This is a genomic window from Couchioplanes azureus (genome assembly GCF_014648355.1).
GTDB classification, from domain to species: Bacteria; Actinomycetota; Actinomycetes; order Mycobacteriales; family Micromonosporaceae; genus Actinoplanes; species Actinoplanes azureus.
This window is the reverse complement of the sequence record NZ_BMQY01000001.1, coordinates 169,361-225,049: the sequence shown is the minus strand read 5'-3', so window position 1 is coordinate 225,049 and position 55,689 is coordinate 169,361. Positions and strand designations below refer to the sequence as shown.

Sequence of the window (55,689 nt, the reverse complement as noted above, 5' to 3'; positions counted from 1 at the left end):
GGTCGACGCAACCGTCCAGGGTGAGGTTGAGGCTGAAGGTGAGGAGTCCCATGGCCGGCGAGTCTAAGCCGTAGAGGGGCGGTGACGGCCGGACACAGCCGGACACGATAAGCAAGGCCACTGTGCCTGTCTCGGCAGGTCAGCGGCCTGAAAGTGCTGGTGAGATCTTGTGCCCCCGGCAGGATTCGAACCTGCGCTTTCGCCTCCGGAGGGCGACGCTCTATCCCCTGAGCTACGGGGGCTCAGCGGGTGAAACTCTAGCAGGCCGCCCCGAAGCCTCGCCAATCGGTTCCCCGGCGGGTCGGGCCCGCCGGTTTCAGCCCTGCTGGATCCGCTTGAGCATGGTGTCGATCAGGTTGATCTCGCTCTGCTGGCCGTTCACCATCGTCCGGGCGAGGCCGGTCACGTTCTCCTCGTCGGAGAGGTCGAGGATGGCCTGGGCCATGTGGATGCCGCCCAGGTGGTGCTGGCGCATGAGCGTCAGGTACTGGATGTCCAGGTCCTTGCCGGTGGTCTTGCGCATGGTCGCCAGCTGGTCGGGTGTCGCCATGCCGGGCATCAGGCCGTTGCGAACCGAGCCCTCGGCCCCCGGCATCCAGGCCATCGGGGGCTGCGAGCCGGTGGGGCTCAGGTTCCATTCGCGCAGCCAGGCCAGCATCGTGCTGATCTGGCCGTGCTGGGTCAGGGCGATGTCACCGGAGAGGGTGACGACCTGGGCGTCGGCCGAGTTGGCGTGGGCCAGCATCGACATCTCGACGGCCTGGGCGTGGTGGGTGCTCATGTCGCGCAGGAAGCCGGCCTCGGGGGAGTTCTCCTTGGGGACGCCCAGCAGGCGGGGGCCGGCGAAGCCGGCGCCCGCGCCCAGCAGGAGGCCGAGGACCAGGACGAGTGCCAGCCAGCCCGCCCCGAACCGGTGGCCACCGGTCGGGGTGGGTGCGCCGGCCGGGGCGGCGGCCGAGGCCGCCGCGTCCGGTTCCGGGTCCGTGGAGACTTTCATCAGCTGCCCTGCTGGCCCATGCCCGCGCCGGGGGCGGTGGCCTTGACCGGGCCCGTCGTGGTGTTGCCGTTGGAGCAGGCCGCGTTGGGCTCCTTGGTGGCGTTCAGGCGCAGGTCCTTGATGAACTCGTCGATGCGGTCGTCGTCGGCGTTGTCGACCTTGAGCTGGTAGCCCCACGCCTGGAGCGAGACGTTCTTGTCGAGGTTGGCGACCGGGCTCATGAACATGTAGTCCTTGCCCTCGACCCGCTTCTGCAGCTTGGCGACCTGGTCGGCGCCGAGGCCCTGCTTGTACGTCACCCAGACGGCACCGTGCTCGAGGCTGTGCACCGCGTGCTCGTTCGCGATGGGCTCCGGGTAGATGTCGCCCATGCAGTTCTGCCAGGTGGAGTTGTGCGCGCCGCCCACCGGCGGGTTGGTCACGTAGGTGAGCGGGCCGTCCTTGTGCTCTTGGGAGTCGATCGCCGGGTTCTTCTGCTCCCGGTAGTTGACGATGCCCTCGATGCCGGCGGCGCGGTCTTCCCACGAGCCGCCGCCCTTGATCGAGGCGTACACGCCGTACCCGATGATGCCGCCGGCGAGGAGCACGACGACGGCCGCGACCGCGATCGGGCCCCAGTTGCGGCCCCCGCTGACCTTGACCGGCGTGATCGGCTTGCCCTTGGGCTTCTTGCCGCCCTTGCCCTGGGGCGCCTTGGTGCCGGGCTTGGCGCCGCCCGCGGGCGGCTTGCCCTGCCCCGACGTCTTGTCGACCTTCACGGTGGACGGGACCCGCTCGGGCCCCGGTGTGCTCATACTCATCGTGCCTCGTCAATTCGTGAAGTTGGTCGGGCCGGGCCTGACGGGCAGGCCCCGGTACGCCGCCGGGCGCCAAAGTCTACCCGGATAGCATGGCTCGGTGACTCCCGCTGACCTCGCTGCCACCGTTCTCACAGCTGCGCGTGCCGTATTCGTCACCCGCGGGCTCGACGTCTCCCTGCTGCCGGAGTCGACGACGGTGGAGCGACCCCGAAACCCCGAGCACGGCGACTACGCCTCGACGATGGCCATGCAGCTCGGCAAGAAGGCCGGCGTGGCGCCGCGGGAGCTGGCTTCCGCGCTGGCCGAGGAGCTGAGCAGCCGGCCCGGGATCAAGTCGGTGGAGATCGCGGGTCCGGGCTTCCTGAACATCCGGCTCGACGCCGCGGCGGCCGGGGTGCTGGCGCGCAACGTGGTGCTGGCGGGGCAGGAGTACGGCCACACCGACCGGCTCGCCGGCCAGCACATCAACCTGGAGTTCGTCTCCGCCAACCCCACCGGCCCCGTGCACATCGGCGGCGTGCGCTGGGCCGCGGTCGGCGACGCGCTGGCGCGCCTGCTGCGGGCCGCCGGCGCGCAGGTCGGCACGGAGTACTACTTCAACGACGCCGGCTCGCAGATCGACCGGTTCGCCAAGTCGCTGTACGCGGCCGCCAAGGGGCTGCCGGCGCCGGAGGACGGCTACGGCGGCGCGTACATCGCGGAGATCGCCCAGGCCGTGGTGGACGCGCACCCCGAGGTGCGGGAGCAGCCCGAGGCGGAGGCACTCGAGACGTTCCGGGTCGAGGGCGTGGCGCTGATGTTCGCCGAGATCAAGCAGTCGCTGGGCGAGTTCGGCGTGCACTTCGACACGTACTTCAACGAGAAGGACCTGCACGACCGCGGCGAGCTGCAGGAGGCGCTCGACCGGATGCGCGAGCAGGGCCACGTGTACGAGTCCGAGGGCGCGACCTGGCTGCGCACGACCGACTTCGGCGACGACAAGGACCGGGTGCTGCGCAAGTCCGACGGCGACTGGACCTACTTCGCCGCGGACTGCGCCTACTACCTCGACAAGCGCAAGCGGGGCTTCGAGAAGGTCGTCATCATGCTGGGCGCCGACCACCACGGCTACATCGGCCGGATGAAGGCGATGGTGGCCTGCTTCGGCGACGACCCCACGGTCAACCTGGAGATCCTCATCGGCCAGCTGGTCAACCTGGTCCGCGACGGCGAGCCGGTGCGGATGAGCAAGCGCGCCGGCACGGTGGTGACCCTGGAGGACTTCGTCGACGCCCTTGGCGTGGACGCGGCCCGCTACGCCCTCGCGCGGTTCTCGTCGGACTCGCAGATCGACATCGACATCGAACAGTGGACCCGGGCGAGCAACGACAACCCGGTGCACTACGTCCGCTATGTCGCGGCGCGGACGGCCAGCGTGGCCCGCAACGCCGCCGACGTGGGGCTCAGCCGGGGCGAGCCGGACGACTTCCGTCCGGAGCTGCTCACGCACGAGAAGGAGCACAGCCTGCTCAAGGCGCTGGGCGACTACCCGGGGGTGGTGGCGACGGCCGCCGAGCTGCGTGAGCCGCACCGGGTCGCCCACTACCTGGAGAAGGTCGCGGGGGAATACCACCGCTTCTACGACAAGTGCCGGGTGCTGCCGGTCGGCGACGAGCCGATCACCGACCTCCAGCGGGCGCGCCTGTGGCTCAACGACGCCACCCGAACGGTGATCGCGAACGGTTTGGGACTGCTGGGCGTCTCCGCTCCCGAGAGGATGTAGATCATGCGGGCACACGAGGCCGGGGCGCTGCACGGCGACATCGGCAACCGGGGACCGGCGTGGCTGCGGACCCCCGAGGACGTGAACGCGTTGGTGCCGCAGCTGTGGCCGCGCACCGTCGTCCGTACGGAAGAAGGCGCCCTCGAGGTCGGCGGGGTGAGCGTGCGCGACCTGGCGGCGGAGCACGGCACCCCGGCGTACCTGCTCGACGAGGTCGACCTGCGGGCGCGCTGCCGCGACTTCGCGGCCGCGTTCGCCGGCGCGGACGTCTACTACGCGGGCAAGTCGTTCCTCTGCAAGGCCGTGGTGCGGATGATCGACGAGGAGGGGCTCTTCCTCGACGTCTGCTCCGGCGGCGAGCTGGCGGTCGCGCTGTCCGCGGGCTTCCCGGCCGAGCGCATCGGCTTCCACGGCAACAACAAGTCCGTGTCCGAGCTGCGCCGGGCGCTGGACGCCGGGGTCGGCCGGATCATCCTGGACTCGTTCCACGAGATCGAGCGGCTCACCGCGCTCGCCCGGGAGACCGGCAAGCGGCCCGCCGTGCTGATCCGGGTGACGGTCGGCGTGGAGGCGCACACCCACGAGTTCATCGCGACCGCGCACGAGGACCAGAAGTTCGGCTTCTCGCTGGCCGGCGGTGCCGCGTTCGAGGCGGCGATCCGGGTGCTCGACGAGGGCGTGCTCGACCTGCGGGGCCTGCACTCGCACATCGGCTCGCAGATCTTCGACACCTCCGGTTTCGAGGTCGCCACCCGGCGGGTGATCGAGCTGCAGGCGCAGATCCGCGACGCGCGCGGGGTGGAGCTGCCCGAGCTGGACCTCGGCGGCGGGTTCGGCATCGCGTACACGACGCAGGACGACCCGTCGACGCCCGGCGACCTGGCCAAGCGGATAAACAAGATCCTCGCCGGGGAGTGCGACGCCGCGTCGCTGGCGGTGCCCCGGCTCTCCATCGAGCCGGGCCGGGCCATCGTGGGACCGGCCGTCTTCACCCTGTACGAGGTGGGCACGGTCAAGGACGTCGACGGCATCCGCACGTACGTCAGCGTGGACGGCGGGATGAGCGACAACATCCGGACCGCGCTCTACGACGCCTCGTACTCCGCCACCGTGGCCGGCCGGACCTCGCCGGCGCCGCCCCTGCTCGCCCGCGTCGTGGGAAAGCATTGTGAATCCGGGGACATCGTCGTGAAGGATGAATTCCTGCCCGCCGACGTGCAGCCCGGAGATCTTGTTGCAGTGCCCGGCACGGGGGCGTACTGCCGGAGCATGGCCAGCAACTACAACCACGTGCCGCGCCCGCCGGTGGTCGCCGTCCGTGACGGCGTCTCCCGGGTGATCGTCCGCCGGGAGACCGAAGAAGATCTGCTCGCATTGGATGTGGGATGAGTTCTGGCAAGCCTGCGGTTCGTCTGGCCCTGCTCGGCTGCGGCACGGTCGGCAGCGAGGTCGTCCGGCTGCTGCACGACCAGGCGGAGGACCTGACCGCCCGGATCGGGGCGCCGCTCGAGCTCGTCGGCGTCGCGGTGCGCCGGCTCGGCCGCGAGCGCGGCAACCTCCCGGTCGACCCGGCGCTGTTCACCACCGACGCGCTGGGCCTGGTCAAGCGGGACGACGTCGACGTGGTGATCGAGGTCGTCGGCGGCATCGAGCCGGCCCGCTCCTGGCTGACCGAGGCCCTGCGCGGCGGCAAGAGCGTGGTGACGGCCAACAAGGCGCTGCTCGCCGAGGACGGCGCGACCCTGCACGACGCGGCCGCCGATGGCGGCGCCGACCTGTACTACGAGGCGTCGGTGGCCGGTGCGATCCCGCTGCTGCGCCCGCTGCGCGAGTCGCTGCACGGCGACCGGGTCACCCGGGTCACCGGCATCGTCAACGGCACCACCAACTTCATCCTGTCGTCGATGGACGCCACCGGCGCCGGCTTCGGCGAGGCGCTGGAGGAGGCCACCGAGCTGGGGTACGCCGAGGCCGACCCGACCGCCGACGTCGAGGGCTTCGACGCCGCCGCGAAGGCCGCGATCCTCGCCTCGCTCGCGTTCCACACGCGGGTGACCGCGGCCGACGTCTTCCGCGAGGGGATGACCGGCGTGACGGCGGCGGACGTGGCCAGCGCCAAGGAGATGGGCTGCACGATCAAGCTGCTCTGTCTCGCCGAGCGCGGGGCGGACTCCTCGGGGAGTGAGTCGGTCAGCGTCCGGGTGCATCCGGCGATGATCCCGCGCAGCCACCCGCTGGCCGGCGTGGGCGACGCGTTCAACGCGGTCTTCGTCGAGGCCGAGGCCGCGGGGCAGCTGATGTTCTACGGCCGGGGAGCCGGGGGTACGCCCACCGCCAGCGCCGTGCTCGGCGACGTCGTGGCGGCCGCCCGCAACCGGCTGGCCGGCACCCGCGCGCCGAGCGAGAGCGCGTACGCCCACCTGCCGATCCGCCCGATCGGCGAGGCGGTGACCCGCTACCACGTCAGCCTGGAGGTGGCCGACCGCCAGGGCGTGCTGGCCACGGTCGCCGGCGTCTTCGCCCGGCACGAGGTGTCGATCGCGACCGTACGGCAGTCCGGCCGGGACGAGGACGCGATGCTCGTCATCGTCACGCACGGCGCGCCGGATGCGAATCTGGCGGCGACGGTGGAGGACCTGCGCTCGCTCGACATCGTCCGGTCGATCGCGAGCGTGCTACGCGTCGAGGGAGGGGCCTGACATGCTCGATCACGTCGGTTTCCAGTGTGCGGACCTGGCCGCCAGCGCGGCCTTCTACGACCGGGTGCTCGCGCCGCTGGGCGTGCGGCGGATGATGGACCACAAGGTCGCGATGGGCTACGGGGTCGACTTCCCGGACTTCTGGATCGGCGAGCACAACTCCGGCGAGGGCTTCCGCGAGTCGCACATCGCGTTCAAGGCGGTCGACCGCGCGGCGGTCGACGCGTTCTTCGCGGCGGCGGTGGAGGCGGGCGCCGAGGTGCTGCACGCGCCGGCCGTCCACCCGGAGTATCACGAGAACTACTACGGCGCGTTCGTGCGCGATCCGGACGGGAACAACGTGGAGGCCGTGTCCCACGGTCCCGCATAGTGGATGCACCGTCTCGCCATCCGGCGGGCTGCGGCATCCTGGGGAAAGTCAGCGGAGAGGAAAAGACCATGTGGCGGGGACTGATCGAGGCGTACCGTGACCGGCTCCCGGTCTCGGCGGCCACCCCGGTGGTCACCCTGCACGAGGGGAACACACCTCTCGTGCCGGCTCCGGTGCTCTCCCGGCAGACCGGCGCGGAGGTCTACCTGAAGGTCGAGGGCGCCAATCCCACCGGCTCGTTCAAGGACCGCGGCATGACCATGGCCGTGTCCAAGGCGGTCGAGGAGGGCGCCAAGGCGATCATCTGCGCCTCCACCGGAAACACCAGCGCGTCGGCGGCGGCGTACGCCGCCCGGGCCGGCGTCACCTGCGCGGTGCTCGTGCCGCAGGGCAAGATCGCCCTGGGCAAGCTCGCCCAGGCGCTGGTGCACGGCGCCAAGCTGCTGCAGGTCAACGGCAACTTCGACGACTGCCTCGCGCTCGCCTCGAAGCTGTCGCAGGACTTCCCGGTGTCGCTGGTCAACTCGGTCAACATCTTCCGCCTGCACGGCCAGAAGACCGCCGCCTTCGAGATCGTGGACGCGCTCGGCACCGCCCCGGACATCCACTGCCTGCCGGTCGGCAACGCGGGCAACATCTCGGCGTACTGGATGGGCTACGAGGAGGACCGGGAGGCGGGCAACAGCAAGATCCTGCCGAAGATGTACGGCTTCCAGGCCGCCGGCGCCGCGCCGCTGGTCACCGGCCAGGTGGTGCCCGAGCCGTCGACCATCGCCACCGCCATCCGCATCGGCAACCCGGCGAGCTGGACCAAGGCGCTCGACGCCCGGGACGCCTCCGGCGGGCTGATCTCGGCGGTGACCGACCGGGAGATCCTGGCGGCGTACCGGTTGCTCGCCCGCGAGGTCGGCGTCTTCGTCGAGCTGGGCAGCGCGGCCAGCGTGGCGGGCCTGCTCCAGCAGGCCGGGGCGGGCATGATCCCGGCCGGCGCGACGGTGGTCTGCACCGTCACCGGGCACGGCCTGAAGGACCCGGAGTGGGCCATCTCCACGGCGCCGTCGCCCACCACCATCCACAACGACGTCCTCGCCGCCGCCCGGGCCCTAGATCTCGTCTGACCGCCCCGGGGGTCGCCGGCAAAGGTCCGGGGGCGCCGCCGCCGAGTCCTCCATGGCGACCCGGACCAGGGCCGCCATGGCGTCGCGGACGGTGTGCAGTTCCTCGCCCGTCAGCCTGGTGAGGAGCTTTCGCTGCCGCTCGGCGCCCGCCGTGATGATCCTCGAGATCAGCTCGTGGCCGGCCGGGCTCAGGCTGATGCGCCGGACCCGGCGGTCGTGCGGGTCCTCCGCGCGGGTCGCGAGGTTCTGGGCCACGAGCCGGTCCACCATGCCGCTCAGCGTGGCCAGGCTCACTCCCAGCAGGCCGGCCAGCTCGCGGCCCGACGTGGCGCCCGATCTGTGCAGAAGGAAGAGAATTTTCAGCTGCGACATGGTGAGCTGGGACGTGAAGAGCGGATCCGAGCGGTCGTACGCGAACAGGTGCTGAAGCTGCTGCTGGGCGCCCATGATGTCGGCGATCAGTCGTTCCTGGTCCGCCACCGCACCTCCCGCCCCGCCGAAAACCATTTGTTCGCGTCGGGCAAACTATATGCCCAGGACGAACTTAATCGGGGGAGCACATGTCATTCCTGACCAGGCTCAGTCTCGCCAACCGAGGGTTGGTCGCCCTCATCGCGGTGGTGATCACCGGCTTCGGCGTCTACGCCATCCCGTCCCTCAAGCAGCAGCTCCTGCCGTCGCTGGAGTTCCCCGGCGCGTTCATCGGCGTGGTCCTGCCGGGCGCCAGCCCGGAGATCATGGAGGAGCAGGTCACCCGGCCGATCGAGGACGCGGTCAAGGGCGCCGACGGCCTGGACACGATCCAGTCGACCACGCGTGAGGGCTCGGCCACGATCCTCGTGCAGTACGAGTTCGGCACCGACCTCGACAACGCGATCAACCAGCTCACCACCTCGGTCAACCGGATCCAGCCCACGCTCCCCGACGACGTCGAGCCGACCATCTTCGCCGGTGGCACCGACGACATCCCCGCCATCGTCCTCGCCGCGACCGGCGGCTCCGGCCAGTCCGACCTCGCGCAGCGGCTGCAGCGCACCGTCGTACCAGAGCTCACCGCCATCGAGGGCGTGCGCGACGTACAGATCACCGGCACCCGCAAAGAGCAGGTCGTGATCAAGCCCGACCTGGCCAAGCTCGGCGCCGCCGGGGCCGACCCCCGCGCCATCGCCACCCTGTTGCAGAGCAACGGCATCTCGGTGCCGGCGGGCGCCCTCACCGCGGACGGCCGCTCGCTGAGCGTGCAGGTCGGCACTCCGATCACGACCGTGGACCAGCTCCGCGCGCTCTACCTCACCGGCAGCAAGGGCCCGGTCAAGCTCGGCGACGTCGCCACGGTCACCAGCGAGCTCGCCACGGCCACCTCCTTCACGCGTACGGACGGCGTCGAGAGCCTGGGCGTGGCGGTCACCGCCGCCCCCGACGGCAACGCCGTCGCCATCTCGCACGCCGTCCGCGAGAAGCTCGCCGAGCTGGAGGGCTCCTCCGGCGCCAAGCTGACGGTCATCACCGACCAGGCGCCGTTCGTCGAGCGCTCCATCGAGAGCCTGACCACCGAGGGCCTGCTCGGCCTGGTCATGGCCGTCATCGTCATCCTGGTCTTCCTGCTGTCGGTGCGGTCCACACTGGTCACCGCGGTGTCCATCCCGCTGTCCGTGCTGATCGCGCTGATCGGGCTCTGGATCGGCGACTATTCGCTCAACCTGCTCACCCTCGGCGCGCTGACCATCGCGGTCGGCCGCGTCGTGGACGACTCGATCGTCGTGCTGGAGAACATCAAGCGCCATCTCGGGTACGGCGAGACGAAGGTCCACGCCATCATGTCCGGGGTGAAGGAGGTCTCCGGCGCGGTGACCGCCTCCACGCTGACCACGGTCGCGGTCTTCGCCCCGATCGCCCTCGTCGGCGGCTTCGTCGGGCAGCTGTTCGCCCCGTTCGCCATCACCGTCACCGTCGCGCTGCTGGCCTCGCTGTTCGTGTCGCTCACGGTCGTGCCCGTGCTGGCGTACTGGTTCCTGCGGCCGGCGGCCGGCGGCAGCGAGTCCGAGGCCGTGCGCCTGGCGGCCGAGGAGAAGGAGCTGCGCAGCCCGCTGCAGCGCAGCTACCTGCCGGTCATCCGCTGGGTCACCCGCAGCCGGGGCACCCGCTGGGCCACCGTCGCGCTCGGCGTGCTGGTGCTGATCGGGACCATGGGACTGGCCAGCAAGCTCGAGACCAACTTCCTCGACGAGTCCGGCCAGGACACCATCATGGTCAACCAGGACCTGCCGGTCGGCACCAGCCTGGCGGTGACCGACGAGGCCGCCAAGAAGGTGGAGGCGGTCCTCGCGGCCCGCGACGACGTCGAGACCTACCAGGTGACCGTCGGCAACGGCGAGTTCAACCCCTTCGTCGGCTCGGGCGGCGCGAGCGGCGCCAGCTTCAACGTCGCGCTCACCGAGGACGCCGACGCGGCGAAGATCTCCGACGAGCTGCGCGAGCAGTTCAAGGGCATGACCGGCGTCGGCGAGGTCACCGTCGGCGGCGACAACGGCAGCGGCTTCAACGCCGACGAGCTCGCGGTCGTCGTGCAGGCCGCCGACCAGAAGACCCTCGCCGCGGCCACCAAGCAGGTCGAGGAGGCGATGGCCGGCACCAAGGGCGTCACCGACGTGAGCACCTCGCTCGCCGCCAGCGTGCCCCGTCTGGAAGTGGTCGTGGACCGTGCCGAGGCGGCCCGCCGGGGCCTGACCGAGGCCGCCGTCGGACAGGCGGTCGCCGGATCGTTCCGTGCGGCGCCGGCCGGAAAGATCACCGTCGACGGGGCGAGCCGGGACGTGGTCGTCACGCTGGGCGCCCCGCCCGCCGACGCCGACGCCCTGCGCAAGCTGCCGATCACGACGCCGGCCGGCCCGCCGGTGCCGCTGGACACGGTCGCGGACGTCAAGGAGGTCGACGGCCCGGAGGAGGTCACCCGGATCGACGGCAACCGCAGCGCCACGGTCAAGGGCACCGCGACCGGCTCCGACGTCGGCGCCACCACGAAGGAGCTCACCCAGCGGCTCGACGCCCTGACGCTGCCCGCGGGGGCGAAGAAGAAGATCGGCGGCGTGAGCCAGGAGCAGGCGGAGGCGTTCGCCGACCTCGGGCTCGCGGTCCTCGCCGCCATCGCGATCGTCTTCGTCATCATGGTGGCGACGTTCCGTAGCCTGCTTCAGCCGCTGCTGTTGCTGATCTCGATCCCGTTCGCGGCGACCGGCGCGATCGCCCTGCTGCTCGCGACCGGCACCCCGCTCGGCGTGCCGGCCCTGATCGGCGTGCTCATGCTGGTCGGCATCGTGGTCACCAACGCCATCGTGCTGATGGACCTGATCAACCACTACCGGACCGCCGGCATGGGCGTCCAGGAAGCGGTGATCGAGGGCGGCCGGCACCGGCTGCGCCCGATCCTCATGACGGCCATCGCGACCATCTTCGCGCTGCTGCCGATGGCGCTGGGCCTGACCGGAGAGGGCGGCTTCATCTCGCAGCCGCTCGCCGTCGTGGTCATCGGCGGCCTGGTGAGCTCCACGCTGCTGACGCTGGTGCTGGTGCCGGCGCTCTACACGATGGTGGAGAACACCAAGCTCAAGGGGCGCGAGCGGCGGGAACGCCGGCGGGCCCGCAAGGCGGTCGCGGCCAGCGGCACCCCGGAGCAGGCGCCGGCCACGGCCGGCCGGTCCGACGCCCCGAGACACGCGGCGGCCGGCCCCGAGCCGATCGTGCCGGCCGACGTCCCGGCGCCGGACTCCAGCGGCGGGGCACACGAGGCACCGGCGGGCAATCCCGCCCACTGATCGCGGGCGTACCGGTCGTCCGGCGCGAGCCGAGGCGGCCGGTACTGTTCGCGTACGTGGCAACTCCCCTCTCGGTCCTTACCCGTAACCGCGACTTCCGCCGCCTGTTCGTCGCGGAACTGGTCGTCTTCGGCGCCGACTGGTTCGTCATGGTGCCGCTGCTGGTACTGCTCCCGGAGCTGACCGGCAGCGGCGTGTGGGGCGCGCTGGTGCTCGCCGCCGACACCGGCATCACCGCGGTGCTGCTGCCGTACGCGGGCACGGTCGCCGACCGCAAGGACCGCCGCGTGATCCTCATCGCCGCCAACGCGGCGGCGCTCGTCGCCACGTCGCTGCTGTTCCTGGTGCACTCGGCGGCCACCGCCCCGCTCGCCCTCGTCGCGATCGGCGCGGTCGCCGTCGCCAAGGCGTTCTACTCACCGGCCGCGTCGGCCGCGCTGCCCAACGTGGTCGATCCCGGGGACCTCCCCGCGGCCAACGCGGTGGCCGGCTCGGCGTGGGGCACGATGACGATCGTCGGCGCGTCCCTCGGCGGCATCGTGAGCGGCGCGTTCGGGCCGTACATCAGCTTCGGGGTCGCCGTGGCCGGCCTGCTGGCGGCGGCCGTGCTGACCTTCCTGATCCGCCGGCCGTTGCAGGCCCCGCGGGACGCGTCGGCCCCCGCACCGCGCACCTGGCACGCGCTCGTCGAGGCGCTGCGCTACATCGGCACCAGGCCGCGGATCCGGGCGCTGGTGACGGTGAAGTCGGCGGTCGGGCTCGGCAACGGGGTGCTCACGGTCTTCCCCCTGCTCGCCGGCGTGTACGGGGTCGGCGCGCTCGGCACGGGTCTGCTCTTCGCCGTCCGCGGGGCGGGCGCGCTGGTCGGCCCGCTGCTGATGCGGCGGGTGCTGGACCACCGCTCGTGGCTGCTGCCGGGCCTGGCCGTCTCGATGAGCTTGTACGGCCTGAGTTACCTCGGCGTGGCGCTGGTGCCGTGGTTCCCGCTCGTGCTGATGCTGGTCTTCCTGGCTCACTTCGCGGGCGGCACCAACTGGGTGCTGTCCAACTACGCGCTCCAGGGCGAGGTGCCCGACCGCCTCCGCGGACGCGTCTTCGCCACCGACATGATGCTGGCCACGCTGGCGATCTCGATCAGCCAGCTCGGCGCGGCGCTCGTCGTGGACCGGGTCGACCTGCGGGTGATCGTCATCTCCTGCGGCCTGATCACCCTGGTCTACGCGATCGGCTGGCGGGCCGCGACCCGCAACCTGTCGCTGGCGGACACGCCCGCGCCCGGCGAACCCGCGGTCCGGCAATGACGGTCGCGGCACAGGCCGTCCGGCCGGGCCTCAGCTCCCCGGCGGGTAGGCCGTCGGATCGTGGGGGGCGTTGCGGGGCGCCGGGTAGGCGGTGTGTCCCGGCCCCTGGACGCCGGGCCCGGCCGGGAAGCCACCGGGGGCCGCCGGGAAGCCACCGGGGGCCGCGGGGAAGCCGCCGGGGGCCGCGGGGAAGCCGCCGGGGGCCGCCGGGAAAGCGCCGGGGGCCGCCGGTGCGCGGGTCACCACCGCGGCGACGAGCAGGCCGACGCCCGCGGCCAGCAGCAGGCTGAGCACGATGCCGACCGATGCGGTCGCCACCGCATAGCGGGAGCCGGTGCCGCCCATGGAGCGGACGACCTGCGGAAACACCGCGAACCACAGCATGTTGCACAGCTGGCTCGCCACCAGCAGGCCCAGCCCCAGCCGGGCGAGCATGACGCTGCGCGGGCCCAGATGCGCGCGGCGGGCCGAGACCACGACCAGGCCGGCGACCAGCACGGCCAGCAGCGGCAGCTGGGTCAGGAGGGCCGGCAACAGATATCCCACGCTCATGACCGCGACCGTAGCCGAGGGGTACGACATCGCCGGAGTCCGCCCCGTAACGCCCGCGCCGCGCGGGCTGTCCGGTTCCTGCCGTGCTGGTGACGCGCCCGAGTCGATCAAGGCCTAGCATGTGGCGATGGGCCTGACCTTCGTCTCCGAGCCGGTACGGGTGCGGACTCCCGCCACCAGCGCCAACCTCGGCCCGGGTTTCGACGCGCTGGGCCTCGCGCTCAGCCTGCACGACGACCTGTCCGCCCGGGTCACCGGCGACCGCTTCACCGTGTCCGTGTCCGGGGAAGGGGCCGGTGAGCTTCCCCGGGACGAGACGCACCTGGTCGTGCGGGCGATGCTGCGCACCTTCGACGAGCTGGGCGGGCGCCCGCCCGGTGTCGCCGTCGAGTGCGTCAACCGGATCCCCCAGGCTCGCGGGCTCGGTTCCTCCTCCGCCGCCATCGTCGGGGGCGTGCAGCTCGCCCGGGCGCTGGCCGGTGGGCAGATGTCCGACACCGACGCGTTGCGGATAGCCGCCGAGCTGGAAGGGCATCCCGACAATGTCGCGCCGTGCCTGCTCGGCGGGTTCACCATCGCCTGGACCGAGGAGTCCGGGGCCCGGGCCGTGCGGCTCGGCACCGCCGCGGGCGTGCGCCCGACCATCTTCGTCCCGCAGGAGCGCGGCCTGACCTCGACGGCACGGGCCGCGCTGCCGCCCAGCGTGCCGCACGCGGACGCCGCGTTCAACGCAGGGCGCTCCGCGCTGCTCGTGCACGCGCTCGGCGCCGACCCCGGCCTGCTCTTCGCGGCGACCGAGGACCGCCTGCACCAGGCCTACCGGGCCGGCGGCATGCCCGGCACGGCCGCGCTCGTCGACGCCCTGCGGTCGCTCGGTGTGGCCGCCGTGGTGAGCGGGGCGGGTCCGACGGTGCTCGCGCTGAGCCCGGTGCCGGCCGATTTCGACCCGGGTACGGCGTGGCGCGCCGAGACGTTGAGCGTGGATGTCGCCGGAGCCCTTGCCGGAGGGAGTATGGTGGAACACGCCGAGCGGGACCCTGTTGCCGCAGGTCGTCAGAGTTGACTACGCTCAGGACCTAGCACAGCCGCGAAGCAAGCGATCTCTGCGGTTCGGCGCGCACCCCCGAGACATACGCCGATCTGGCTCGTCTCAACTCTTTTCAAGGCACACGCCGGGCAGCAGGTCATCAGATCGCTGCACTCGCCGAGACCTACCCGTCGCTGGACGACGGGTCGGGAAACCGTCGAGCTGCCGTGCTGCAAAACTCCCGCGCCGCAGTTGCGAAGCGGGTTCCGAGGGCACCCGGCCACCAGGCTGCTGCAGACCCGGGTGGTCTTGGCTTTTTCGACGGAAGGAATCCATTGAGCGACACCACCGACGTGACGTCGGGTGTTTCTGACGTCGCTGATGACGGCGCCACCACCGCGGCTGTCACCAAGCGCCGCCGCGGCGGCACCGGGCTGTCCGCGATGCTGCTGCCCGAGCTGCAGAGTCTCGCCGCCTCCCTGGGCATCTCCGGCACCGCCCGGATGCGCAAGGGTGAGCTGATCGCCGCGATCTCGGAGCGGCAGAGCGGCGGGGCTCCGGCCGCCGCCGAGAGCACTCCGCGCCCGCGCCGCGGCAACAGTGCCGCCGCGGCGTCGGCCGACGCCGGTTCCACTCCCGCGCCCGCCGCCACCGCCGCTTCCTCCGCGGCCGGTCAGCCGGCACCGGCGACCACGGAGACGGCCCCCGCAGCCGCGGAGCGGTCCGGTCAGCAGGCCGGCCAGCGGGCCGAGGAGCCCGCCGCACGCACCGAGGAGCAGCCTGGGCAGCGGGCCGACGAGCAGGCCGGCCAGGCCGAGCCCGAGCAGGGCCGCCGCAGCCGCCGGGACCGGCAGGAGCGCCAGGACCGGCCGGAGCGCCAGGACCGGCCGGAGCGCGAGCCTCGCGACCAGGGCGAGACCCGCACCGATGGCGCCGAGAGCGGCGAGCGTGCCGAGCGCACCGACCGCTCCGAGCGTGGCGACCGCAACCGCGACCGCCAGCGCAACCAGCAGCGCTCCGAGGGCGGCGACCGCAACGACCGGGGTGACCGCAACGACCGGGGTGACCGCGGCGACCGCAACGACCGCGGTCCGCGCAACGACGGACACGACGACGACGACAACGAGAACGGCGAGGGCGGGCGGCGCAGCCGGCGCAGCCGCTTCCGGGACCGTCGCCGCGGCCGGGACCGCGACGGCGACGGCGGTCGCGAGGGCGGCCGGGACGGCGGTCGCGAGCCGCACGTCAACGAGGACGACGTCCTCGTGCCGGTGGCCGGCATCCTGGACGTGCTCGACAACTACGCGTTCGTGCGGACCACCGGTTACCTCTCCGGCCCCAACGACGTCTACGTGTCGATGTCCCAGGTCAAGAAGCACGGGCTGCGCCGCGGCGACGCGGTCACCGGTGCCGTGCGGGCCGCGCCGCGCGACGGCGAGCAGCGGCGCGACAAGTACAACCCGCTGGTGCGCCTGGACACCATCAACGGGATGGAGCCCGAGGAGGCCCGCCGCCGCCCCGAGTTCTACAAGCTCACCCCGCTCTATCCGCAGGAGCGCCTGCGCCTGGAGACCGAGCCGCACATCCTGACCACGCGCGTCATCGACCTGGTGATGCCGCTCGGCAAGGGCCAGCGCGCCCTGATCGTCTCGCCGCCGAAGGCCGGCAAGACGATGGTGCTGCAGGCGATCGCCAACGCGATCACCCACAACAACCCCGAGTGCCACCTGATGGTCGTGCTGGTCGACGAGCGGCCCGAAGAGGTCACCGACATGCAGCGCTCGGTCAAGGGCGAGGTCATCGCGGCCACGTTCGACCGGCCGCCGCAGGACCACACCACGGTCGCCGAGCTGGCGATCGAGCGGGCCAAGCGTCTGGTCGAGCTGGGCCACGACGTGGTCGTGCTGCTCGACTCGGTGACCCGGCTCGGCCGGTCGTACAACCTGGCGGCGCCGGCCTCCGGCCGCATCATGTCCGGTGGTATCGACTCGACCGCGCTCTATCCGCCGAAGCGGTTCCTCGGCGCGGCGCGCAACATCGAGAACGGTGGCTCGCTGACGATCCTCGCGACCGCGCTGGTGGAGACGGGCTCGATGATGGACACCGTCATCTTCGAGGAGTTCAAGGGCACGGGTAACGCCGAGCTCAAGCTCGACCGGAAGATCGCCGACAAGCGGACCTTCCCGGCCATCGACATCCACCCGTCCGGCACCCGCAAGGAAGAGATCCTGCTCGGCAAGGAGGAGCTGGCGATCGTCCACAAGCTCCGCAAGGTGCTGAGCTCGCTGGAGTCGTCGGCCGCACTGGACCTTCTGCTCGACCGGCTCAAGCAGTCGCGGACCAACATCGAGTTCCTGATGCAGATCGCGAAGTCGACTCCGGGGGAGTGAGTAATTCTCCTGTCGCCTATTAGGTAAGGGTCAAAAGCGCCCGAAAAGGGGCGGTCACCGCAAGGTGACCGCCCCTTTGTCGCACACCGAGTGCGTTTCGTCTCGTAAGGGGTCGTGCGAACCTCCGGTATCACCTACTCGATTTGGGGGAGGGCGCTCGATGATCGTGCCTGGTTACCGGGACCATCCGCCGACACGGTGGGACCCGATCGCTCCCGTCGATCCGGGCGAGGCGGAGGACTTCCTGCGCCGGTGCTACCTGGAGAATCCCCGGCTCGGCCCGGTGGAGCCGCGGCTGGCCATCGTCCGCGCGCAGATCGCCGCCACCGGCAGTTACGTGCACACCACCGACGAACTGGCGTACGGCGCCAAGATGGCCTGGCGCAACTCGAGCCGGTGCATCGGCCGGCTGTACTGGCGCAGCCTCGTCGTCCTGGACCGCCGCCGCGCCCGGACCGCCGACGAGATCTTCTCCCTGCTCGTCCACCATCTCCAGGCGGCCGGCGGGGGACAGGGAGGCGGCAAGATCCGTCCGGTCATCAGCATCTTCGCCGCGGCGCAGCCGGGGCAGCCGTACGCGAAGCTCTGGAACGAGCAGCTCGTCCGCTACGCCGGGTACCGCCGGGGTGACGACGTGGTGGGCGACCCACGGCAGGCGGACTTCACCGCGGCGATGGAGGGCTTCGGCTGGCGGGGCAAGGGCGACGCGTTCGACATCCTGCCGCTCGCCGTGGAGGTGCCCGGCGAGCCGGTACGCCTCTACGAGCTGCCGGAGCGCGCGGTCCTCGAGGTGCCCATCACGCACCCCGAGCTCGGCTGGTTCGCCGAGCTGGGCCTGCGCTGGCACGCCGTCCCGGCCATCTCCAACATGCGCCTGACCATCGGCGGCGTGAACTACCCGCTGGCGCCCTTCAACGGCTGGTACATGGGCAGCGAGATCGGGGCCCGCAACTTCGCCGACGCGGACCGCTACAACTTGCTGCCCACCGTCGCCGAGCGGATGGGGCTCGACACGAGCAGCGAGGCCACCCTGTGGCGCGACCGGGCCCTGGTCGAGCTCAACCGCGCGGTGCTGTGGTCCTTCGACCGAGCGGGCGTGCGCATCAGCGACCACCACACCGAGTCCCAGCGCTTCATGAGCCACCTGAGCAACGAGGAGAGGGCGGGCCGTCCGGTGCCGGCCGACTGGACCTGGATCGTCCCGCCGATCTCCGGCGGCATCACGCCGGTCTTCCACCGCTACTACGCGGAGATGGACCTGCGGCCCAACTTCTATCCGAACGAGCACACGTGCCCGTACGCGCAGAACTAGGCGAACTCGTTCACGGCGAAGTCGTCGCGATGCCGCCACGACGCATCCGTGCGGACGTGCCCCGCGCGTACCCACTTGAGCAGCTTGACGGAGAACTCGTCGGCCGGGATGCGGCCGGCGCTGCGCACCACGAACCCCTCGGAGGTCTCCGGTGTGTGCCGCCGCGCCCACGCCGCGCGCGCCTCGCTGAGGCTGCCCCCGCGGTAGAGGACGGGCACCACCGGCAGCTCGAGGCGCTGCGCCCAGTCGACCGTGTCGTCCCAGCCGAGCAGCGTGCCGGTCTCGTCCCAGATGCCGAAGACGATGAAGACGCCGGGAAGGTCCCGGTAGGCGATGCTGCGCCGCGCCCACATCGACTCGCCGCAGACCCGCCAGTCGTCCGGGATCCGATAGGCCGTCATCGCCCACAGCGCCTTCGCCGGCCGGTCCCAGGGCTGGGTGCCGGAGTCGAGGGAGCGGGCGTACATGGCGTCGCGGGTGAAGGTGAGGTTGCCGCCGTCGAGCTTCTCCGTCACCACCAGCTCGCCGTCCAACCAGGACAGATCGTGCTGCACCTTGTCGTCGTCCGTGGCGCCGGGTGAGTCGGGCAGGTGGAAGGTCCGCGGATACTTTCCCGCCTGCCCGCTCATCAGAAGTCCCCCTCCGCCACCTGGAACACGGTCAGCCCCAGCGCACGCCACATGCGCACGACCTGCTGCCGGTCGTCGAAGACGCCGACCACGCGCCAGCGGTCGCGGATCTCCCGGTCGAAGATCTCCCGCTTGACGATCGCGTCCTTACGCGAGTCGCCCTCGGGCCGCATGAAAAGTCCTTCGTACGGCACGCCGACGTAAAGGTCCAACCAGGCCTCGGTCTCCGCCCGGCAGACCGCGTCGCGCCCGGAGCAGAAGACGATGGCGTGGCCGGCCGCGTGCATCGCCCGGACCGCCGTGATGACGGCCGGGTTCGGCAGGTCGGAGCCGACCCGCGCCCAGTCGAACGGACTGCGCCCGTTCATCAGCGCGACCGTGCCGTCGATGTCGACGAGCACGACCGGGGGCAGCTCGGGATCCGGCCGGTAGACGACCCCGGGGCCGCCCGGATCGACGTACGGCACCGGCAGCGGCAGGTTCCTGCCCGCCAGGTAGCGCTCGTGCATGCGGCGGATCGCCGCCTCGCCGACCCGGTCCTCCTCCGCCCGCTCGGCGTCGCGGCGCACGCATTCCTCGACGGGTACGTCGGTGAAGTCGTGCACCTCGAACGTCGCGTGGAAGCGTGCCGCGAGCTCCGCCCACTCGCGGACCGTCTTGGCCCGCAGGTTGGTGTCGTCGACGATCACGTCGCCGTGCGCCCGCAGCAGCGCCTCGACGGCCGCCCGCTGGGCCTGGGTGACCTGCGCCTCGGCGCGCTGGGTGAAGAGCCGTTCGCCGTGCAGCATCCGCCGCAGGTCGTCGCGGTTGACCCGGACGACCTGCGGTTGCAGCTTGCGTGCGAAGGTGGTCTTGCCCGAGGCGGGCAGCCCGCGGGTGATCAGCAGTCTCGTCATTCCTCACTCACCTGACTTCCCCCGGGGGTCACGTCGCCGGCCGGCCTGGCGAGCTGCCACAGGCCGGGACGGTAGTCCCTGCCGTCCAGCCGCAGGAACAGCGCGCCCCGGTGCTCGCTGCGCACCGCCCGGGCCGCGAACTCCCGACGGCCCCAGCCGTCGGGCAGGTCGCCCACGATCGCCGCGAACTCCTTCTCCACCTGGGCGGCCATCTCCTCGACGACCGCCACGAGCTCCCCGGCGACCCCGCGGACCCACGCGTGGAACTCGTCGGGCAGGGGTGCCGTCAGCGCGTCCAGGTCTCCGCCGGAGGCCAGCACCTCCCATACCGTACGGGCGGAGAGCCCCGTGACGAGGCGGTGCAGCCGGACGTACTCGGCGTACTTGATCTTCACGCGCTCGTCGGTGTCGAGCAGGTGCACCACCAGACCCTCCCGCCCGTCGCGCGGCTCGGCGGCGAGCGCCTCGGCCAGCGTCGCGTACGCGAAGGAGTCCACCCGCGGGCCCGGCCATCCCGGCACGCCGGCCGGGCCGCACGTGCGCCCGGTGGCGATGTCGACCGCGCCGAGCAGCACCAGGTCGTCCAGGGCGCCGTAGTCGACGACGATCCGGTTCTCCGGGTAGATGATCTCCACCAGGACCGTGCGCCCGGGCGGCGGCGTGAAGTCCGCGTACCGGGTCCGCAGGATCTCCGTGGCGTGCACGGCCTGAGCCGAGGCGAACGAGCCGCGCGTCGCGACGGCGAGCCGGTCCCCGTCGGGGTAGATGATGCCGAGCGACCCGTCCGCCTTGTCCGTCACCGCCACCGGGGCGTCCGGGCGCAGCGACGGCGCGTGCCCCTCGGTGTGGTTGAAGAACTTGGGCAGGGGGCGCGCGAGCACCGTGCCGGTCGTCGGATCCACCACGAGACCGCGGCAGGCGAGGGTCACCGGGGTCCAGGCGGCGGCGTACTGGCAGGACTCGGTGTAGTTGTAGATCACATACGGGCGCGAGGGGTGGCGCTGCTTCCGTACGTGCCCGTTTTCGACCGCGGTGGTCAGTTCGACCGGGTCGAGGACGTCGGCGAGCAGCGTCATGGCACGTTTCCTTTCCGAGGGAATGCCGCGAGGGCCGCTCACGTTATCCATCGCGGACCAGGAAACACCTCCTGATTTTCGGTTGGGGGGTGTGACATGGCAGACTGGTCCATCGGCCAGCAAAAGGTTCCGGTTCACGCCCTGAGCACTCGGCGACCCGGCGACCGCTTATCGAGAGAGACCGAGACGACATGAAGAGCGGTATCCACCCGGAGTACACGACCACCGAGGTCGTCTGCTCCTGCGGCAGCACCTTCACGACCCGCAGCACCGCCAAGGGCGGCGAGATCCGCGTCGAGACCTGCAGCGCCTGCCACCCCTTCTACACGGGTAAGCAGCGCGTGCTGGACACCGCGGGCCGGGTCGCCAAGTTCCAGGCGAAGTACGCCAAGGTCAACGCCGGCAAGAAGAAGTAACCGCCTCTACGGCGCCCGGTTCCGCACCACAGCGGGGCCGGGCGCCGTTGGTATGTAGGGGGAACCGTGAGCAACGACCGGCTGACCACGCTGCTGGACGAGTACGCGCAGCTCGAGAAGCAGATGGAGGACCCCTCCATCCACGCCGACCAGGCCCTGGTGCGCCGGGTCGGGCGCCGCTTCGCCGAGCTGGCGCCGCTCTACGCCGCCCACACCGAGCTCGAGGCCGCCCGCGCCGACCTGGCCGCGGCCAGGGAGCTGGCCGCCGAGGACCCGTCGTTCGCCGCGGAGGTCGAGGCGGTCGCCGCCACCCTGCCGCCGCTGGAGGAGAAGCTCGGCGAGATGCTGATCCCGCGGGATCCGCACGACGCCAAGGACGTGATCGTCGAGATCAAGGCCGGCGAGGGCGGCCAGGAGTCGGCGCTGTTCGCGGGCGACCTGCTGCGCATGTACACCCGGTACGCCGAGCGCCGCGGCTGGACCGTCGAGGTCATCGACGCGCAGGAGTCCGACCTGGGCGGGGTCAAGGACGTCTCGGTGGCGGTCAAGACCAAGGGCGTGCCCGAGGGCGGCCACGGGGTCTGGTCCCGGCTGAAGTGGGAGGGCGGCGTGCACCGCGTCCAGCGGGTGCCGGTCACCGAGTCGCAGGGCCGCATCCACACCTCGGCCGCGGGCGTGCTGGTGCTGCCCGAGGCGGAGGACGTCGACGTGCAGATCGACGCGGGCGACATCCGGGTCGACGTGTTCCGCTCGTCCGGTCCCGGCGGTCAGTCCGTCAACACCACGGACTCGGCCGTACGCATCACGCACCTGCCCACCGGCATCGTGGTGAGCTGCCAGAACGAGAAGAGCCAGCTGCAGAACCGCGAGCAGGCGATGCGGATCCTGCGCGCCCGGCTGCTGGCCGCCGCCCAGGAGGAGGCCGACGCCGCCGCCTCCGACGCGCGCAAGGCGCAGGTCCGCACGGTGGACCGGTCGGAGCGCATCCGGACGTACAACTTCCCGCAGAACCGGATCACCGACCACCGCATCGGCTACACCGCGTACAACCTGGATCTCGCGCTCGGCGGCGAGCTCGACGGCGTGCTCGACGCCCTCGCGGAGGCCGACCGGGCCGCCCGCCTGGCGGGCGAGTCCGAGATCAGCCGACGTCCGTGACCGTGAGGCGCCCGTCGGTGGTCACGCACGCGATCAGCTTGCCGGCGTTCTGACAGTTGTGGTCCGAGGGGGGTGCCATCACGCCCCGCAGCACCGCCCTGCCGGTGTCCTCGACCTTCCTGACGGCCACCTGGCCCGGCGGCTGGGACGTGGGCGTCAGCAGGTACAGCGCCTCCTGCCGGTAGGAATAGTTGAACACCAGCGTTCCGGTGCCCAGGTCGCCGACGCGCTGCCCGCTGGCGGTGTCGATCACGAAGTGGCGCGAGCCGCTCTCGTCGCCGGTGACCAGCAGGGCGCCGCCGCGCAACGGCACGCCCCCGGGCGAGCCGGTGGCGCGCCAGCGCAGCGCTCCGCTCTGCGGGTCGACGCCCGCCAAGCCGTCCGACCCGCCGACGCAGAGCACGCTGCCGCATCGGTAGACGCCCGCGGGGGCCCGCTCGCCGATGTGCCACTTGCGCCGCATCGTCTCGGTGTCGTACGCCGCGAGCGTCCCCTCGCCCTGGTCCACGCTCGCGACATACAGCGTGCGGCCCTCGACGGAGATGGTGCTGTACGACTCGCCCTGCGCACTCTGGCTCACCCAGGGCACCACCGCGGTGGCCACCACCCGCCCGGTCGCCGCGTCCAGAACCTTGATCTGCCCGCGGGCGCCGACGGTGGCCAGCCGGTCGGCGGCGAAGCCGGCCGGGGTGCCGACCGTCCAGCTCTCCGCGCCGCCGCCCGGCCGGGACCAGAGCGGCTTGCCGTCGCGCAGCCCGACCATGTGCAGGGTCTGGATCCTGCTGGCGTCGTCGTTCCATTCCACGAGCAGGGCCCGGCCGTCGCCGGCCACGGTGGCATCTCCGGGGTGCCGCCACAGCTCCCGGCCGGTGACCGCGTCGAGGGCCACGCTCTCCCGGAGGACCGGTTGCAGGCCGTGCCCTTCCTCCGTGGCGATCTCCTGCACCGACGCCGGCAGGAGCATCACCCCGGCCTCCACCGGCGGCATCCAGGCGGTGTCGCCCAGCGTGCTGTCGGTCCAGCGCACCGCACCGTCGCGCGCGCCGTACGCGGTGAGCTTGCGTTTCGCGCCGCTCAGCACATAGACCAGGTCGGACGTCGCGGCGAAGCTGTCGCCCTCGGACTGGAAGGCGACGGCCCAGAGCTGGCGCGGCGCGTGCGAGTCGGGCCGCGCCGAGCCCGTCAGGCCGAGCACGCAGAGCGCGGCGACGACCGCCGCCAGCATCCATCTGAGGTCGCCGGGGCGCAGTGGTCGCCGGGCCGGCTCGGCCGGGCTGTCCCGCTCGTCCGTGACGAGACCGAGATCGATGACGCTCATGGCGCCCAGCGTACGGCTCGGCGTCGATCGGCGTACGGGGTCAGGCGGGGGAGCGGCGCCCCGCGGCGTCGGCCAGTGCGGCGCTCAGGCCGCGCGTCTGCGCGCCGACCTCCGACCAGCCCGCGGCCAGACTGATCGGCGTGCCGGGGACGAGGACCTGCCAGTTCTCGCCGGCCGCGGCGGCGCTGATCCGGCGCGAGACCTCCGCCGCCTGGGCGGCGCCGGCGCCGGGGAGGACCACCACGAACTCGTCGCCGGCGAAGCGGGCCACGAAGTCGCCGCGGCGCATGACCCGGTTGAGGATCCCGGCGATGCGCTGGAGGACCAGGTCACCGCAGTGGCGTCCGTGCCGGGCGTTGACCGCGCTGAAGCCGATGAGGTCGCAGACGCCGATCGCCGCGCGCTCCCCGCGGGCCAGCATCGCCGCGACGTAGCGCTCGAGCTGGCGGCGGTTGGGCAGGCCGGTCAGCGGGTCGGTGAGCGTCTCGTCGCCGTAGCGGCCGGCGTCGCGGTGGGTCTCCTGGGCGTCCAGGCGAGCCGAGACGCCGTCCAGGTAGCCGTCGCGGAGCCGGTCGATGCGCTGGGAGGCGAGGCGGAAGGCGTACCGGTCGGCCTGGTGCGCGGCCTCGTGGTCACCGGCGGCGGCGTGGCAGATGCTGCGCAGGCGGGCCGGCTCGGCGGGCCCGAGGATCTCCTGCGAGACCGGTACGGCGTCGAGCCTGCGCAGCGCCTCGGCGGGCCGCCCGGCGGCGATGGCCAGGCATACCCCGCCGAGGTGGCGCAGGTCGCGCGACCGGACGCTGTCGCCCCCGCCGAGGAACAGGCTCTCGACGTCGGTGTCGGTGCTCTCGCCGAGCGCGGCGCGGCGGGCCAGGGCGTAGCCGTACACCGGGCGGCTGCTGGGGCGCAGGCGGGCGTCGGCGCCGGTGGTGACGTACCGGGTGAGCTCGGCGTCGATGTCGCGCAGCACCCGCAGGCAGCCGTCGGTGTCGCCCTGGTGGTCGAGGGCGACCGCGTTGCGCAGCCGGATCCCCGGGGCGGCGAAGAGCTCCGGCGCCATGCCGCCGGCCACGCCGACCTGGCGGGCCTGCTCGATCGCGGTGAGCGCGTGGCCGTGGAAGCCGAGGTACGAGTACGCCATCGCGAGGTCGTGCCAGCCCCACGCCGTCTCGGCGTCGCCGTCCGTCACGGCCGCGAGGGCACGGGAGGCCTGGACGAGATGGGTGACGCCGCGGTCCAGAGCGCTCTGCAGGTGGGCGCCGAGCGCGGCGAAGGCGTGCATCTGGCCGCGCAGGTACGGATCCGAGCTCTCGTGGACGGCGTTGGACGCACTGGTCATGGCGGTGGCGAACTCCGCGACCCGACCCAGGTTGATGAGCGCCCCGAAGCGCTGGACCAGCGCGTACGCGCGGGTCAGCGGGTCGCTGGTGACCTCGAGGACCTTGTCCAGGATGGTCAGCGCCTCGGCGGACCGGCCGCCTTGCTGGAGCTCGCCGGCGCGTCGCAGGTCGTCCACGCAGTCCGGGAGCTGGTCCAACCATGTCATGGCACCGCCACGGGCATTCCGCTCTCCTGTGTCGGGCATCGATCGGCGACCCGGCCGGCCACCGTCGCGCCACGACGTTCCATGATTATGCCGTGACACTCGCGCATGAACACCCCTCCGAAGGCACAGACCGGACGGGGTTGGCAGCCGCTCTGACCGGGGCGGCGGCCCGGCTGGCCGAGGCCGGGGTGGAATCACCGCGCGTCGATGCCGAACTGCTCGCCGCCCACGTGCTGGGAATCGGCCGCGGCCGGCTGTTGCTCGTGGACACCATCCGGGCCGCCGAGCTGCACCGGTTCGAGGAACTGGTGGCGCGGCGGGCCGCTCGGATCCCGGTGCAGCATCTGCTCGGCACGGCCGCCTTCCGGCATCTCGAGCTCGCGGTCGGCGAGGGGGTCTTCGTGCCGCGCCCCGAGACGGAACTGCTGGCCGGGTGGGGCATCGAGCACACCGCGCCCGGTGCCACCGTGGTCGACCTGTGCAGCGGTAGCGGCGCCGTTGCGCTCTCCGTCGCGGACGAGTCCCGCGCGGCCCGGGTGGTCGCCGTCGAACGCTCGCCCGCGGCGCTGGCCTTCCTGCGCCGCAACGCGGCGGCCTTCCCGGCGGTGGAGGTGGTCGAGGCCGACGTGACGGCCCCGGGCCTGCTGCGGGAGCTGTACGGGCAGGTGGACGTGGTGCTGTGCAACCCGCCGTACGTGCCGGACGGCACCGCCGTGCCCCCGGAGGTCGCCGAGCACGACCCCGCCGAGGCGGTCTTCGGCGGCGCCGACGGCCTGAGCGTGATCCGGCCGGTGGTCGCCCTGGCCGCGGCCCTGTTGCGGCCCGGCGGGGTGGTCGGCGTCGAGCACGACGACGTGCACGCCGCCGCCGTGCCGGCCCTGCTCACCGCGGACGGCCGGTTCACCGGGGTCGCGGGCCATCCGGACCTGGCGGGCCGGCCCCGGTTCGCGACCGCCCGGCGGGCATGACGGGCCTTCCGGGCGCCATGGCAGACTGCACCTCGTGATGCTCTACGACTGCCGCGCCGTGGCCGAGCGTGATCGCGGCATCGCCGCCGCCGTGGAGGCGATCAAGTGCGGCGAGCTGGCCGTCCTGCCGACCGACACGGTCTACGGCGTCGGCGCGGACGCGTTCACCCCGCACGCGGTGACCGCGCTGCAGAACGCCCGCGGCGTCGACCGCCGGGTGCCGCCCCCGGTGCTCGTCGGTTCCCGGCACACCCTGGACGGCCTGGTCTACTCGCTGCCCAAGGCGGCCCGCGAGCTCGCCGACGCGTTCTGGCCCGGCGCCCTGACGATCCTGGTGGAGCACTCGCCGAGCCTGCAGTGGGACCTCGGCGAGACCGGCGGGCGGGTGGCCGTGCGCATGCCGCTGCACCCGGTGGCGCTGGAGGTGCTGCGCGAGGTCGGCCCGATGGCCGTCACCACCGCCAACCGGGCCGGCCAGGCCGCCCCGGTCACCGCCGAGGAGGCCCGCGACCAGCTGGAGTACGCGGTCCGCGTCTACCTCGAGGCCGGCGTGGCGCACGACCCCGCGCCCAGCACGATCGTCGACGTCACCGGCGACGTCCCGCGGGTGCTGCGCGACGGCGCGGTGCCCTGGGCCGAGCTGCGCGACGTGGTGCCGGACATCCAGCCCGCGGGATCCTGACCATGCCGCCGTTCACCGTGCTGCACGTGTGCCTGGGCAACATCTGCCGCTCCCCGATGGCCGAGCGCCTGCTGCTGCTCGCGGCCGGGCAGCGGCTGGCCAAGCTGGACCCCGCCGCCGAGCCGGGCGAGCTGCTGCGCAGCGTCAGCGCCGGAACGGGCGGCTGGCACGAGGGCGAGCAGATGAACCCGCCCGCGGCACGGCAGATCCGGCTGCGCGGCGGCAACGTGGACGGCTTCGCCGCCCGCAAGCTGACCGGCGCGGACCTCCGGGAGGCCGGCCTGGTGCTCACCGCCACCGCCGAGCAGAGCGACTTCGTGCGCTCGCTGGCGCCCGGCGCCGCCGACCGCACGTTCGTCCTCGGCCAGTTCGCCCGGCTGCTGCGCGAGCTGGACGTCGCGGAGCTGCCCCCGGGCGGCACCGACCCGCAGGCGTTCACGGCCCGGGCCACCGCCCTCGTCGCGGCCGCCGACCGGCGCCGCGCGGGACAGGAGCCGCTGCCCGGCGACGACCTCGACGACCCCTGGGGCCGCGGCGACCAGACCTTCCAGCGCGTCGCGGACACCCTCGACGAGGCGCTGTACGCCCTGGTCGAGGCGCTGCTGCCCGGAGCGCCGAGGCCGGCGTGATCGTTGCCGCGGATGCCGCCGGGATCCGCCGCGCGGCCGGGTTGCTGCGCGCCGGGTCGGTGGTCGCCTTCCCCACCGAGACCGTCTACGGACTGGGCGCCGACGCCTTCTCCACCCGGGCGGTCGCCGAGGTCTACCGGCTCAAGAACCGCCCGTCGTGGAACCCGCTGATCGTGCACGTGGCGCACGTGTCGGCGGCCAGGGAGCTGGCCGCGCACTGGCCACGGGCGGCGGACGACCTCGCCGCCGCGTTCTGGCCGGGACCGCTGACCCTCGTCGTGCGCCGCGCCCCGCACCTCACCCAGGTCGGCGCCGACACGGGCACGATCGCCGTACGCGTGCCCGCGCACGAGGTCGCACTGCGCCTGCTGGAGGCCACCGGGCTGCCGCTCGCCGCGCCGAGCGCCAACCGCTCGGAGGGCATCTCCCCGACGACGGCCGAGCACGTGCTGCGCAGCCTGCCGGACGTGCCGCTGGTGCTGGACGGCGGCCCGGCGTCGTGGGGCATCGAGTCGACGGTGCTGGACGTGACCGGCGAGGTGCCCCGGCTGCTGCGACCCGGCGCGCTGGGGCTGCGCGAGATCCGCGAGGTGACCGGGACGATCGCCCTGCCCGAGGAGGTCGCGGACGGCTCGGCCCGCCCCTCCCCGGGGATGAGCAGGCGCCACTACGCCCCGCGTGCCAAGGTGGTGCTGACCGACGAGGTGGACCCCGCCGGCCTCGACGCCTCGGTGGGCGTGCTGACCTACGAGACCGCGGACGTCCCCGGCGCGGAGGTTCTCAGCGCCGACCCCCGCGAGTACGCGGCGGACCTCTACGCCGCCCTGCACCGACTCGACGACGCCGGCGTCGCGACCATCCTGGTCAAGACGCCGCCGCCCACCGAGGAGTGGCTCGCGGTCCGCGACCGGCTCTCCCGCGCCGCCGCCTAGTGCCGCAACGGCCGCCCGACCCCTCCGGTCGCTGACGGTGTGTGGCCGATGGTGCTCACGAAGCTCAAGATTGGTGAACTTTTATCCACAGGAAGCCGACATAGCGGATCGGATCCCCTCCGGCGGGACTAGCGCTCGATCGCGCTCCTGAATATCGTGCGGCGGTCTTAGCCACCCGACCCGGGGGACACATGAACTCTCGTTTCCATCTCCTCGTTCGCACCGCGGCCGCGTCGGCGCTGGCCGCCGGGGCGATCGCCGCGTTCGGCGCCCCGGCCCGGGCGGCCGACAACGTCGCGGACCTGGAGCTGAAGATCACCGGCACCAAGGTGGCCGCCACGAGCTCGGGCAAGTTCGTCAAGGCGACCATCAAGAACCACGGTCCGAACACCGCCGTCGACACGATCATCTACTTCGCCAACGAAGATCTGGACGGCGAGAAGGTCCAGCTCGAGGTGCCGGACGCCGAGTCCTGCGAGAACGAGGGCAAGAGCTTCGTGTGCATCGTCGGCGACATCCCCTCCGGGGCGTCGCTCGATCTGCCGATCAAGCTGACCCGTAAGGGCGGCACCGGCTCGGCCGGAAAGCTGTTCGCCGCGGTGGCACACGAGGGCATCGACGACAACGAAGGCAACGACGTCACTGCTCGTGGCGTCGATGTCCAGGTCGGCGTCAGCGGGCCGGACCTGTATGCCGTCGCCGCGGACGTGGCATCGGACGACAACGGCGGCAAGAAGCTGGTGGCGCCCGGCAGCGTCGCCGAACTGACGTTCGAGGTCGGCAACCAGGGCGACGTGGCCGTCGAGGGTTTCCACTTCGACATCCAGCTGCCGAAGCACGTCAGCTTCGCCGAGGAGCTCGAGGGCTGCACCTACGACGCCGCGAAGACCGTCGCCACGTGTACGTACGACGAGCTTCCGCTCGTGCCGGGAGACCAGGACCAGGTCGAGGACGACGAGATCTTCTCGGCCGTCGCCGGTACGACCGACATCAAGGTCGCCGCTGACGCGCCGTCGCCCAAGGACCTCACCGGCACGGTGAAGGTGAAGGCGATCATCGGTGCCGCCGTGGTGGAGGGACCCGTCGCCTCCCAGGCCGTGACCGAGCTGCCCGAGGGCATCGTCGGCGAGAAGGCCGAAGAGGGTCCGGTCGAGCAGGCGCCGCCGGCTCGCACCGTCAAGCCCGGTAGCACGGTGCCCGAGGTGGACAAGAGCGACAACACCGACCAGTTCGTGGTCTTCGTCGGCAAGACCGGTGGTGCCGGCGGCAGTGACAACGCCGCCGGCGGCAAGAACAACGCCGGCGGCAACCCGGCAGGCGGTGCCGGCGGTGCCGGCGAGCTTGCCGTCACCGGCATGCAGACCGCCCTGGTGGGCGGTGTGGGCGTGGCCGTGGTCGCCGTGGGCGGGCTGCTGCTGCTGAGCGCGCGCCGTCGCCGGGTCGTCCTGGTGACACCGGGGGACGAGACGTCGGCTCGCTGACGTCCATCGCGGGAACGCAACGCCGTGGTCGGGGGGCTCACCCCCGCCCACGGCGTTGCGCGTACCGAGCCGTGGCGAGGCCGGAAGGCCGTCGGGCCTCGGCGCCGCGGGCGATGTTGCGGGCCATGCCGCTGAAGATGACGCCGTGGAAGGGCAGGACGCTCGCCCAGTACGCGTGCCCGGCCAGCCCGCGCGGCACGAACAGGGCCCGCTGCCGGTAGACGCTCGTGCCGTCCGGGCCGGGTGACGCCGTCATCTCGAGCCAGGCGCGTCCGGGCACCCGCATCTCGGCCCGCAGGCGCAGCAGCTCGCCGGGCCTGATCTCCTCCACCCGCCACCAGTCCAGCGCCTCGCCGACGTGCAGGCGGTGCGGGTCGCGGCGGCCCCGGCGCAGGCCCACCCCGCCGACCAGCCGGTCCAGCCAGCCGCGTACCGACCAGGCGAGCGGGAACGAGTACCAGCCGTTGTCGCCGCCGACCCCCTCGATGATGCGCCACAGCGCGTCCACCGGCGCGGCGACCTCGCGGCAGCGCACGTCGGTGTAGATCGTGCCGCCGGACCAGGTCGGGTCGCTCGGCAGCGGCTCGGCGGCCGCGTCCCCGCCGGAGGCGGTGGACCAGCGGGTCTCCACCTCGGCGTCGCGGATCTTGCCGAGGGCGCGGCGGACCGCCTCGTCGAAGCCCAGGAAATCGTCCCCGGCGACGAACCGCGCGAAGTCGTGCTCGTGCGCGACGGCCTCGTGGATCAGGCTGCCGACCAGCGGCCGCGCGATCGCGTTGGGGACCGGGGTGACCGCGCCGACCCAGTGCGCGGACAGCCACGGGCTCAGTGGCCGCAACGGCACGATGATCCGGCGGCGCAGGCCCGCCACCCGGGCGTAGCGCTGCATCATCTCCGCGTACGTGAGGACGTCCGGACCGCCCAGGTCGAAGCCGCGGTGGACGTCGGCGGGGAGTTCCGCGGCGGCGATCAGGCAGCGCAGCACGTCCCGGACGGCGATCGGCTGGATGCGGTTGCGTACCCAGCGCGGCGTCACCATGACCGGCAGCCGCTCGGTCAGGTAGCGCAGCATCTCGAACGAGGCCGAGCCGGAGCCGATGATGACGGGCGCCCGCAGCACGGCGGTCGGCACGCCGCTGTCCAGCAGGATCCGCGCGACCTCGGCCCGCGAGCGCAGGTGCGCCGACGGCTTGTCGCCCGGCGGCGGCTCCGGGCCGCCCAGATAGACGATCCGGCGGACGCCCTTCTCGTACGCGGCACGCGCGAAGTTGCGGGCCGCCTCCCGGTCCCGGCGCTCGAAGTCACGCTGCCCGAGCGAGTGGACCAGGAAGTAGGCCACGTCGACCCCGTCGAGGGCGGGGCCCAGCGACGCGGGGTCCGACAGGTCGCCCGCCACGATCTCGGCCCGGGGCGCCCAGGGCACGTCCCGCAGCCGCTCCGCGCTGCGCGACAACGCGCGGACGTGGTGACCGGCGTCCATCAGCCGGGGTGCCAGGCGGCCGCCGATGTACCCGGTGGCCCCGGTGACCAGACAGCGCATAACCCACACAGTGCCCCAGGTGGGGGTGGATAAGCCATATGCTCGTATTCCGGCGAAGACGCCGACGTGAGGAGTGCGCCATGGACACGTTCTGGGGTCCGGACTTCTCCGCGCTGCGGCGCGAGGACCCCGAGATCGCCGAGGTGATCTTGGGTGAGCTCGACCGGCAGCGCGGCGGCCTCCAGCTCATCGCGAGCGAGAACTTCACCTCCCCGGCGGTCCTGGCGGCACTCGGCTCGACCTTGACGAACAAGTACGCCGAGGGCTATCCCGGGCGGCGCTACTACGGTGGCTGCGCCGAGGTCGACCGCGCCGAGGAGCTGGGCGTCGAGCGGGCCCGGGAGCTCTTCGGCGCCGAGCACGCCAACCTGCAGCCGCATTCCGGGACGTCGGCGAACATGGCCGCGTACGCCGCCCTGGTGCAGCCCGGCGACCCGGTGCTGGCGATGGATCTGCCGCACGGCGGCCACCTCACCCACGGCAGCAAGGTCAACTTCTCCGGGAAGTGGTTCCACCCCATCGGCTACCGGGTACGCCGCGACACCGAGCTGATCGACTACGACGAGGTGCGCGACCTCGCCCTGGCGCACCGCCCCAAGCTGATCGTCTGCGGCGCCACCGCCTACCCGCGGCTCATCGACTTCAAGGCCTTCCGGGACATCGCCGACGAGGTGGGCGCCTACCTCATGGTCGACGCGGCGCACTTCATCGGGCTGGTCGCGGGGCGGGCGGTGCCCTCGCCCGTACCGTATGCCGACGTGGTGTCCTGCACCACCCACAAGGTGCTGCGCGGGCCGCGAGGCGGCATGATTCTCTGCCGTGAGAGTCTCGCCGCGCGCATCGACAAGGCCGTCTTCCCGTTCACCCAGGGCGGTCCGCTGATGCACGCCGTCGCCGCGAAGGCGGTCGCGCTGCGGGAGGCCTCGCTGCCCGGCTTCCAGGGGTACGCCCAGCAGGTGGTGCGCAACAGCCAGGCGCTGGCGTCCGGGCTCGCCGCCGAGGGCATGCGTCCCGTGTCCGGCGGCACCGACACCCATCTGGCGCTGGTCGACGTGCGCGACCTCGGGGTCAGCGGGCGCGACGCCGAGGAGCGCTGCGACCGCGCGCGGATCACGCTCAACAAGAACGCGATCCCGTTCGACCCGGAGAAGCCGACGACCGCGTCCGGGATCCGGGTCGGCACGCCCAGCGTCACCACGCAGGGCATGCGCGAGGGGGAGATGCGGCAGATCGCCGGGCTGATCGCCGCGGCCGTGCGCGCCGATCCGGCGACGGTGGCGGGTGCGGGCACGCTGCGCGACGCCGCGGACGAGGTGAGTGCGCTCGTGCGGCGCTTCCCGGCGTACGCGGGGGAGGGTGTGCCCGCGTGAGGAAGGCGCAGCGGGACGACGTCGTGCCGGAGCAGCGCTCCGACTGGGACGACTACGTCCCCGAACAGGAAGAGGAAGACCTGGGGCCGCTGCCGGAGTTGCCGCCGCTGCCCGCCGATCCACGGTGGCGGGTCGAGCACCTGCCGTTGCTGACCGCGTTCTCGTTCGCGCTGATGATGTGCGCGGCCTCGGTGGGGTTCCTGACCTCGGGCGTGCCGGCGGCGCTGGGCGCGGTCGCCGGGGTGGCGATCGTGACCGTGAGCTACACGATGTCGACGCTCGTGCTGGCGTGGGCCGACACCGTGCGCCCGGCGCTGCTGATGCCGCTCGGCATCACCACATACGTGGTGAAGTACTCGTTGCTCGGCGTGATCCTGGCATTTGTGATCTCCTCGGAGTGGCAGGGTCGGTCCGCGCTCGGCTGGGGCGTCGTTGCCGGCGTCATGGGGTGGACGGCCGTGCAGATCTGGTGGGTGGCCCGGCTGAGCCGCCGACAGTGATCTTCTGCACCGGCGTCGTACCACGTCAACGCGACTTTCGTGGGTTTTGATCCACGAATCGGTGACGGGAAGACGGCAAAGGTGTCCGGTTCTCGCGGAGGGGGAGTACCGTGTCTGGCTAGTTGCGAGACCCCCGACGCCTGGACAACTGCGGTTGTGCGGGGGGTCCCGCTTAGCTTCGCGTTCCTGGCTGATATCTTCATGCCGTCATGGCCGGTCAGAAACCTCCCAACGATTCCCACGGTGACGACGGTCCACCCCCGCCCGACACGGGCATGGGCATGACGGCGGTCACCTATCTTTTCGCGGGCATGTTGGTCTGGGGTGGGATCGGCTGGCTGGTCGACCACTGGGTCGGTACCAACGGGATCTTCGCCGGCATCGGCGCGGTCGTCGGTATCGGCGGTGGTGTCTACCTCATTGTGCGCCGTCTCGGCGCCTGACAGGAAAGGGCTACGGTGATCGGTCAGTCGACGGTCCTCGCAGCGGAGTTCCCGCCCAGTGTCGAGGACTTCTACCTGCCCAGCATCCTGCCGTGGGGCGCGCACGACTCCTACTGGTTCACCAAGATCACCTTCCTGGTCTGGGTCGCCGTCGCCGCCATCATCATCTTCTTCCTGGTCTCGTACCGGAAGCCGCAGCTCGTGCCCACCAAGAAGCAGTGGCTGGCGGAGAGCGCGTACGGCTTCGTACGCAACAACATCGCGGTCGAGATGATCGGGCCGAAGGGCGTGGCGTTCGCGCCGTACCTGACGACGCTGTTCTTCTTCATCCTGGTGAACAACTTCTTCGGCATCGTGCCGCTCGTGCAGATCTCGCCGAACTCGCACATCGCCTTCCCGGCGATGCTCGCGGTCATCAGCTACGTCATGTTCATCTACGTCGGCATCCGGCACCACGGCTTCGTGAAGTACTTCAAGACGGCGCTCATCCCGCCGGCGCCGTGGTTCATCCTGCCGCTGCTGATTCCGATCGAGTTCTTCTCGAACTTCCTGGTCCGCCCGTTCTCGCTGGCGGTCCGACTTTTCGCCAACATGTTCGCCGGGCACATGCTGCTGCTGGTGTTCACGCTCGGCGGCTTCGCGATGATCAGCGCCAATGTGTGGTTCACGCCGTTCTCGATCGTTTCCTGGGTGATGACGATCGCGCTGACGTTCCTCGAGTTCCTTGTCATCTGCCTGCAGTCGTACGTCTTCACGGTGCTGACCGCGAGCTACGTCCAGGGCGCGCTCGCCGACGAGCACTGAAAGCTGTTGGTGCTCCAACCCGTTTGTCGTCCCGCGTGACCGTCACGCGAGATACCAGGAGGAATCTGTAATGCTGGACGTTCTTGCCGCCGTCAACGGCAGCACCGCCGCCATCGGTTACGGCCTCGCCGCCATCGGCCCCGGCATCGGCGTGGGCCTGGTCTTCTCGGCCTACATCCAGTCGACGGCCCGCCAGCCCGAGTCGTCGCGCCTGACCCTGCCGTACGTCTGGATCGGCTTCGCCGTCATCGAGGCGCTCGCGCTGCTGGGCATCGCATTCGGCTTCATCTGGGCTAAGTAGTAATTCCTTTCGCCTCGATGGGAGGTCCGCATGCTGAACTATCTGGCCGCCGAGGCCGGTGAATCGGGCCACAACCCGATCCTTCCGGTGTGGCAGGAGATCGTGGTCGGCTCGATCGCGTTCGCCGTGCTCTGCTTCGTCCTGATGAAGTTCGTCTTCCCGCAGATGGAGAAGACGTTCAAGGCCCGGGTCGACGCGATCGAGGGCGGCATCAAGCGCGCCGAGGCCGCCCAGGCCGAGGCGAACGGGCTGCTCGAGCAGTACAAGACGCAGCTCGCCGAGGCCCGCACCGAGGCCGCGCGGATCCGCGACGAGGCCCGCGCCGACGCCGAGGGCATCCGTCAGGACGTCCTCGCCAAGGCCCGGGAGGAGTCCGAGCGCATCATCGCGGCCGGTCGCGAGCAGCTCGCCGCCCAGCGCGAGAGCATCGTGCGCGACCTGCGTTCCGAGGTGGGCACGCTCGCGGTGGACCTGGCCAGCAAGATCGTCGGTGAGTCGCTCGCCGACGAGGCACGCAGCCGGGGCACCGTCGACCGGTTCATCAGCGAGCTGGGCGCCGGTACGGCGGGCGGGCGCTGATGGCGACCGTCAACCGGGAGTCGTACGCCGCCGCCGCGGAGAAGCTGACCGCGGACACGCAGACCGCCACCGCCGCGCAGATCGCCATCACCGCCGACGAGATCCTGTCGGTGGCGCGGCTGCTGCGCGGCGAGCCGCGGCTGCGGCGGGCGCTGACCGATCCGTCGCGCCCGGGCGCCGAGCGGGGTGAGCTGTTCCGCTCGCTGCTCGCCGGCAAGCTCAGCGCGGCGACGGTGGACGCGCTCGTGGTCCTGGCGTCCGGCCGTTGGTCGACGCCGAACGAACTGCTCGACGCGACCGAGCGGCTCGGGGTCGACACCGCGCTGGCCGCGGCCGACAAGGCGGGCCGGCTGGCCGACATCGAGGACGAGCTGTTCCGCTTCGGTCAGGTCGTCACCGGCAACCCCCAGCTCGCGGTCACCCTCGGTGACCCGACTGCGCCGGTCGACCGGCGGGCTAAGCTGGCCGAGGACCTGCTGACGGGCAAGGCCCAGACGGGGACGCTCCAGCTCGTGCGGGTCGCCCTGGAAGGTCTCGGCGGGCGCAGTTTCGAGACGTCGCTCAGCAAGCTCGTCGAGCTGACCGCTGCCAAGCGTGACCGCGAGGTGGCGTACGTGACGGCGGCCAAGGTGCTGGACGACGCCGAGGAGCAGCGGCTCGCCGCCAAGCTGTCCGACCTCTACGGCCGGCAGGTCTCGCTGAAGGTCGCGGTGGATCCGGGCATCATCGGCGGCATCAGCGTCCGGGTCGGCTCCGACCTTTACGACGGCACGATCCTGCGGCGACTTCACCAAGCCCGGCAGGCGTTCGCTAAATAAGTACTTCCCCTCGGCGGCGGTGACGCTACCGAAAGCCCTCGGGCGCGGCGACGCCCCGAGCCGACTAGAGAAGGCAGAGGATGGCCGAGCTGACCATCTCCTCGGACGAGATCCGGGGGGCGCTAGAGCGCTACGTCTCGTCCTACACGCCCGAGGTCTCCCGTGAGGAGGTCGGCATCGTCTCCGATGCGGGCGACGGTATCGCGCACGTCGAGGGTCTGCCCTCGACGATGGCGAACGAACTGCTCGAGTTCGAGGACGGCACGCTGGGTGTCGCCCTGAACCTCGACGTCCGCGAGATCGGCGTCGTGGTCCTGGGTGACTTCGCCGGTATCCAGGAGGGCCAGCAGGTCAAGCGCACCGGCCGCGTCCTCTCGGTCCCGGTCGGCGACGCCTACCTCGGCCGCGTGGTCGACGCCCTGGGCAACCCGATCGACGACCGTGGCGAGATCGCCAACGAGGGCTTCCGCGAGCTCGAGCTGCAGGCGCCGAACGTCATGGCGCGCCAGCCCGTCAAGCAGCCGCTGCAGACCGGCATCAAGGCGATCGACGCCATGACGCCGATCGGCCGCGGCCAGCGCCAGCTGATCATCGGTGACCGCAAGACCGGTAAGACCACGGTCGCGCTCGACACGATCATCAACCAGCGCGCCAACTGGGAGTCCGGCGACCCGGAGAAGCAGGTCCGCTGCATCTACGTCGCGATCGGCCAGAAGGCCTCCACCATCGCCAGCATCCGCGGGACGCTGGAGGCGCAGGGCGCGCTGGAGTACACGACCATCGTGGCCTCCCCGGCGTCCGACCCGGCCGGCTTCAAGTACATCGCGCCGTACACCGGCTCGTCCATCGGACAGCACTGGATGTACGCCGGCAAGCACGTCCTGATCGTCTTCGACGACCTGACCAAGCAGGCCGAGGCGTACCGCGCCGTGTCGCTGCTGCTGCGCCGTCCGCCGGGCCGCGAGGCGTACCCGGGTGACGTCTTCTACTTGCACAGCCGTCTGCTGGAGCGTTGCGCCAAGCTCTCCAACGAGCTGGGCGGCGGCTCGATGACCGGTCTGCCGATCATCGAGACGAAGGCCAACGACATCTCGGCCTACATCCCGACGAACGTCATCTCGATCACCGACGGCCAGATCTTCCTCGAGGCGGACCTGTTCGCCTCCGGTGTGCGCCCGGCCATCAACGTCGGCACCTCGGTGTCGCGGGTCGGTGGTTCCGCACAGGTCAAGGGCATGCGCCGGGTCTCCGGCCGCCTGCGCCTCGACCTGGCCCAGTTCCGTGAGCTGGAGGCCTTCTCGGCCTTCGCCTCCGACCTGGACCGGGCGTCGCGGGCCCAGCTGGAGAAGGGCGTCCGCCTGGTCGAGCTGCTCAAGCAGCCGCAGTACTCGCCGCTGTCGGTGGCCGAGCAGATCGTCGTGATCTGGGCCGGCACCACCGGCCAGCTCGACGACATCCCGGTCAGCGACGTGCGTCGCTTCGAGGCCGAGCTGCTGGACTGGATCAAGCGGCACCGCAGCGAGACCTTCACCGCCATCGAGAGCGACGGCCAGCTGACCGACGAGCAGGTCGAGGTCTTCGAGAAGGCTGTGCAGGAGTTCAAGCCGCTGTTCAAGCAGGGCGCGATCACCGGCGGCCCGAACGAGGCACCGGCCACGCCGCTCGCCGCGGGCAGCGAGAGCCGGGAGACCGTGACCCGCGAGGTCCGTCCCTCCTCGGACGAGAAGTAAGCCATGGCCGGTCAGGTACAGGCCCTCCGGCGGCGCATCCGCACCGTCCGGTCGACCAAGAAGATCGCCAAGGCGCAGGAGCTGGTCGCCACCAGCCGGATCGCCAAGGCTCAGGAGCGGGTCGCCGCCTCCAAGCCGTACTCCGAGGCGATCACGCGGGTCCTCACGGCGCTGGCCTCCAACGCGTCGGTCGACAACCCGCTGCTGCAGCCGCGTGAGCGGGTGCGGCGCGCGGGTGTCCTGCTGATCACCAGCGACCGGGGCCTGGCCGGCGCCTACAACGCCAACGCGATCCGCACCGCCGAGCAGCTGATCTCCCGGCTGCGGGAGGACGGCAAGGACGTGGCGCTGTACATCGTCGGCCGCAAGGGTGTCGGTTACTACAAGTTCCGCAACCGGCCGATCGAGGCGAGCTGGACGGGCTTCTCCGAGCGGCCCTCCTTCGAGGACGCCCGGCGCATCGGCGAGTCCCTGCTGGAGGCGTTCGTCGCCGGCGCGGACGACACGGACGCGAACCACGGCCCGGACGGCATCCAGGGTGTGGACGAGCTGCACATCGTCAGCACGCAGTTCAAGTCGCTCATGACCCAGACCGCGGAGGCGCGATTCCTGGCGCCGATGCAGGTCGAGGAGCGCGAGCGCGAGCCCGGGCTGCGTCCGGCGTACGAGTTCGAGCCCGAGGCCGAGGAGCTGCTGAACGCGCTGCTGCCCAAGTACCTCAACACGCGGATCTACGCGGCGTTGCTGGACTCGGCGGCGAGCGAGTCGGCGTCGCGGCGCCGGGCGATGAAGAGCGCGTCGGACAACGCCGACGACCTGCTCAAGCGGTACACGCGCGAGATGAACTCCGCGCGTCAGGCCGCGATCACCCAGGAAATCAGTGAAATCGTCGGCGGCGTCGAGGCGCTGTCCGCAGCGGGAAGTGATGTGTGATGACTGCTGTAGCTGAGCCCACCAAGACGGAGACCGGTGTCGGCCGCGTCGTCCGGGTCATCGGCCCGGTCGTCGACGCGGAGTTCCCGCGGGACGCGATGCCCGAGATCTTCAACGCGCTGCACGTCGACGTGACCCTCTCCGAGGGCACCAAGACGCTGACCCTGGAGATCGCCCAGCACCTGGGCGACAACATGGTCCGCGCCATCTCGATGCAGCCGACCGACGGTCTGGTCCGGGGCGCCGAGGTCCGCGACACCGGCGCGCCGATCTCGGTGCCCGTCGGCGACGTGACCAAGGGCCACGTGTTCAACGCCCTCGGCGAGGTGCTCAACGTGGACCCGGGCTCGATCCAGGTCACCGAGCGCTGGCCGATCCACCGCAAGCCCCCGGAGTTCGCGGCCCTCGAGCCGAAGACCGAGATGCTGGAGACCGGCATCAAGGTGCTCGACCTGCTCGCGCCGTACGTGCGCGGTGGCAAGATCGGCCTGTTCGGCGGCGCGGGCGTGGGCAAGACCGTGCTCATCCAGGAGATGATCATCCGCGTCGCCCGCAACTTCGGTGGTACGTCGGTGTTCGCCGGCGTGGGTGAGCGCACCCGCGAGGGCAACGACCTCATCCTCGAGATGGACGAGGGTGGCGTGCTCGACAAGACCGCGCTGGTCTTCGGCCAGATGGACGAGCCGCCGGGTACCCGCCTGCGCGTCGCCCTGACCGCCCTGACCATGGCGGAGTACTTCCGGGACGTCCAGAACCAGGAGGTGCTGCTCTTCATCGACAACATCTTCCGGTTCACCCAGGCCGGCTCCGAGGTGTCCACCCTGCTCGGCCGCATGCCGTCCGCCGTGGGCTACCAGCCCACGCTGGCCGACGAGATGGGCGAGCTGCAGGAGCGGATCACCTCGGTCCGCGGCAAGGCGATCACCTCGCTGCAGGCGATCTACGTGCCCGCGGACGACTACACCGACCCGGCGCCGGCGACCACCTTCGCCCACCTGGACGCGACCACCAACCTCGAGCGGTCGATCTCCGACAAGGGCATCTACCCCGCCGTGGACCCGCTGGCCTCCAGCTCGCGGATCCTGGCGCCCGAGTTCGTCGGTGCCGAGCACTACGCGGTCGCCCGCGAGGTGCAGCGGATCCTGCAGAAGTACAAGGACCTGCAGGACATCATCGCCATCCTCGGTATGGACGAGCTCTCCGAGGAGGACAAGGTCACGGTGCAGCGGGCCCGCCGCATCGAGCGCTTCCTCTCGCAGAACACGTACGCCGCCGAGCAGTTCACCGGCGTTCCCGGCTCGACGGTCCCGCTGAAGGAGACCATCGAGGCGTTCAAGAAGATCAGCGAGGGCGAGTACGACTCGTTCCCCGAGCAGGCCTTCTTCATGTGCGGTGGCCTCGAGGACCTCGAGCGCAACGCGCACGAGCTCATGAAGGGCTGACCTTCGCACCATCCGCGTCACGGGGCCGCTCCGACACAGGTCGGGGCGGCCCCGTCCGTTTCCTGGCGCCCGTTATGCCCGTTTGTCACCGCAGTGGTGCGGGCGTCCGGACGCGAAGGATTCTTGTCTTGTTCGGATATCCTTTGGCGATGCCGGTGGCGCCGCCCTGCGATCATGGCTCCTCTGGTCGCGGATGAGAACCATCGACGACAGTTGGGGAACGAGTGGCGAAGAGCGAGAAACCCGGGAAAGCCAAGCCCGAGCCCAAGCGGCGGTCGCCGCTGTGGGCGCGGCTGTGCGCGATCCTCGGGTGCGTCCTCATGGTCCTCAGTGGCGGCGCGATCATCACGAGCCAGGCGCTCGTCGCCCGCTACGCCGGCGCGGTGAAGCAGGAGACGCTCTTCGAGGCTCCGGAGGGTGAGGAGAAGGAGCCGGTCAGCGACATCAAGGGACCGGTCAACATCCTGCTCGTGGGCATCGACCCGCGGGACGAGAACAGCGCGCCGCTCTCCGACTCGATCATCGTCGTGCACATCCCCGCAGGGCTGAGGCAGGCGTACCTCTTCTCCATCCCGCGCGACCTGCGGGTGGAGATCCCGCCGTTCCCCCAGGCCGGCTTCCAGGGCAGCACCGAGAGAATCAACGCCGCCATGTCGTACGGCAGCAGGCTCGGCAACGGCAAGTTCGACGCGGCACAGGGCTTCGCGCTGCTCGCCAAGACGGTCGGCAAGCTCACCGGCATCAAGAAGTTCGACGCCGGGGCGATCATCAACTTCCACGGCTTCAAGGACATCGTCGACGCCATGGGCGGCGTCACCATGACGATCGACCAGGACGTGAAGTCGGAGCACCTCAAGCCGAACGGCAAGCCCCGCGACCGCAGGCCCGAGTGCGCCGACCACAGCTGCGAGCACCCGTACATCGGGCCGCAGGCCGAATACAAGAAGGGCACCTACCACCTCGAGGGCTGGCAGGCGCTCGACTACGTACGCCAGCGCTACGGCCTGCCCCGCGTCGACTACGACCGGCAGCGGCACCAGCAGCAGTTCATCAAGGCCATGGCCGAGCAGGCACTGAGCAAGGACGTGGTCACCAACCCGCTCAAGCTCGACCAGGTGCTGCGGGCCGCGGGCGACGCGCTCATCTTCGACGGCAACGGCCACAGCGTGGTCGACTGGGGCCTGGCGCTGCGCAACCTGCGATCCGACGACATGGCCCTCGTGAAGCTGCCCGGTGGCGCCGCCAACGGTGGCGGGCCGTACATCGGCGAGGCGCTGGAGCCCGCCGCCAACGACTTCTTCGCGGCCCTGCGGGACGACTCCGTGGCGGCGTTCCTCGTCGACAACCCGAGCTTCCTGCAGAAGTTCTGACCATTCCCGCAGAGTGGCGGTTGCCACCCGGGGCACCGGCGTGTCACCCGGCCGTTTAGACTTCACCCCCAGAGGAATCGCAAGATTCCGCAGGCTTACAAGGAGACAGCGTGGCCAAGCAGTTGCACGTCCAGGTCGTCGCCGTCGAGGAGAAGGTCTGGTCCGGCGACGCCGAGATGGTCGTCGCGCGCACCACCGAGGGTGAGCTCGGCGTCCTGCCCGGTCACTCCCCGCTCCTCGGCCTGCTCAAGGAGCCGTCCCAGGTGCGGGTCAAGCTGGCCGGTGGTGAGCAGCTCACCTACGACGTCGCCGGTGGCTTCCTCTCCGTCGACGCGGACGGCGTGACGGTCCTCGCCGAGAGCGCGACCGCCGCCACTCCCGACGCGCACTGACGACGCGCGATGCGGGTTCTGTCGATCGTCGGAATCTGCGTCGTCGCGCTGCTCGCCCTCCTCTTCGCCGTCTTCTTCCGCCGCCGCCTGCTCATGGCCGGCGGCGGCACCATTCGCGTCCAGGTCCGGGTCAACACGCTGGTCCCGGGCCGCGGCTGGTCGGCGGGGATCGGCCAGTTCGTCGGCGACGAGCTGCGCTTCCACCGGTTCTTCAGCTTCGCCGTCCGCCCCAAGCGCGTCCTCGACCGCCGCGCCCTCGACGTGTGCCGCCGGCGGGTGCCGGAGGGCCCCGAGCGGCTGACCATGCCACACCACTGGGTCGTGCTGCTGTGCCGGCAGGCCGGCAGCGACATCGAGATAGCCATGGCCGAGTCGACGGTCACCGGCTTCCTCTCCTGGCTCGAGGCCGGCCCGCCCGGCCAGCCGGGCACCGTCGCCCCCCGCCCGGCGATCAGCCCCCGCCCCGCCGAGAACTGACCCGGCACGCCGCCGCTCGCCGCGCCGGTGTCGTCCGCCTAGCCGGGAACAGGCCGCGCTGTCGTTGGCCGCCCCGGGGGCCCGGCCCCGCATGCTGTCGCTCGCCCTGCCGAAGGTCGGCCCCGCATGCTGTTGCCAGCCCTGCCGGGAGGTCTCCCCGCACGCTTTCGCTCGCCGCGGCGGTAACTGCCTCGCATACCGCTGCGCGCTCCGGCCGCGGCTGGGGTGGAAAGCACGCGGTCCGTGCTGAGGGCCGCGATCCTAGGCTCGCGTCGATGGACGGCGGGGAGGCGGCGCCGGGCGGCGAGCGGCCAGCGGTGATGAACGGGAACCGGCTACGGACGGCGGGCGGCGGCGCTGATGGGCGCAAGCGGCCCCGCGGCCGCCGGGCGAACCGGCCCGGCGGCCCCGGAGTGCCTGTTCAGGAGGCGGTGCCGCCGGGGACCCACTTGACGTCGCCGGCCGTGCCGTTGGCCGTGCGGGCGAGGATGAAGAGCAGGTCCGACAGCCGGTTCAGATACTTCGCGGGCAGCGGTCCGGTGCGCTCCGGGTCCGCCTCGACGAGCGTCCACGCCGAGCGCTCCGCGCGCCGGGCCACCGTGCGCGCCACGTGCAGCAGGGCCGCTCCGGGCGTTCCCCCGGGCAGGACGAAGGAGTCGAGCGCAGGAAGCTGCTCGTTGTACTCGTCGCACCAGCCCTCGAGGCGGGTCACGTACGTCTCCTTGACGCGCAGCGGCGGGTACGGCGGGTCGTCGCTCAACGGGTTGCACAGGTCGGCTCCCACGTCGAAGAGGTCGTTCTGCACCGCGGTCAGCACGCTGCGGACGTCCGGCGCGAGGGAGCCCAGGGCGAGCGCCACGCCGAGGGCGGCGTTGCACTCGTCCACGTCGGCGTACGCGACGATCCGCGGGTCGGTCTTCGGGGCCACCTCGTTGTTGCCGAGGCGGGTCGTTCCGGCGTCGCCGGTGCGGGTGTAAATGCGGGTGAGATGCACGGCCATGGCCCCCACCCTACGGAGGCGGGCGCGGCTCGCCCCATACGATGGCCCGCGTGGATGTCATCAGGGTCAAGGGCGGCGCGCGTCTCGCCGGCGATGTGACGGTGGTCGGGGCGAAGAACTCCGCTCTCAAGCTGATGGCGGTCGCGCTGCTCGCCGAGGGGCGCACTGTCGTGGCGAACGTCCCCCGGATCACCGATGTCGCGATCATGGGTGAGGTGCTGCGGCGGCTCGGCTGCGGCGTGTCCTTCGACGGTGGCGAGGCGCTCATCGACGTGCCGGCCGAGCCCGGCAGCGAGGCGGACTACGACCTGGTCCGGCGCCTGCGGGCGTCGATCTGCGTGCTGGGGCCCCTGCTGGCCCGGCGCGGCTACGTGCGGGTGGCGCTGCCCGGCGGCGACATGATCGGTTCGCGGGGCCTGGACATGCACGTCGCCGGCCTGGCGCGGCTGGGCGCGCAGATCACCGGCGAGCACGGCTTCGTCATCGCCTCCGCGCCGAACGGGCTCCGGGGCGCGAAGATCTGGCTCGACTTCCCCAGCGTCGGCGCCACCGAGAACATCCTGATGGCGGCGGTGCTCGCCAAGGGCGTCACCGAGATCGACAACGCGGCCCGGGAGCCGGAGATCGTGGACATCTGTCAGATGCTCACCACGATGGGTGCGCGCATCGAGGGCGCGGGCACGTCGACGCTCACCATCGAGGGCGTGGACGCGCTGAAACCGATCCGGCACGCCACCGTCGGCGACCGGATCGTCGGGGGCACGTGGGCGTTCGCCACCGCCATGACCCGCGGCGACGTGACCGTCCACGGCGTACGCCCGGAGTATCTGGAGATCGCCCTCGACAAGCTGGTCTCGGCGGGCGCGGTGGTGGAGCCGGGCGACAACTGCTTCCGCGTACGGATGGACGACCGCCCGAAGGCCGTCGACATCGTGACCCTGCCGTACCCGGGTTTCGCGACCGACCTGTTGCCGATGGCCCTCGGCCTGGCGGCGGTGAGCTCCGGTTCGTCGCTGATCACCGAGAACATCTTCGACGGCCGGTTCATGTTCGTGAACGAGATGGTGCGGCTGGGTGCGGACATCCGTACCGATGGCCACCATGCCGTGACCAACGGCCGTGAGCGTCTCTCCGGCGCCCCGGTGCGGGCGACCGACATCCGGGCCGGCGCCGGCCTGGTGATCGCGGGGCTGTGCGCGGACGGCGTCACCGAGGTCGGTGAGGTGCACCACATCGACCGGGGTTATCCCGACTTCGTCTCCGACCTGGCGAACCTCGGCGTCGAGGTGGAACGGGCCGTGGTCACCGAGCCGACCTTCGACTTCTCCTAGCGGGCGGCCTCCGCGGCGCGCTCAGAGCGCGGGCGAGCCACCGACCAGGCGCCGGGCCTCCTCGACCGCCTCGGGAAAGACGAGCACCACCAGGCGCCCGTCCGGGCGGGTGGCCGAGGTCGAGCGGATGCCCGCCGCCCGCAGCAGCGCGCGGATCTCCTCCGCGATGACCGGGTCGCGGGTGGCCGCGGCCGGACAGAGCAGTCCGTAGTCCTCCCCGTGGTCGAAGATGGTGAGGCCGTCGTAGAACTCCCGCAGGGGATCCTCGCCGGCCCGGGTCCATTGCAGGCCCATCCGCCAGAAGATCGCGCCGAGGAAACCGACGAGCGCGACGGCGATGAAGGGCCCGAGGAGGTACCAGCCGTCGCTTGGTGGCATGAGCACAAGTCTGGCAAAGGTGAGACCGCTTTTCCGGGGATTTGCCCCGATAGAGAGCCCTGAGCCTCCGTTAAGCGCTCCGGCTAGTCTGGGGGCACGCTCGAAGACGAGTGAGACACACAGAAGGAGAGGCACACATGGCGGGTCGGCTCGCGGTCATCGGCTCCGGTCTGATGGGTTCCGGTATCGCCCAGGTGGCGGCGCAGGCGGGATGGCAGGTCACCATGCGCGACCTGGACGAGTCCTCGCTGCAGCGCGGCGTCTCGGCGATCAGGGACTCGCTGGGGCGCTTCGCCGCCAAGGGCAAGATCACGCAGGAGGACGCGGACGCCACCGTCGCCCGGATCACCACCACGACCGAGCTGGAGGCGGCCGCCGACGCCGACGTCGTGGTCGAGGCGATCTTCGAGCGGATCGAGGTCAAGCACGAGGTCTTCCGGGCCCTCGACAAGATCTGCAAGCCGGGCGCCGTGCTCGGCACCAACACCTCCGCCATCCCGATCACCCAGATCGCCGCGGTGACCGAGCGGCCGGAGGCCGTGGTCGGCATCCACTTCTTCTCGCCGGTGCCGATGATGAAGCTGGTGGAGCTGGTCCGGGGCTACCAGACCTCGGACGAGACGCTGGCCGCCGCCCGCAACTTCGCCGAGGAGGTCGGCAAGACCTGCGTCGAGGTGAAGCGCGACGTGGCCGGCTTCGTCTCCAACCGGCTCTTCTCGGCGCTGCTGGTCGAGGCGATCAAGCTGGTCGAGTCGGGCGTCGTCTCCGCGGCGGACCTGGACACCGTGATGAAGCTGGGCTTCGGTCACACCATGGGCCCGCTGGCCACCCTCGACATGACCGGCCTCGACGTGATGCTCAACGCCGCGAACAACATCTACCGCGACACCGCGGACGAGAAGTTCTTCCCGCCGGAACTGCTGCAGCGCATGGTCACCGCGGGCGACCTGGGCCGCAAGACCGGCCGCGGCTTCTACACCTACGAAGCCTGACCGGGCACCTGACTCAACCGTCGCGCTTGGTGGTCCATCGGAACGTGGTCAGACACAGGACGAGGGCCACCAAGCACCACGCCCCCAGCACCAGCGCGACCCGCGTGAGGTCGTAGGAGCCGTTGGGCTCCTGCGAGCCGAAGGAGGCGGGCAGGAACACCGAGCGCAGTCCCTGGCACATCCACTTGAGCGGGAAGACCGACGCCACGTTCTGCATCCAGCCGGGCAGGGCGGTGAAGACGAAGAAGACCCCCGAGATGAACTGCAGGATCAGTGCGACCGGGGTGACCACCGCCGGGGCGCTGCGTCCGGTCCGGGCCAGCGAGGAGAAGGCGATCCCGCACAGCGTGCACGCGGTGATGCCCAGCGCGGAGACCCAGAGGAACGTCAGCCACTTCGCGGCGGTGTCCGGCAGGTCCACACCGAAGAAGGCGGTGGCGACGGCCAGCAGGATGACGGTCTCCAGCACCGCGATGAAGCCGACCATCAGCACCTTGCCGGCGAAGTAGACCCACCGCGGCATCGGCGTGCCGAGCAGGCGCTTGAGCACCCCGCGGTCGCGCTCCATCGGGATCTGGATGGCCAGCGCCTGGAAGCCGGCGGTCATCAGGCCGGTCGCGATCATGCCGGTCACGAAGTACTGGGTGAGGCTGACGCCCGCGCCGATGTCGGCCTTGAAGATCGAGCCGAAGACCACGATCATGATCGCCGGGAACGCCAGCGTGAACACCACCTGCTCGCGGCTGCGCAGGAACTGCCGGATCTCCAGCACTCCTTGGCGTACACCGAGTCTCATGCCGCTCCGATCATGTCCAGGTAGATGTCCTCCAGCGTCGGCCGGGTCACGGTCAGGCCCGGGACCTCGCCACCGAACCGCTGGGCCAGCTCGTTGACCAGGGCCGTCGGCGTCGCGCTCCGCTCGCTTTCCCAGGCCCCTTCCGGGGTACGCCAGGAGACGGTGGCCAGCGCGGCGTCCCGGTTCCCGAGGCGCTGCGGAGTGTCCACAGCGACCAGCCGGCCGCCGGCGATCACGGCGACCCGGTCGGCGAGCGCCTCGGCCTCCTCCAGGTAATGCGTGGTGAGCACGATGGTCGTCCCGGTGGCGGCGAGCTCGCGGATCAGGGTCCAGAACTCGCGCCGCGCCTCCGGGTCGAAGCCGGTGGTGGGCTCGTCGAGGAAGAGCAGCTCCGGGCGGCCGATGATGCCCAGCGCCACGTCGAGGCGGCGCTTCTGGCCGCCGGAGAGGGTGTGCGTCCGCGCGCGGGTCTTGCCGGTGAGCCCCACCCGCGCGATGACCTCGGCCGGATCGTCGGGCTCCGGATAGAAGCGGGCGAAGTGCGAGACCACCTCGCCCACCGTGAGCTCGTCGAACTCGCCGGTGCCCTGCAGCACGATGCCGACCCGGGTGCGCCACTCGCGCTTCGCCTCGTTGTCGGCGCCCGGATCGACGCCCAGGACCCGGACCTCGCCGCCGTCCCGCTTCCGGTAACCCTCGAGGATCTCGACCGTCGTGGTCTTTCCCGCGCCGTTGGGACCGAGCAGTGCGAAGATCTCGCCGCGCGCGACCGTGAGGTCCAGGCCGTCGACCGCGGCCTTGCCGCCGTAGATCTTGCGCAGTGCCTTCACGTCGATCGCGGCGTCCCCCATGGAGGGGAGGGTAACTCAGCGCGTCGATGCGAAGGTGACCGAGAGCAGGGTGGCCGCGATCATGCCGCCGAGCAGGGTCAACCCGATGCCGCCGATGTCGAGTCGCGCCTGCAGCCGCCGGTGCGCGAGCAGCGCGCCGACCGGCACCCCGGCCGACGGCGCCACCAGGAACGCGAGCCAGCCGAGGCCGCGGATCACCGTCGCCCCCGGCAGATCGGTGCTCCCGACCGTCACCAGCCCGGCCGCCACGAGCCCGGTCAGGGCGGCGACCACCGCGCCGAGCAGCGGCAGCAGCGGCAGTGCCCAGCGGGGCAGGGCGCGGCGCTCGGCCGGCCGTACGGTCACGTCGATGCGTTCGGCGGCCCGCGCCAGCAGGGTCCGGGCCGACTGGCGCGGTGCCGGTGCCAGCGCCGGCGAGCCGGGGGAGCGCTCCAGGGCCACCCGGGGCAGCGCCTCGACGGCGGCCGGCTCGGGCACCTCGCCCAGCGCGCGGACCCGCATGCCGGGCGCCCGGCGCAGCTGGTCCCAGAGCCGCACGGCCTCCCGGTCCACATCGAGCACCTGGGCGGCCGCCGCCCCCGCCCAGCGGTCGGCCGCGGCCGCGTCCCCCTCGGCCCGGGCCAGCTCGCCCGCGGCCTGGGCCGCACTCGTCTGGTACGCCTGCTCGGCGCTCTCCAGCTCGGTGTCCCGCCGCCGGGCGACCTCGGCCAGCGCCGTCATCATCATCTGGTAGTCGCGGTCACGTGTGGTCACTGTTCACCTCGTACGGGATGATCACTTCCGGATGGCGGTGCACCGACCGGTCGAAGAACAGCGCCCGGCGCTTGCGCGGATACCACAGCGGACCGCCGGGCTGCGGCGAGAGCGGGCTCAGCTCGGGGCCCTGCACGTCCAGGGCGACCCAGGCGCCGATGGTGTCCAGCCGCGCGCCGATGCCGCCGAGGTCGTCGCGCAGCCGGGCCACCGAGCGCCACCAGCCGAGCACGTGCAGCCGCTGCTCCGGCCCGTCGGCCAGCAGGGCGCGCAGCCGCTCGCGGTACGCCGGGCCGGCCGCGTCGCACGCGTACCCGATCACGTAGTGCGGAATGCCGTCCGGCGCGAGCCCGGCGAACAGGTCGTCGAGGTCGCCGAGGCCGTACCAGTCCGCCTGGGGCAGCTCGGCGACCAGCCGGGCGGCGGCCCGCTCGGCGCTGGCGTCCAGGCAGGCGATGCTGAACCGGGCGGGCCCCTGGGCGGCCAGCGACAGGGCGGCGGCCGCCAGCACGTCGCACGCCTCGTCGGTGCGGGTGCCGAGCACCGCCAGGTTGCGCCCGGGCATCCGGCCCAGGCGCAGCCGTGCCGGGCGGGCGGCGACGTCGATCCGCTCGCCGAGCACCGCGCCGGGCGACGAGCCGACGTCCGCGGTGCTGTCCGGCACCCGCCCGGCCGGCCGGTACGCGTCCGGCAGCCGCGGCACGGCGTCGCCGTCGAAGAGCCGTGGCGGCACGCAGCTGTCCGGCCGTTCCTGCCAGAGCTTGCGCTGCAGGGGCCGCCAGATCGCCCGGTCGCTGGCGTCGGGCAGGCGCACGACGTGGTTGGCCCCGGCGACCCCGGAGTCGGCGTTGACGACCGCGTGGAAGCGGGGGATGACGGCGGCGGCCAGGTTGGCGTCGGCCAGGATCCGGCGGGCCTTGGGTAGCGCGATGCGCAGCGTGAACTGTCCGATGAGGCCGGAGCGGCCCCACAGCGCCTCGATGCCCGACACGTCCTGGCTGGCGAGCACGAGGTGGATGCCCTGGGAGCGGCCGCGCCGGGCGAGGTCTTCCAGCAGCGTGACGGCCTCCTCGGCGAGCGCGTCGCGGCCGGCCAGCAGCACCTGGAACTCGTCGATGACCGCGACGATCCGGGGCCAGTGCCCGCGCGGGTCCTCGGCGCGCAGCTCGGCGAGCTTGGTGGCCTCGTACCGCTTGGCGGCCTGGGCCCGCAGGCGCAGCTCCTCGCCGAGGTGGCGCAGCATCGCGAGGCCGAACTCGCGGTCGCCGTTGACGTTGATGCCGGCCAGCCGGACCTGCGGCAGCCAGCTCGGGTCGCGGGGACCGGGCGCGAACCGGGCGAAGGACACGCCCTCCTTGAAGTCCAGCAGGTACAGGGCGAGTTCGTGGGGGTCGTACCGGGCCGCCAGCGAGCCGATCCACGCATAGATCAGGTTCGTCTTGCCCGATCCGGACGGCCCGCCGATCAGCGCGTGCGGCGGATCGTCGCCCAGCGGCACGGAGACCAGCGAGCCGTCGGTGCTGTCGCCGATCGGGGCGGTCAGGCCGTGCGCGGAGGTCTCGGTCCAGATCTTCTCGGGAATGAGGTCCGCGAGGCGCGCGGGCGGCGGTCCCTCGCGCAGCCGCTCGGCGGTGCTCCGGCAGAAGGCGGCGATCCGCTCGGCCGGCGGCGGCGCGTCGAGCCGGACCGTCAGGCCGCCGGTGGTGTCGCAAGCCGCCGTCTCGCCGCGCACCGCGACGCGCTCCACCGTGGGATGCGGCGTGAGCTCCAGACCCCGGACCACGAGGTGTACGCCGCACGCCACGCCGGTGCGCACCACCCGGTCGAGCTGGGCGCGCTGGGCCTCGGTCAGGTCGCCGGCGCGGGCGGGGTCGAACAGCAGCACCACCACCCGCCACGGCTCGGGGCGGGGCCCGGTGCCGGTGAGGTCGGCCAGGGAGGCGTACTCGCCGGCCAGCACGCTCTCGTTGACCCGGCAGATGTGCTCGACGAGGTCGTCGAGGGTCGCGCCGAGGCCGCCGGGGCTGACGAACGACAGCAGGCCGGCGTTGCCCAGCGGCGCGAACGCGGCCAGCGTCCCGCCGAGCTGCTCGGGGTCGTACACGCTGAGCCGGACGTCGCCGGGACGGGTCGTGCCGAGCGCGCGCAGCAGCAGCCCGGAGATGACGCCGTCGACGCTCGGCTGGTCGCCCAGCACGTTGAGGTGCGCGTGGTCCAGGAAGGGCACCAGGGCGGGCAGCTTGGTCCGCTCCTCGCCCGCCTCGTAGGCGACCGTCCCGATCCGCAGCAGCCCGGGCCGGCCCACCCGGTCGGGCTCGGTGGGTGTCCAGTAGCGCCACGAGGTCCCGGCCGCGCCGGGTGCGGTGAGCGCCGCCAGCGACTCGACGCTGCGGGTGAGCGCCGCGGCCTCGGCCTGGCTGCGGCGCAGGATGTCCTGGCGCGCGGTGTCGCGCGCCTCGGCGAGCTGGGCGAGGCAGGTCGCGTAGGCGTCCCGGATCAGCTTCTTCCGGCGTTGCGCCTCGCTGCGCGCCGACTCGGCGGCGGCCAGCACCGCCCGGGCGGTACCGCGCGCCTCGGCCAGCTCCTGCCGGACGACGGCGACCAGCGCGTTGCGGTGGCTACCCACTCAACCCCCCGAATCCACGTGGGGGGATTTTAGCCAGTTTGAGGGGTTTGCCGACCTTCTGGGCGGCGTGTCGTGTGCGAACGGTCCGTCCGCGCGACGTGCTCGCCCGCGGCCGTCCGGGACAGCCAGCGCGGATCCGCGCTCACGAGGTCCTGCCAGAGCCGGGCGGCGACCAGGTCCGCGCCCTGCGCCGTCCAGCGCTCCAGCGTCTCGCGCGGCACGCCGTAGCGGAACCATTCGAGGGCGCGCAGGGCGTCACCGTCCAGGTTGTCGGTCCGCGGGCTCCGGTCGTACGGCCGGAGCCCCAGCACGTGGCAGTAGTGCAGGGCGTTGAAGCACCGCCACTCCTCGGTGGTGCCGAAACCCGCCGCGGGCTTGAGCTTGCGGACCTGCTCCGCCAGCACCGCCCGCAGCTCGGCGACCCGCACCAGCGACTGCTCCGCCCGACCCGGGCCACGCTCGCGCAGCCGCCGTTCCACCGCGGGCAGCTCGAGCAGCGGGCTGCGCAACAGCCGGGCGGTGTCGCCGAAGTCCTCCAGCGCGCGCCGGGTCAGCCGCGTGAACTCGTCCGGGTCCAGCGCGATCATCCGGTGCCGCTCGTGCCGCCGGGGCAGCGCCTCGGCGGCCATCAGCAGCGCGGCCCGGTCCAGCCGCAGCCGGTCCTGGTGCAGGAACGCCACCCGGTCCAGCGCGGTCCGCACCGGCCCGGCCAGGCCGACCGCCCCCAGCACCACCGCCACCAGCACGAACTGCGGTACGACGACCGCCGCGGTGCGGGGCGCGGCGAGCAGGGTCAGCGTCGCCGGCCCGGCGCAGAGCAGGATGGCCGCCACCGCCGCGAACAACGAGCGCCGCAGGTCGGGCACCAGGCGCTCACCGGCCTCGGCGGCGTCCGCGACGGCGATGAGAAACCCGAACAGCAGCAGGTCGAGGCCGAGGGCGGCGATCAGCGGCTCCGGCGGGCCGAGGTCGCCGGGCGCGAGCACCACCGCCAGGCCGACGGCGTGGATCAGGGCGGTGGCGGACAGCGCGGCCGGCAACGGGTGCGGCCGGAACCGGTCGCGGTGGCGCAGCACCAGGGCCGTCGCGCCGGCCAGCGGCGCCAGGGCCACGAGCTTGCCCACGCCGGGCAGCAGCACGGCGAGGACCAGGAACAGGGCCGACGCGTACGCCCAGCCGACGTCGACGAGCCGCCGCTCCGGAACACCGCGCGGCAGCAGCGCGGCGAGCGCGCCGGCCCAGCCCAACGCCGGCACGCAGAGCAGCACCTCGGCCGCCGCGGACCCGGGCGCGACGCTCCAGGCGGCGACGGCCAGCGCGTACGCGCCGAGCGCCCCACCCGCGCGCCACAGCACCGCGCGGCCCGGGTCCCGTCCGACGAGGTAACACCCGAACCACCACGTCAGGGCGAAGGCGGGTACGGCGATCGCGGGCACCGGGGCAGTCAACCAAACGCGCGCTAGATCTCGATACCCTTGGATGCCACGCGTGCCCTCCCGCGCCGCCGGCGCCGCCTGATCACCCACATGGCGAAAAGGACGAGCGCCACGAGGGCGAGCAGAACGAGCACCGGCAGCAGGATCGCGAGCAACGACAGCAGCACGCTGGTGACGTCCTCCGCCGTGCTGGCGACCGGAGCGCCGACCCCCGCGGTGGTGGCGTTCACCACCGGGCGCGAGGCGGCCTTGAGCCCGTGCACACCCAGGGCGATGAGCACGCCGGCCGCGACCGGCACCCACTGGTGCGAACCGAAGAACGCGCCCGGATCCGAGACGGTGACCGTCTCGGACGACGACCCGGCACCGAACGCCAGCCCGCCCGCGGTGGGCCGGACCACGGTCTGCACCACGTCGTTCACATGGTCGACCACGGGCACCTTGTCGGCGACGACCTCGACGGCCAGCAGCACCGCCAGGATCGTCAGCACCCACCCGTCGGAGAGCCACTGCCACCCGGTGGGCAGGTCGACGGCGTCCGTCCACCGTGCCAGCACACCCATGGTGAGCAGGGGAATGTAGGCGTTCAGCCCGGCGGATGCCGCCAGGCCGCCACCCGTGAGGGCCTCGAGCACGACTCCAGCATGACACCGCCGCGCTCGCCTCGCCGGAGAGCGGAGGCTACCCTCGTGCGGTGCGTCTGGTCATCGCGAAATGTTCCGTCGACTATGTCGGCCGCCTCTCCGCCCATCTGCCGCCGGCCGTGCGCCTGTTGATGGTCAAGGCCGACGGGTCGGTGTCCATCCACGCCGACGACCGCGCCTACAAGCCGCTGAACTGGATGAGCCCACCCTGCAAGCTCCAGGAGGCGCCGGGGGTGTGGAAGGTCGTCAACAAGGCCGGCGAGGAGCTGCGGATCACCCTCGAGGAGATCTTCCAGGACACCTCGTACGACCTGGGCGTCGACCCGGGTCTGGTCAAGGACGGCGTGGAGGCCCACCTGCAGGAGCTGCTGGCGGCCCACCCGGAGACCTTCGGCGAGGGCTGGAGCCTGGTCCGCCGCGAGTACATGACGGCAATCGGCCCGGTCGACCTCCTCTGCCGGGACGCGAACGGCGCCGCGGTCGCCGTCGAGATCAAGCGCCGTGGCGAGATCGACGGCGTCGAGCAGCTCACCCGCTATCTGGAGCTGATGAACCGCGACCCGCTGCTCGCGCCGGTCCAGGGCGTCTTCGCGGCCCAGGAGATCAAGCCACAGGCCCGCGTCCTCGCCACGGACCGCGGCATCCGCTGCGTCGTCGTCGACTACAACAAGCTCCGCGGCATGGACCGCGACGAACTGACGCTGTTCTAAGAAGGCTGCTTGCCGGGGTGTCCGAGCTCGAACGCGGGGCGCTGGGCGGGCAGCGAGAACTCCTCCGCCGGCCGGGGGCGCAGCATGCCGGGCATGGTCGCGGGCAGCGGCTCGGAGTCGAGCAGTGGCGCGGCGCCCAGCGGCCGCAGCGGCGGCTCGGCGGGATCGGCCTCCACCAGCTCCGCGTCCACGGGGTCGTCCGCCGGCTCGGGCTCCCCGTCGACGACCTCCACCTCGACGCCGGCACCCAGGGCGACGGCGTCGTCGGCATCGTCGTCGGCGGTGCCGGCATCCACGGGGACGGCATCGACGGTGACGCCGGCAGGGTCCCCGGGGACGACATCGACGGTGACGCCGGCGGCGTCCACCGGGACGGCGTCGACGGCGACGGTGACGGCCTCGACCCGGACCGCATCGACGGCGTCGGCGTCGACCGGGACGGCGTCGACCGGGACGGCGTCGACCGGGACGGCGACCGGGGTGTCGTCGGGTGCGGCGGCGGCCGGTGCGGGGGCCGGCGGAAGGGCCGGTTCCCGTGCGGCCGGGGCGAGCGTGCCCGGCGCTCCCGGCGCCAGCAGGTCCGCGCGGGCCGCGGCGAGGTCCGGCCGGGCGTCCACCGCGTGCGCCGACTTCAGGCCCGCGACGATCGCCGCGGTGATCTCCTCCGCGTAGCAGCCGTCGGGGTCGTAGTCGGGGTCGAAGACGGTGATCTCCACGCCCAGGCAGTGCGGCGACTCCACCAGGCCGGCCAGCAGCAGCTCCAGCTCGGGGAAGGCGATGCCGCCCGGCTCCGGGGCGTCCACGGCCGGCATGACCGCCGGGTCCAGCACGTCGACGTCGAGATGCACCCAGTAGCCCGCGCAGTCCACGAGCTGTTCCCGGGCCCATTGCGCGCTGCGGGCCGCGCCCTCCACGCGCAGGGTCGGCACCGGGCGGGTCACGATGCCGGCCGCCTGCAGGTCGAGGCGGTACTCGTCCTGGGCGCGGATGCCCATCACCACCACGTCGATGTCGCGGTAGTACGGCCGCCGTCCCTCTATCGCCGCCAGGTCGGCCTGGCCCCGGCCGGTGACCAGGGCGAGATCCTCGCCGGCGGCCGCGCCGACGTACGAGGCGTTGCCGGGGTGGCGGAAGTCGGAGTGGCCGTCGACGAAGACCAGCCCGATGCGGCCGCCGACGGCCTCGCCGAGGCGGTGCATGGCCAGCGCCGAGCCGAGCACGATGGAGCAGTCGCCGCCCAGCACCACCGGGAACTCGCCCTCGTCGATGATCTCGCCGATGCGGTCGGCGAGGCGCCGGGAGTAGAGCGCGATCTCGGGGGCGTGGCAGACGCCGTCGCCCGGCCGCCAGTCGCCGGGGTCGTAGCGCGGCGGCGTCAGGCAGCCGGCGTCGCGGGCGTGCAGCCGGCGCAGCAGACCGTGGTCGCGAAGGGCTCCAGGTGCCTTGGCGCAGCCCGGCACCGACGTCGCGGTCGGCGGGCGCAGTCCGAGATTGGACGGTGCGTCGAGCACGGCGATGCGGCGCATGGAGCCCCCCGTACCTGGCTAGAAGAGCGCGCGGGCTAGAGCACGGCGGGCACTCGCGACCGCCGGGTCGTCCGGC

General features: G+C 72.0%; 54 protein-coding genes and 1 tRNA gene (2 of these 55 only partly in view). 33 read left to right on the top strand and 22 right to left on the bottom strand.

Annotated elements, in window-relative coordinates:
• The 4 genes from IEY99_RS01045 to IEY99_RS01030 all read right to left on the bottom strand — a co-directional run.
• On the bottom strand, nucleotides 1-52 hold the beginning of the coding sequence (locus tag IEY99_RS01045; protein ID WP_189198774.1) for a dihydrofolate reductase family protein. It extends 506 nt beyond the left edge of the window; only the first 52 of its 558 coding nucleotides appear in the window; it begins with the start codon at nucleotides 50-52; the stop codon falls past the left edge of the window.
• Between the two features lie 118 nt (nucleotides 53-170).
• Nucleotides 171-242, bottom strand: a tRNA-Arg gene (locus IEY99_RS01040).
• A gap of 74 nt (nucleotides 243-316) precedes the next feature.
• Nucleotides 317-997 (bottom strand): DUF305 domain-containing protein, encoded by a 681-nt coding sequence (locus IEY99_RS01035; RefSeq protein ID WP_189198773.1) that lies wholly within the window; start codon nucleotides 995-997, stop codon nucleotides 317-319.
• Nucleotides 997-1,797, bottom strand: coding sequence for a thioredoxin-like domain-containing protein (locus tag IEY99_RS01030; RefSeq protein ID WP_189198772.1), 801 nt, complete (start codon nucleotides 1,795-1,797; stop codon nucleotides 997-999). The genes IEY99_RS01035 and IEY99_RS01030 overlap by 1 nt, the downstream gene beginning before the upstream one ends.
• A gap of 97 nt (nucleotides 1,798-1,894) precedes the next feature.
• On the opposite strand from IEY99_RS01030, the gene argS reads away from it, so the two are divergent.
• From argS to thrC, 5 genes are all read left to right on the top strand, one after another.
• Nucleotides 1,895-3,559 carry an arginine--tRNA ligase gene (argS, locus tag IEY99_RS01025; RefSeq protein ID WP_189198771.1) on the top strand — a complete coding sequence of 555 codons (1,665 nt, stop codon included), beginning with the start codon at nucleotides 1,895-1,897 and terminating at the stop codon, nucleotides 3,557-3,559.
• A gap of 3 nt (nucleotides 3,560-3,562) precedes the next feature.
• Nucleotides 3,563-4,948 carry a diaminopimelate decarboxylase gene (lysA, locus tag IEY99_RS01020; RefSeq protein WP_189198770.1) on the top strand — a complete coding sequence of 462 codons (1,386 nt, stop codon included), beginning with the start codon at nucleotides 3,563-3,565 and terminating at the stop codon, nucleotides 4,946-4,948.
• Nucleotides 4,945-6,258 carry a homoserine dehydrogenase gene (locus IEY99_RS01015; RefSeq protein ID WP_189198769.1) on the top strand — a complete coding sequence of 438 codons (1,314 nt, stop codon included), beginning with the start codon at nucleotides 4,945-4,947 and terminating at the stop codon, nucleotides 6,256-6,258. The genes lysA and IEY99_RS01015 overlap by 4 nt, the downstream gene beginning before the upstream one ends.
• Nucleotide 6,259: 1 nt before the next feature.
• Nucleotides 6,260-6,628, top strand: a complete 369-nt coding sequence (locus IEY99_RS01010; RefSeq protein ID WP_189198768.1) for a VOC family protein — start codon at nucleotides 6,260-6,262, stop codon at nucleotides 6,626-6,628.
• A 68-nt stretch (nucleotides 6,629-6,696) separates the two neighbouring features.
• On the top strand, nucleotides 6,697-7,746 hold the full coding sequence (thrC, locus tag IEY99_RS01005) for a threonine synthase (protein WP_189198767.1): 1,050 nt from the start codon (nucleotides 6,697-6,699) through the stop codon (nucleotides 7,744-7,746).
• Here thrC and IEY99_RS01000 read toward each other — a convergent pair.
• Complete coding sequence (locus tag IEY99_RS01000) at nucleotides 7,732-8,226, bottom strand: MarR family winged helix-turn-helix transcriptional regulator (protein ID WP_229797973.1); 495 nt, start codon at nucleotides 8,224-8,226, stop codon at nucleotides 7,732-7,734. The genes thrC and IEY99_RS01000 overlap by 15 nt on opposite strands.
• 80 nt (nucleotides 8,227-8,306) lie before the next feature.
• Between IEY99_RS01000 and IEY99_RS00995 the strand changes: the two genes are divergently transcribed.
• Nucleotides 8,307-11,558, top strand: a complete 3,252-nt coding sequence (locus tag IEY99_RS00995; RefSeq protein ID WP_189198765.1) for an efflux RND transporter permease subunit — start codon at nucleotides 8,307-8,309, stop codon at nucleotides 11,556-11,558.
• 56 nt (nucleotides 11,559-11,614) lie between these two features.
• Nucleotides 11,615-12,859, top strand: a complete 1,245-nt coding sequence (locus IEY99_RS00990; RefSeq protein WP_189198764.1) for an MFS transporter — start codon at nucleotides 11,615-11,617, stop codon at nucleotides 12,857-12,859.
• A gap of 30 nt (nucleotides 12,860-12,889) precedes the next feature.
• Here the strand turns inward: IEY99_RS00990 and IEY99_RS00985 are convergent, their stop codons facing one another.
• Nucleotides 12,890-13,411: a hypothetical protein gene (locus tag IEY99_RS00985; protein WP_189198763.1), complete on the bottom strand. Its 522-nt coding sequence runs from the start codon at nucleotides 13,409-13,411 to the stop codon at nucleotides 12,890-12,892.
• A gap of 127 nt (nucleotides 13,412-13,538) precedes the next feature.
• On the opposite strand from IEY99_RS00985, the gene thrB reads away from it, so the two are divergent.
• The 3 genes from thrB (at nucleotide 13,539) to IEY99_RS00970 (ending at nucleotide 18,140) form a co-directional block, all read left to right on the top strand.
• A complete protein-coding gene (gene thrB, locus IEY99_RS00980; protein WP_189198762.1) occupies nucleotides 13,539-14,474 on the top strand; it encodes a homoserine kinase in 936 nt (311 codons plus the stop codon).
• Nucleotides 14,475-14,773: 299 nt separating this feature from the next.
• Nucleotides 14,774-16,828: a transcription termination factor Rho gene (gene rho / locus IEY99_RS00975; protein WP_189198761.1), complete on the top strand. Its 2,055-nt coding sequence runs from the start codon at nucleotides 14,774-14,776 to the stop codon at nucleotides 16,826-16,828.
• A gap of 160 nt (nucleotides 16,829-16,988) precedes the next feature.
• Nucleotides 16,989-18,140, top strand: coding sequence for a nitric oxide synthase oxygenase (locus IEY99_RS00970; RefSeq protein WP_189198760.1), 1,152 nt, complete (start codon nucleotides 16,989-16,991; stop codon nucleotides 18,138-18,140).
• Here the strand turns inward: IEY99_RS00970 and IEY99_RS00965 are convergent.
• The 3 genes from IEY99_RS00965 to IEY99_RS00955 are packed head-to-tail and all read right to left on the bottom strand — an operon-like array spanning nucleotide 18,137 to nucleotide 20,741.
• Nucleotides 18,137-18,769, bottom strand: a complete 633-nt coding sequence (locus IEY99_RS00965) for an RNA ligase family protein (RefSeq protein WP_189198759.1) — start codon at nucleotides 18,767-18,769, stop codon at nucleotides 18,137-18,139. The genes IEY99_RS00970 and IEY99_RS00965 overlap by 4 nt on opposite strands.
• A complete protein-coding gene (locus IEY99_RS00960) occupies nucleotides 18,769-19,665 on the bottom strand; it encodes a phosphatase domain-containing protein (protein WP_189198758.1) in 897 nt (298 codons plus the stop codon). Before IEY99_RS00960 ends, IEY99_RS00965 begins: the two co-directional genes overlap by 1 nt.
• A complete protein-coding gene (locus IEY99_RS00955; protein WP_189198757.1) occupies nucleotides 19,662-20,741 on the bottom strand; it encodes an RNA ligase in 1,080 nt (359 codons plus the stop codon). The genes IEY99_RS00960 and IEY99_RS00955 overlap by 4 nt, the downstream gene beginning before the upstream one ends.
• A 191-nt stretch (nucleotides 20,742-20,932) precedes the next feature.
• Between IEY99_RS00955 and rpmE the strand changes: the two genes are divergently transcribed.
• Together rpmE and prfA are read left to right on the top strand one after the other, a co-directional pair.
• Nucleotides 20,933-21,157, top strand: coding sequence for a 50S ribosomal protein L31 (rpmE, locus tag IEY99_RS00950; protein ID WP_189198756.1), 225 nt, complete (start codon nucleotides 20,933-20,935; stop codon nucleotides 21,155-21,157).
• A gap of 66 nt (nucleotides 21,158-21,223) precedes the next feature.
• On the top strand, nucleotides 21,224-22,315 hold the full coding sequence (prfA, locus tag IEY99_RS00945; RefSeq protein ID WP_189198755.1) for a peptide chain release factor 1: 1,092 nt from the start codon (nucleotides 21,224-21,226) through the stop codon (nucleotides 22,313-22,315).
• Here prfA and IEY99_RS00940 read toward each other — a convergent pair.
• Both IEY99_RS00940 and IEY99_RS00935 read right to left on the bottom strand, forming a co-directional pair.
• Nucleotides 22,299-23,633 (bottom strand): outer membrane protein assembly factor BamB family protein, encoded by a 1,335-nt coding sequence (locus IEY99_RS00940; protein ID WP_189198754.1) that lies wholly within the window; start codon nucleotides 23,631-23,633, stop codon nucleotides 22,299-22,301. The genes prfA and IEY99_RS00940 overlap by 17 nt on opposite strands.
• A 40-nt stretch (nucleotides 23,634-23,673) precedes the next feature.
• Nucleotides 23,674-25,179 (bottom strand): GGDEF domain-containing protein, encoded by a 1,506-nt coding sequence (locus IEY99_RS00935; RefSeq protein WP_189198753.1) that lies wholly within the window; start codon nucleotides 25,177-25,179, stop codon nucleotides 23,674-23,676.
• 92 nt (nucleotides 25,180-25,271) lie between these two features.
• Between IEY99_RS00935 and prmC the strand changes: the two genes are divergently transcribed.
• The 5 genes from prmC to IEY99_RS00910 all read left to right on the top strand — a co-directional run bounded on the left by prmC (nucleotide 25,272) and on the right by IEY99_RS00910 (nucleotide 29,871).
• On the top strand, nucleotides 25,272-26,147 hold the full coding sequence (gene prmC, locus IEY99_RS00930) for a peptide chain release factor N(5)-glutamine methyltransferase (protein WP_229797970.1): 876 nt from the start codon (nucleotides 25,272-25,274) through the stop codon (nucleotides 26,145-26,147).
• A gap of 37 nt (nucleotides 26,148-26,184) precedes the next feature.
• Nucleotides 26,185-26,829: an L-threonylcarbamoyladenylate synthase gene (locus IEY99_RS00925; RefSeq protein ID WP_189200476.1), complete on the top strand. Its 645-nt coding sequence runs from the start codon at nucleotides 26,185-26,187 to the stop codon at nucleotides 26,827-26,829.
• Between the two features lie 2 nt (nucleotides 26,830-26,831).
• A complete protein-coding gene (locus tag IEY99_RS00920; protein ID WP_189198751.1) occupies nucleotides 26,832-27,458 on the top strand; it encodes an arsenate reductase/protein-tyrosine-phosphatase family protein in 627 nt (208 codons plus the stop codon).
• A complete protein-coding gene (locus tag IEY99_RS00915; RefSeq protein ID WP_189198750.1) occupies nucleotides 27,455-28,390 on the top strand; it encodes an L-threonylcarbamoyladenylate synthase in 936 nt (311 codons plus the stop codon). Before IEY99_RS00920 ends, IEY99_RS00915 begins: the two co-directional genes overlap by 4 nt.
• Before the next feature lie 191 nt (nucleotides 28,391-28,581).
• On the top strand, nucleotides 28,582-29,871 hold the full coding sequence (locus IEY99_RS00910) for a hypothetical protein (protein WP_189198749.1): 1,290 nt from the start codon (nucleotides 28,582-28,584) through the stop codon (nucleotides 29,869-29,871).
• 37 nt (nucleotides 29,872-29,908) lie between these two features.
• Here IEY99_RS00910 and IEY99_RS00905 read toward each other — a convergent pair whose 3' ends face one another.
• Complete coding sequence (locus IEY99_RS00905) at nucleotides 29,909-31,411, bottom strand: SDR family oxidoreductase (RefSeq protein WP_189198748.1); 1,503 nt, start codon at nucleotides 31,409-31,411, stop codon at nucleotides 29,909-29,911.
• 80 nt (nucleotides 31,412-31,491) lie between these two features.
• Between IEY99_RS00905 and glyA the strand changes: the two genes are divergently transcribed.
• From glyA to IEY99_RS00840, 13 genes are all read left to right on the top strand, one after another.
• The gene (gene glyA, locus IEY99_RS00900; protein WP_189198747.1) at nucleotides 31,492-32,781 is read left to right on the top strand and encodes a serine hydroxymethyltransferase; all 1,290 of its coding nucleotides are present in this window, start codon (nucleotides 31,492-31,494) and stop codon (nucleotides 32,779-32,781) included.
• Nucleotides 32,778-33,281 carry a hypothetical protein gene (locus tag IEY99_RS00895; protein WP_229797968.1) on the top strand — a complete coding sequence of 168 codons (504 nt, stop codon included), beginning with the start codon at nucleotides 32,778-32,780 and terminating at the stop codon, nucleotides 33,279-33,281. Before glyA ends, IEY99_RS00895 begins: the two co-directional genes overlap by 4 nt.
• Before the next feature lie 209 nt (nucleotides 33,282-33,490).
• Nucleotides 33,491-33,724 carry an AtpZ/AtpI family protein gene (locus IEY99_RS00890; protein ID WP_189198746.1) on the top strand — a complete coding sequence of 78 codons (234 nt, stop codon included), beginning with the start codon at nucleotides 33,491-33,493 and terminating at the stop codon, nucleotides 33,722-33,724.
• Nucleotides 33,725-33,739: 15 nt separating this feature from the next.
• The gene (atpB, locus tag IEY99_RS00885) at nucleotides 33,740-34,528 is read left to right on the top strand and encodes a F0F1 ATP synthase subunit A (protein WP_189198745.1); all 789 of its coding nucleotides are present in this window, start codon (nucleotides 33,740-33,742) and stop codon (nucleotides 34,526-34,528) included.
• A 73-nt stretch (nucleotides 34,529-34,601) separates the two neighbouring features.
• The gene (locus tag IEY99_RS00880) at nucleotides 34,602-34,829 is read left to right on the top strand and encodes an ATP synthase F0 subunit C (RefSeq protein ID WP_189200472.1); all 228 of its coding nucleotides are present in this window, start codon (nucleotides 34,602-34,604) and stop codon (nucleotides 34,827-34,829) included.
• A gap of 30 nt (nucleotides 34,830-34,859) precedes the next feature.
• On the top strand, nucleotides 34,860-35,408 hold the full coding sequence (locus tag IEY99_RS00875; RefSeq protein WP_189198744.1) for a F0F1 ATP synthase subunit B: 549 nt from the start codon (nucleotides 34,860-34,862) through the stop codon (nucleotides 35,406-35,408).
• Nucleotides 35,405-36,226: a F0F1 ATP synthase subunit delta gene (locus IEY99_RS00870; RefSeq protein WP_189200470.1), complete on the top strand. Its 822-nt coding sequence runs from the start codon at nucleotides 35,405-35,407 to the stop codon at nucleotides 36,224-36,226. The genes IEY99_RS00875 and IEY99_RS00870 overlap by 4 nt, the downstream gene beginning before the upstream one ends.
• A gap of 80 nt (nucleotides 36,227-36,306) precedes the next feature.
• A complete protein-coding gene (atpA, locus tag IEY99_RS00865) occupies nucleotides 36,307-37,956 on the top strand; it encodes a F0F1 ATP synthase subunit alpha (protein WP_189198743.1) in 1,650 nt (549 codons plus the stop codon).
• Nucleotides 37,957-37,959: 3 nt separating this feature from the next.
• Nucleotides 37,960-38,889, top strand: coding sequence for a F0F1 ATP synthase subunit gamma (locus IEY99_RS00860; protein WP_189198742.1), 930 nt, complete (start codon nucleotides 37,960-37,962; stop codon nucleotides 38,887-38,889).
• On the top strand, nucleotides 38,889-40,331 hold the full coding sequence (gene atpD / locus IEY99_RS00855) for a F0F1 ATP synthase subunit beta (RefSeq protein WP_373293264.1): 1,443 nt from the start codon (nucleotides 38,889-38,891) through the stop codon (nucleotides 40,329-40,331). The genes IEY99_RS00860 and atpD overlap by 1 nt, the downstream gene beginning before the upstream one ends.
• 224 nt (nucleotides 40,332-40,555) lie before the next feature.
• Nucleotides 40,556-41,701 carry an LCP family protein gene (locus IEY99_RS00850; RefSeq protein ID WP_229797966.1) on the top strand — a complete coding sequence of 382 codons (1,146 nt, stop codon included), beginning with the start codon at nucleotides 40,556-40,558 and terminating at the stop codon, nucleotides 41,699-41,701.
• A gap of 110 nt (nucleotides 41,702-41,811) precedes the next feature.
• Nucleotides 41,812-42,093 (top strand): F0F1 ATP synthase subunit epsilon, encoded by a 282-nt coding sequence (locus IEY99_RS00845; RefSeq protein WP_071803832.1) that lies wholly within the window; start codon nucleotides 41,812-41,814, stop codon nucleotides 42,091-42,093.
• Between the two features lie 9 nt (nucleotides 42,094-42,102).
• The gene (locus IEY99_RS00840; RefSeq protein ID WP_189198740.1) at nucleotides 42,103-42,570 is read left to right on the top strand and encodes a DUF2550 domain-containing protein; all 468 of its coding nucleotides are present in this window, start codon (nucleotides 42,103-42,105) and stop codon (nucleotides 42,568-42,570) included.
• A gap of 421 nt (nucleotides 42,571-42,991) precedes the next feature.
• Here the strand turns inward: IEY99_RS00840 and IEY99_RS00835 are convergent, their stop codons facing one another.
• Nucleotides 42,992-43,570, bottom strand: a complete 579-nt coding sequence (locus tag IEY99_RS00835; protein WP_189198739.1) for a cob(I)yrinic acid a,c-diamide adenosyltransferase — start codon at nucleotides 43,568-43,570, stop codon at nucleotides 42,992-42,994.
• 41 nt (nucleotides 43,571-43,611) lie between these two features.
• On the opposite strand from IEY99_RS00835, the gene murA reads away from it, so the two are divergent.
• Nucleotides 43,612-44,901: a UDP-N-acetylglucosamine 1-carboxyvinyltransferase gene (gene murA / locus IEY99_RS00830; RefSeq protein ID WP_189198738.1), complete on the top strand. Its 1,290-nt coding sequence runs from the start codon at nucleotides 43,612-43,614 to the stop codon at nucleotides 44,899-44,901.
• A gap of 21 nt (nucleotides 44,902-44,922) precedes the next feature.
• Here murA and IEY99_RS00825 read toward each other — a convergent pair whose 3' ends face one another.
• On the bottom strand, nucleotides 44,923-45,279 hold the full coding sequence (locus tag IEY99_RS00825) for a hypothetical protein (protein WP_189198737.1): 357 nt from the start codon (nucleotides 45,277-45,279) through the stop codon (nucleotides 44,923-44,925).
• 137 nt (nucleotides 45,280-45,416) lie between these two features.
• On the opposite strand from IEY99_RS00825, the gene IEY99_RS00820 reads away from it, so the two are divergent.
• Nucleotides 45,417-46,271 carry a 3-hydroxyacyl-CoA dehydrogenase family protein gene (locus IEY99_RS00820; protein ID WP_189198736.1) on the top strand — a complete coding sequence of 285 codons (855 nt, stop codon included), beginning with the start codon at nucleotides 45,417-45,419 and terminating at the stop codon, nucleotides 46,269-46,271.
• Nucleotides 46,272-46,284: 13 nt separating this feature from the next.
• Here the strand turns inward: IEY99_RS00820 and IEY99_RS00815 are convergent, their stop codons facing one another.
• Genes IEY99_RS00815 through IEY99_RS00790 form a run of 6 tightly spaced genes read right to left on the bottom strand, consistent with a single transcriptional unit; the run spans nucleotide 46,285 to nucleotide 53,368 of the window.
• On the bottom strand, nucleotides 46,285-47,067 hold the full coding sequence (locus IEY99_RS00815) for an ABC transporter permease (protein ID WP_189198735.1): 783 nt from the start codon (nucleotides 47,065-47,067) through the stop codon (nucleotides 46,285-46,287).
• Nucleotides 47,064-47,918: an ABC transporter ATP-binding protein gene (locus IEY99_RS00810; protein WP_189198734.1), complete on the bottom strand. Its 855-nt coding sequence runs from the start codon at nucleotides 47,916-47,918 to the stop codon at nucleotides 47,064-47,066. Before IEY99_RS00810 ends, IEY99_RS00815 begins: the two co-directional genes overlap by 4 nt.
• 15 nt (nucleotides 47,919-47,933) lie before the next feature.
• Nucleotides 47,934-48,671: a hypothetical protein gene (locus IEY99_RS00805; protein WP_189198733.1), complete on the bottom strand. Its 738-nt coding sequence runs from the start codon at nucleotides 48,669-48,671 to the stop codon at nucleotides 47,934-47,936.
• Entirely contained in the window at nucleotides 48,658-51,297 is a 2,640-nt protein-coding gene (locus tag IEY99_RS00800; RefSeq protein WP_189198732.1) for an FtsK/SpoIIIE domain-containing protein, read from the bottom strand. The genes IEY99_RS00805 and IEY99_RS00800 overlap by 14 nt, the downstream gene beginning before the upstream one ends.
• A gap of 29 nt (nucleotides 51,298-51,326) precedes the next feature.
• The gene (locus IEY99_RS00795) at nucleotides 51,327-52,733 is read right to left on the bottom strand and encodes a hypothetical protein (protein WP_189198731.1); all 1,407 of its coding nucleotides are present in this window, start codon (nucleotides 52,731-52,733) and stop codon (nucleotides 51,327-51,329) included.
• A 23-nt stretch (nucleotides 52,734-52,756) separates the two neighbouring features.
• Nucleotides 52,757-53,368, bottom strand: a complete 612-nt coding sequence (locus tag IEY99_RS00790; RefSeq protein WP_189198730.1) for a DUF4126 domain-containing protein — start codon at nucleotides 53,366-53,368, stop codon at nucleotides 52,757-52,759.
• Nucleotides 53,369-53,427: 59 nt separating this feature from the next.
• Between IEY99_RS00790 and nucS the strand changes: the two genes are divergently transcribed.
• Complete coding sequence (gene nucS / locus IEY99_RS00785) at nucleotides 53,428-54,087, top strand: endonuclease NucS (protein ID WP_189198729.1); 660 nt, start codon at nucleotides 53,428-53,430, stop codon at nucleotides 54,085-54,087.
• On the opposite strand, the gene IEY99_RS35170 is transcribed toward nucS, so the two are convergent.
• On the bottom strand, nucleotides 54,084-55,613 hold the full coding sequence (locus IEY99_RS35170) for an arginase family protein (protein ID WP_189198728.1): 1,530 nt from the start codon (nucleotides 55,611-55,613) through the stop codon (nucleotides 54,084-54,086). The genes nucS and IEY99_RS35170 overlap by 4 nt on opposite strands.
• Before the next feature lie 18 nt (nucleotides 55,614-55,631).
• Nucleotides 55,632-55,689, bottom strand: partial view of a tetratricopeptide repeat protein gene (locus IEY99_RS00775; RefSeq protein ID WP_189198727.1) — the 3' portion only. The gene runs 875 nt beyond the window's last position; only the last 58 of its 933 coding nucleotides appear in the window; its start codon lies off the right edge, out of view; the stop codon is at nucleotides 55,632-55,634.

Excerpts from the sequence above, each read along its gene's own strand:
- IEY99_RS01035 (WP_189198773.1), bottom strand. The coding sequence starts at position 997 with ATGAAAGTCTCCACGGACCCGGAACCGGACGCGGCGGCCTCGGCCGCC.
- IEY99_RS01030 (WP_189198772.1), bottom strand. The coding sequence starts at position 1,797 with ATGAGTATGAGCACACCGGGGCCCGAGCGGGTCCCGTCCACCGTGAAG.
- lysA (WP_189198770.1), top strand. The coding sequence starts at position 3,563 with ATGCGGGCACACGAGGCCGGGGCGCTGCACGGCGACATCGGCAACCGG.
- IEY99_RS01015 (WP_189198769.1), top strand. The coding sequence starts at position 4,945 with ATGAGTTCTGGCAAGCCTGCGGTTCGTCTGGCCCTGCTCGGCTGCGGC.
- IEY99_RS01010 (WP_189198768.1), top strand. The coding sequence starts at position 6,260 with ATGCTCGATCACGTCGGTTTCCAGTGTGCGGACCTGGCCGCCAGCGCG.
- thrC (WP_189198767.1), top strand. The coding sequence starts at position 6,697 with ATGTGGCGGGGACTGATCGAGGCGTACCGTGACCGGCTCCCGGTCTCG.
- IEY99_RS00995 (WP_189198765.1), top strand. The coding sequence starts at position 8,307 with ATGTCATTCCTGACCAGGCTCAGTCTCGCCAACCGAGGGTTGGTCGCC.
- IEY99_RS00985 (WP_189198763.1), bottom strand. The coding sequence starts at position 13,411 with ATGAGCGTGGGATATCTGTTGCCGGCCCTCCTGACCCAGCTGCCGCTG.
- thrB (WP_189198762.1), top strand. The coding sequence starts at position 13,539 with ATGGGCCTGACCTTCGTCTCCGAGCCGGTACGGGTGCGGACTCCCGCC.
- IEY99_RS00970 (WP_189198760.1), top strand. The coding sequence starts at position 16,989 with ATGATCGTGCCTGGTTACCGGGACCATCCGCCGACACGGTGGGACCCG.
- IEY99_RS00965 (WP_189198759.1), bottom strand. The coding sequence starts at position 18,769 with ATGAGCGGGCAGGCGGGAAAGTATCCGCGGACCTTCCACCTGCCCGAC.
- IEY99_RS00960 (WP_189198758.1), bottom strand. The coding sequence starts at position 19,665 with ATGACGAGACTGCTGATCACCCGCGGGCTGCCCGCCTCGGGCAAGACC.
- IEY99_RS00955 (WP_189198757.1), bottom strand. The coding sequence starts at position 20,741 with ATGACGCTGCTCGCCGACGTCCTCGACCCGGTCGAACTGACCACCGCG.
- rpmE (WP_189198756.1), top strand. The coding sequence starts at position 20,933 with ATGAAGAGCGGTATCCACCCGGAGTACACGACCACCGAGGTCGTCTGC.
- IEY99_RS00940 (WP_189198754.1), bottom strand. The coding sequence starts at position 23,633 with ATGAGCGTCATCGATCTCGGTCTCGTCACGGACGAGCGGGACAGCCCG.
- IEY99_RS00935 (WP_189198753.1), bottom strand. The coding sequence starts at position 25,179 with ATGACATGGTTGGACCAGCTCCCGGACTGCGTGGACGACCTGCGACGC.
- IEY99_RS00925 (WP_189200476.1), top strand. The coding sequence starts at position 26,185 with ATGCTCTACGACTGCCGCGCCGTGGCCGAGCGTGATCGCGGCATCGCC.
- IEY99_RS00920 (WP_189198751.1), top strand. The coding sequence starts at position 26,832 with ATGCCGCCGTTCACCGTGCTGCACGTGTGCCTGGGCAACATCTGCCGC.
- IEY99_RS00910 (WP_189198749.1), top strand. The coding sequence starts at position 28,582 with ATGAACTCTCGTTTCCATCTCCTCGTTCGCACCGCGGCCGCGTCGGCG.
- IEY99_RS00905 (WP_189198748.1), bottom strand. The coding sequence starts at position 31,411 with ATGCGCTGTCTGGTCACCGGGGCCACCGGGTACATCGGCGGCCGCCTG.
- glyA (WP_189198747.1), top strand. The coding sequence starts at position 31,492 with ATGGACACGTTCTGGGGTCCGGACTTCTCCGCGCTGCGGCGCGAGGAC.
- IEY99_RS00890 (WP_189198746.1), top strand. The coding sequence starts at position 33,491 with ATGGCCGGTCAGAAACCTCCCAACGATTCCCACGGTGACGACGGTCCA.
- IEY99_RS00875 (WP_189198744.1), top strand. The coding sequence starts at position 34,860 with ATGCTGAACTATCTGGCCGCCGAGGCCGGTGAATCGGGCCACAACCCG.
- atpA (WP_189198743.1), top strand. The coding sequence starts at position 36,307 with ATGGCCGAGCTGACCATCTCCTCGGACGAGATCCGGGGGGCGCTAGAG.
- IEY99_RS00860 (WP_189198742.1), top strand. The coding sequence starts at position 37,960 with ATGGCCGGTCAGGTACAGGCCCTCCGGCGGCGCATCCGCACCGTCCGG.
- atpD (WP_373293264.1), top strand. The coding sequence starts at position 38,889 with ATGACTGCTGTAGCTGAGCCCACCAAGACGGAGACCGGTGTCGGCCGC.
- IEY99_RS00840 (WP_189198740.1), top strand. The coding sequence starts at position 42,103 with ATGCGGGTTCTGTCGATCGTCGGAATCTGCGTCGTCGCGCTGCTCGCC.
- IEY99_RS00835 (WP_189198739.1), bottom strand. The coding sequence starts at position 43,570 with ATGGCCGTGCATCTCACCCGCATTTACACCCGCACCGGCGACGCCGGA.
- murA (WP_189198738.1), top strand. The coding sequence starts at position 43,612 with ATGGCCCGCGTGGATGTCATCAGGGTCAAGGGCGGCGCGCGTCTCGCC.
- IEY99_RS00825 (WP_189198737.1), bottom strand. The coding sequence starts at position 45,279 with ATGCCACCAAGCGACGGCTGGTACCTCCTCGGGCCCTTCATCGCCGTC.
- IEY99_RS00820 (WP_189198736.1), top strand. The coding sequence starts at position 45,417 with ATGGCGGGTCGGCTCGCGGTCATCGGCTCCGGTCTGATGGGTTCCGGT.
- IEY99_RS00815 (WP_189198735.1), bottom strand. The coding sequence starts at position 47,067 with ATGAGACTCGGTGTACGCCAAGGAGTGCTGGAGATCCGGCAGTTCCTG.
- IEY99_RS00810 (WP_189198734.1), bottom strand. The coding sequence starts at position 47,918 with ATGGGGGACGCCGCGATCGACGTGAAGGCACTGCGCAAGATCTACGGC.
- IEY99_RS35170 (WP_189198728.1), bottom strand. The coding sequence starts at position 55,613 with ATGCGCCGCATCGCCGTGCTCGACGCACCGTCCAATCTCGGACTGCGC.